The organism is Cupriavidus sp. D384 (assembly GCF_001652915.1).
GTDB lineage: Bacteria > Pseudomonadota > Gammaproteobacteria > Burkholderiales > Burkholderiaceae > Cupriavidus.
Window position 1 is genome coordinate 1 of record NZ_BBQI01000015.1, and the last position, 54,089, is coordinate 54,089.

50 protein-coding genes are annotated in these 54,089 nt (G+C 65.1%); 30 read left to right on the forward strand and 20 right to left on the reverse strand.

All coding sequences use genetic code 11. The annotated features are described in order from the left end of the window. Positions 1-39: 39 nt before the first annotated feature. Complete coding sequence (locus tag A9J21_RS07000) at positions 40-975, reverse strand: amino acid ABC transporter substrate-binding protein (RefSeq protein WP_066733271.1); 936 nt, start codon at positions 973-975, stop codon at positions 40-42. A gap of 591 nt (positions 976-1,566) precedes the next feature. Between A9J21_RS07000 and A9J21_RS07005 the strand changes: the two genes are divergently transcribed. After that, positions 1,567-3,489 carry an ATP-binding cassette domain-containing protein gene (locus A9J21_RS07005; RefSeq protein WP_066733275.1) on the forward strand — a complete coding sequence of 641 codons (1,923 nt, stop codon included), beginning with the start codon at positions 1,567-1,569 and terminating at the stop codon, positions 3,487-3,489. A gap of 85 nt (positions 3,490-3,574) precedes the next feature. Here the strand turns inward: A9J21_RS07005 and A9J21_RS32485 are convergent, their stop codons facing one another. Together A9J21_RS32485 and A9J21_RS07010 are read right to left on the reverse strand one after the other, a co-directional pair. Further along, a complete protein-coding gene (locus A9J21_RS32485; protein ID WP_255366006.1) occupies positions 3,575-3,700 on the reverse strand; it encodes a hypothetical protein in 126 nt (41 codons plus the stop codon). A 1-nt stretch (position 3,701) separates the two neighbouring features. After that, positions 3,702-4,913 carry an MFS transporter gene (locus A9J21_RS07010; protein ID WP_066733277.1) on the reverse strand — a complete coding sequence of 404 codons (1,212 nt, stop codon included), beginning with the start codon at positions 4,911-4,913 and terminating at the stop codon, positions 3,702-3,704. Between the two features lie 271 nt (positions 4,914-5,184). Here A9J21_RS07010 and A9J21_RS07015 point away from each other — a divergent pair, with 271 nt between their 5' ends. The 5 genes from A9J21_RS07015 (at position 5,185) to A9J21_RS07035 (ending at position 11,784) form a co-directional block, all read left to right on the forward strand. Continuing rightward, positions 5,185-7,179 carry a DNA topoisomerase IV subunit B gene (locus A9J21_RS07015; RefSeq protein WP_066733348.1) on the forward strand — a complete coding sequence of 665 codons (1,995 nt, stop codon included), beginning with the start codon at positions 5,185-5,187 and terminating at the stop codon, positions 7,177-7,179. A gap of 25 nt (positions 7,180-7,204) precedes the next feature. After that, entirely contained in the window at positions 7,205-8,014 is an 810-nt protein-coding gene (locus tag A9J21_RS07020; RefSeq protein ID WP_082926285.1) for a lytic transglycosylase domain-containing protein, read from the forward strand. Between the two features lie 132 nt (positions 8,015-8,146). Continuing rightward, a complete protein-coding gene (parC, locus tag A9J21_RS07025) occupies positions 8,147-10,477 on the forward strand; it encodes a DNA topoisomerase IV subunit A (protein WP_066733278.1) in 2,331 nt (776 codons plus the stop codon). Between the two features lie 198 nt (positions 10,478-10,675). Continuing rightward, the gene (locus A9J21_RS07030) at positions 10,676-11,254 is read left to right on the forward strand and encodes a chromate transporter (protein ID WP_066733282.1); all 579 of its coding nucleotides are present in this window, start codon (positions 10,676-10,678) and stop codon (positions 11,252-11,254) included. Further along, entirely contained in the window at positions 11,254-11,784 is a 531-nt protein-coding gene (locus A9J21_RS07035) for a chromate transporter (RefSeq protein ID WP_066733351.1), read from the forward strand. Before A9J21_RS07030 ends, A9J21_RS07035 begins: the two co-directional genes overlap by 1 nt. A 30-nt stretch (positions 11,785-11,814) precedes the next feature. On the opposite strand, the gene A9J21_RS07040 is transcribed toward A9J21_RS07035, so the two are convergent. From A9J21_RS07040 to A9J21_RS07070, 7 genes are all read right to left on the reverse strand, one after another. Beyond that, positions 11,815-12,459, reverse strand: a complete 645-nt coding sequence (locus tag A9J21_RS07040) for a glutathione S-transferase family protein (RefSeq protein ID WP_066733353.1) — start codon at positions 12,457-12,459, stop codon at positions 11,815-11,817. A 38-nt stretch (positions 12,460-12,497) separates the two neighbouring features. After that, complete coding sequence (locus A9J21_RS07045) at positions 12,498-13,685, reverse strand: PLP-dependent aminotransferase family protein (protein ID WP_066733284.1); 1,188 nt, start codon at positions 13,683-13,685, stop codon at positions 12,498-12,500. A 93-nt stretch (positions 13,686-13,778) separates the two neighbouring features. Next, positions 13,779-14,231 carry a RidA family protein gene (locus A9J21_RS07050; RefSeq protein ID WP_066733285.1) on the reverse strand — a complete coding sequence of 151 codons (453 nt, stop codon included), beginning with the start codon at positions 14,229-14,231 and terminating at the stop codon, positions 13,779-13,781. A 13-nt stretch (positions 14,232-14,244) separates the two neighbouring features. Beyond that, complete coding sequence (locus A9J21_RS07055) at positions 14,245-15,216, reverse strand: DMT family transporter (RefSeq protein WP_066733287.1); 972 nt, start codon at positions 15,214-15,216, stop codon at positions 14,245-14,247. A gap of 17 nt (positions 15,217-15,233) precedes the next feature. Beyond that, positions 15,234-15,866 carry a LysE family translocator gene (locus tag A9J21_RS07060; protein WP_066733354.1) on the reverse strand — a complete coding sequence of 211 codons (633 nt, stop codon included), beginning with the start codon at positions 15,864-15,866 and terminating at the stop codon, positions 15,234-15,236. A 5-nt stretch (positions 15,867-15,871) separates the two neighbouring features. Then, the gene (locus tag A9J21_RS07065; RefSeq protein ID WP_066733289.1) at positions 15,872-16,588 is read right to left on the reverse strand and encodes an alanyl-tRNA editing protein; all 717 of its coding nucleotides are present in this window, start codon (positions 16,586-16,588) and stop codon (positions 15,872-15,874) included. Positions 16,589-16,637: 49 nt separating this feature from the next. Then, the gene (locus A9J21_RS07070; RefSeq protein WP_066733291.1) at positions 16,638-17,315 is read right to left on the reverse strand and encodes a VOC family protein; all 678 of its coding nucleotides are present in this window, start codon (positions 17,313-17,315) and stop codon (positions 16,638-16,640) included. 84 nt (positions 17,316-17,399) lie between these two features. Here A9J21_RS07070 and A9J21_RS07075 point away from each other — a divergent pair, with 84 nt between their 5' ends. From A9J21_RS07075 to A9J21_RS07085, 3 genes are all read left to right on the forward strand, one after another. After that, complete coding sequence (locus tag A9J21_RS07075; RefSeq protein WP_066733292.1) at positions 17,400-18,956, forward strand: PLP-dependent aminotransferase family protein; 1,557 nt, start codon at positions 17,400-17,402, stop codon at positions 18,954-18,956. A gap of 116 nt (positions 18,957-19,072) precedes the next feature. Next, positions 19,073-20,974, forward strand: a complete 1,902-nt coding sequence (htpG, locus tag A9J21_RS07080) for a molecular chaperone HtpG (protein WP_066733293.1) — start codon at positions 19,073-19,075, stop codon at positions 20,972-20,974. 345 nt (positions 20,975-21,319) lie between these two features. After that, the gene (locus tag A9J21_RS07085; RefSeq protein WP_066733355.1) at positions 21,320-21,814 is read left to right on the forward strand and encodes a DNA-deoxyinosine glycosylase; all 495 of its coding nucleotides are present in this window, start codon (positions 21,320-21,322) and stop codon (positions 21,812-21,814) included. A gap of 12 nt (positions 21,815-21,826) precedes the next feature. On the opposite strand, the gene A9J21_RS07090 is transcribed toward A9J21_RS07085, so the two are convergent. From A9J21_RS07090 to A9J21_RS07100, 3 genes are all read right to left on the reverse strand, one after another. Beyond that, positions 21,827-22,912, reverse strand: coding sequence for an SRPBCC domain-containing protein (locus A9J21_RS07090; protein WP_066733294.1), 1,086 nt, complete (start codon positions 22,910-22,912; stop codon positions 21,827-21,829). After that, a complete protein-coding gene (locus A9J21_RS07095; protein ID WP_066733296.1) occupies positions 22,909-23,274 on the reverse strand; it encodes a helix-turn-helix transcriptional regulator in 366 nt (121 codons plus the stop codon). Before A9J21_RS07095 ends, A9J21_RS07090 begins: the two co-directional genes overlap by 4 nt. A 148-nt stretch (positions 23,275-23,422) precedes the next feature. Next, the gene (locus A9J21_RS07100; protein WP_066733298.1) at positions 23,423-23,938 is read right to left on the reverse strand and encodes a hypothetical protein; all 516 of its coding nucleotides are present in this window, start codon (positions 23,936-23,938) and stop codon (positions 23,423-23,425) included. A 146-nt stretch (positions 23,939-24,084) separates the two neighbouring features. Here A9J21_RS07100 and A9J21_RS07105 point away from each other — a divergent pair, with 146 nt between their 5' ends. Both A9J21_RS07105 and A9J21_RS07110 read left to right on the forward strand, forming a co-directional pair. After that, positions 24,085-24,858, forward strand: coding sequence for a tetratricopeptide repeat protein (locus A9J21_RS07105; RefSeq protein WP_066733300.1), 774 nt, complete (start codon positions 24,085-24,087; stop codon positions 24,856-24,858). Between the two features lie 29 nt (positions 24,859-24,887). Then, complete coding sequence (locus A9J21_RS07110) at positions 24,888-25,769, forward strand: spermidine synthase (protein ID WP_066733302.1); 882 nt, start codon at positions 24,888-24,890, stop codon at positions 25,767-25,769. Positions 25,770-25,832: 63 nt separating this feature from the next. On the opposite strand, the gene A9J21_RS07115 is transcribed toward A9J21_RS07110, so the two are convergent. Continuing rightward, positions 25,833-27,419 carry an ABC transporter substrate-binding protein gene (locus A9J21_RS07115; RefSeq protein ID WP_066733304.1) on the reverse strand — a complete coding sequence of 529 codons (1,587 nt, stop codon included), beginning with the start codon at positions 27,417-27,419 and terminating at the stop codon, positions 25,833-25,835. 136 nt (positions 27,420-27,555) lie between these two features. Between A9J21_RS07115 and A9J21_RS07120 the strand changes: the two genes are divergently transcribed. Beyond that, the gene (locus tag A9J21_RS07120) at positions 27,556-28,227 is read left to right on the forward strand and encodes a tRNA (guanosine(46)-N(7))-methyltransferase TrmB (protein WP_197497469.1); all 672 of its coding nucleotides are present in this window, start codon (positions 27,556-27,558) and stop codon (positions 28,225-28,227) included. A gap of 66 nt (positions 28,228-28,293) precedes the next feature. Here the strand turns inward: A9J21_RS07120 and A9J21_RS07125 are convergent, their stop codons facing one another. The 6 genes from A9J21_RS07125 to A9J21_RS07145 all read right to left on the reverse strand — a co-directional run bounded on the left by A9J21_RS07125 (position 28,294) and on the right by A9J21_RS07145 (position 35,731). Beyond that, entirely contained in the window at positions 28,294-29,496 is a 1,203-nt protein-coding gene (locus A9J21_RS07125; RefSeq protein WP_066733306.1) for a DUF2863 family protein, read from the reverse strand. Between the two features lie 86 nt (positions 29,497-29,582). Next, the gene (locus A9J21_RS32490) at positions 29,583-29,717 is read right to left on the reverse strand and encodes a hypothetical protein (protein ID WP_255366007.1); all 135 of its coding nucleotides are present in this window, start codon (positions 29,715-29,717) and stop codon (positions 29,583-29,585) included. Between the two features lie 225 nt (positions 29,718-29,942). Next, on the reverse strand, positions 29,943-32,648 hold the full coding sequence (gene acnA, locus A9J21_RS07130) for an aconitate hydratase AcnA (protein WP_066733307.1): 2,706 nt from the start codon (positions 32,646-32,648) through the stop codon (positions 29,943-29,945). A 201-nt stretch (positions 32,649-32,849) separates the two neighbouring features. Continuing rightward, positions 32,850-33,401 carry a hypothetical protein gene (locus tag A9J21_RS07135; RefSeq protein ID WP_066733308.1) on the reverse strand — a complete coding sequence of 184 codons (552 nt, stop codon included), beginning with the start codon at positions 33,399-33,401 and terminating at the stop codon, positions 32,850-32,852. Between the two features lie 236 nt (positions 33,402-33,637). Then, positions 33,638-34,618, reverse strand: a complete 981-nt coding sequence (locus A9J21_RS07140; RefSeq protein ID WP_066733312.1) for a CoA ester lyase — start codon at positions 34,616-34,618, stop codon at positions 33,638-33,640. 129 nt (positions 34,619-34,747) lie between these two features. Then, on the reverse strand, positions 34,748-35,731 hold the full coding sequence (locus A9J21_RS07145) for a malate dehydrogenase (RefSeq protein ID WP_066733314.1): 984 nt from the start codon (positions 35,729-35,731) through the stop codon (positions 34,748-34,750). A 413-nt stretch (positions 35,732-36,144) separates the two neighbouring features. On the opposite strand from A9J21_RS07145, the gene A9J21_RS07150 reads away from it, so the two are divergent. The 18 genes from A9J21_RS07150 to A9J21_RS07235 form a co-directional block, all read left to right on the forward strand. Beyond that, on the forward strand, positions 36,145-36,993 hold the full coding sequence (locus tag A9J21_RS07150) for a GntR family transcriptional regulator (RefSeq protein WP_066733316.1): 849 nt from the start codon (positions 36,145-36,147) through the stop codon (positions 36,991-36,993). Positions 36,994-37,365: 372 nt separating this feature from the next. Continuing rightward, the gene (sdhC, locus tag A9J21_RS07155) at positions 37,366-37,776 is read left to right on the forward strand and encodes a succinate dehydrogenase, cytochrome b556 subunit (protein WP_066733319.1); all 411 of its coding nucleotides are present in this window, start codon (positions 37,366-37,368) and stop codon (positions 37,774-37,776) included. A 10-nt stretch (positions 37,777-37,786) separates the two neighbouring features. Then, positions 37,787-38,152: a succinate dehydrogenase, hydrophobic membrane anchor protein gene (sdhD, locus tag A9J21_RS07160; protein WP_066733321.1), complete on the forward strand. Its 366-nt coding sequence runs from the start codon at positions 37,787-37,789 to the stop codon at positions 38,150-38,152. Positions 38,153-38,155: 3 nt separating this feature from the next. After that, the gene (sdhA, locus tag A9J21_RS07165) at positions 38,156-39,934 is read left to right on the forward strand and encodes a succinate dehydrogenase flavoprotein subunit (RefSeq protein WP_066733323.1); all 1,779 of its coding nucleotides are present in this window, start codon (positions 38,156-38,158) and stop codon (positions 39,932-39,934) included. Positions 39,935-39,964: 30 nt separating this feature from the next. Further along, on the forward strand, positions 39,965-40,666 hold the full coding sequence (locus A9J21_RS07170) for a succinate dehydrogenase iron-sulfur subunit (protein ID WP_008649360.1): 702 nt from the start codon (positions 39,965-39,967) through the stop codon (positions 40,664-40,666). Between the two features lie 142 nt (positions 40,667-40,808). Next, entirely contained in the window at positions 40,809-41,090 is a 282-nt protein-coding gene (locus A9J21_RS07175) for a succinate dehydrogenase assembly factor 2 (protein ID WP_082926287.1), read from the forward strand. Positions 41,091-41,132: 42 nt separating this feature from the next. After that, the gene (gene gltA, locus A9J21_RS07180; RefSeq protein WP_066733328.1) at positions 41,133-42,434 is read left to right on the forward strand and encodes a citrate synthase; all 1,302 of its coding nucleotides are present in this window, start codon (positions 41,133-41,135) and stop codon (positions 42,432-42,434) included. A gap of 608 nt (positions 42,435-43,042) precedes the next feature. Continuing rightward, on the forward strand, positions 43,043-44,170 hold the full coding sequence (locus tag A9J21_RS07185) for a branched-chain amino acid ABC transporter substrate-binding protein (RefSeq protein ID WP_066733330.1): 1,128 nt from the start codon (positions 43,043-43,045) through the stop codon (positions 44,168-44,170). Positions 44,171-44,309: 139 nt separating this feature from the next. After that, entirely contained in the window at positions 44,310-45,236 is a 927-nt protein-coding gene (gene livH / locus A9J21_RS07190) for a high-affinity branched-chain amino acid ABC transporter permease LivH (protein ID WP_066733332.1), read from the forward strand. 12 nt (positions 45,237-45,248) lie between these two features. Continuing rightward, positions 45,249-46,523, forward strand: coding sequence for a high-affinity branched-chain amino acid ABC transporter permease LivM (locus A9J21_RS07195; RefSeq protein ID WP_066733334.1), 1,275 nt, complete (start codon positions 45,249-45,251; stop codon positions 46,521-46,523). Then, positions 46,520-47,287 (forward strand): high-affinity branched-chain amino acid ABC transporter ATP-binding protein LivG, encoded by a 768-nt coding sequence (gene livG, locus A9J21_RS07200; protein WP_066733336.1) that lies wholly within the window; start codon positions 46,520-46,522, stop codon positions 47,285-47,287. Before A9J21_RS07195 ends, livG begins: the two co-directional genes overlap by 4 nt. Next, positions 47,287-47,988: an ABC transporter ATP-binding protein gene (locus A9J21_RS07205; RefSeq protein WP_066733338.1), complete on the forward strand. Its 702-nt coding sequence runs from the start codon at positions 47,287-47,289 to the stop codon at positions 47,986-47,988. The genes livG and A9J21_RS07205 overlap by 1 nt, the downstream gene beginning before the upstream one ends. Positions 47,989-48,299: 311 nt before the next feature. Next, positions 48,300-49,709, forward strand: a complete 1,410-nt coding sequence (gene leuC, locus A9J21_RS07210; RefSeq protein WP_066733340.1) for a 3-isopropylmalate dehydratase large subunit — start codon at positions 48,300-48,302, stop codon at positions 49,707-49,709. Positions 49,710-49,758: 49 nt separating this feature from the next. Then, complete coding sequence (locus tag A9J21_RS07215; protein WP_066733342.1) at positions 49,759-49,890, forward strand: entericidin A/B family lipoprotein; 132 nt, start codon at positions 49,759-49,761, stop codon at positions 49,888-49,890. A 9-nt stretch (positions 49,891-49,899) separates the two neighbouring features. Next, positions 49,900-50,550, forward strand: coding sequence for a 3-isopropylmalate dehydratase small subunit (gene leuD / locus A9J21_RS07220; RefSeq protein WP_066733344.1), 651 nt, complete (start codon positions 49,900-49,902; stop codon positions 50,548-50,550). 34 nt (positions 50,551-50,584) lie between these two features. Beyond that, positions 50,585-51,652, forward strand: a complete 1,068-nt coding sequence (gene leuB / locus A9J21_RS07225) for a 3-isopropylmalate dehydrogenase (protein ID WP_066733346.1) — start codon at positions 50,585-50,587, stop codon at positions 51,650-51,652. Between the two features lie 441 nt (positions 51,653-52,093). Beyond that, positions 52,094-53,230: an aspartate-semialdehyde dehydrogenase gene (gene asd / locus A9J21_RS07230; protein ID WP_066733347.1), complete on the forward strand. Its 1,137-nt coding sequence runs from the start codon at positions 52,094-52,096 to the stop codon at positions 53,228-53,230. Positions 53,231-53,534: 304 nt separating this feature from the next. Next, positions 53,535-54,089, forward strand: a 555-nt coding sequence (locus A9J21_RS07235; protein ID WP_404851351.1) for a FimV family protein, incomplete at its 3' end; no start/stop codon positions are given.

Below are 54,089 nucleotides of genomic sequence, written 5' to 3' on the forward strand. Positions count from 1 at the left end.
TGGGAGAGGGGAGCAACCCGGGTGGCAGGGCTGACCCCGTCAGTCGGCCACCTTGTCGCTCGGGAACTTGAACGAGTCGCGCAGCAGGTAGCTCATCGGAATGTCCAGCGTGATGCCGTTCGGCGGGATCGGCTGCAGGAACCACTTGCGGTACAGCTTCTGGGTTTCCTGGTCGTAGATCGACGCGACCATGGCCTTGTCCACGATCTTCTTGAACTCGGCGTCATGCTTCGACAGCATGACCGCGTACGGCTCGATCGTCAGCAGGTCGCCGGTCACGGCCAGCGATGCCGGGTTTTTCGCGTTCGCGCGCAGGCCGAACAGCAGCACGTCGTCCATCACGAAGGCGTCCGCCTTGCCCGCTTCGACCATGGCAAAGGCCTCGGCGTGGTCCTTGGCCTCTACCACCTTCCAGCCCATGGCACCCGACTCGTCCATCTTGCGGATCATTTCCAGCGGCGTGGTCTTGGTGGTGGACACCACGGTCTTGCCGCGCAGGTCACCCCATTTGCGGATGCCCGAGTCCGACTTCACCAGCATGCGGCTGCCGGCGATGTAGTGCGGAATGGTGAAAGCCACCTGGTCGCGGCGCTCGCGGTTGTTGGTGGTCGACCCGCATTCCAGGTCGGCCTTGCCCTCGACGATGGCCGGGATTCGCGAGGCCGGCGTCACCGGCACCCATTCCACGCGCAACTGCGGCAGCTTGAGCTGCGTGCGCACGGCATCGGCAACCTTCAGGCACAGGTCCACGGCGTAGCCCATCGGCTTGCCGTCTGCCACGAACGAGAAGGGTACCGAGCTTTCGCGGTGGGCAATGCGGATGGCCCCGGTCTGCTGGATGCGCAGCACCACGGAATTTGGCATGGCCGCCTGTGCCGCCGGTGCGGCAGGCAGGCAGAGCAATGCGGCTAGGGAAAGTACGACAGGCGCCATGCCTCGAAGCGAGGCACGGCGCGGCAGGCCCGAATTGGTCATGAATGACACCCGTCGAAAATTTTTCTGGGAACAACTCTGGCGGCGTCTTGCGCCACCGCTGGCCGGATGGTTCCGGCTCTATGACTGCTGCTACTGGGTACTGCTGTCGTTGTGCTTTTCAGGAATTTCGGAGAATTCCGATGCTCCCGATTGTTCCACGGGCGACCATCTCGGCACAACAGCCACCGCTAGTGCGCACGTTCAACGTTCCTGGGACGCAACGCTCCGGGCGGGGGCAGGTTGACGAGGAGTTTCCCTTACGGATTTGTCCGACTTCTGGTGTATCGCGCCGCTGGCTATGCTTCAGTCGTGCCTTGCGAGCAGGGCACCGAGGAGAGACTCTTGGGGCCCGTTCAGGCGAACGGGCCTTTTCTTTTTACGGGCCGTTTTCCGGGCGGGCGAACGTGGCGGTACTGCCTTGCGGCGGCTTGGCCGGCTGCTTCTCCAGGCCGCTTCCTTGCTGGCCGTTCCGGCCCTGCAGGCCCGCCGGGGGTCGGGTGGCAGCGGCGGGGCGCCCGCGTCGTCTACAATTCGGGCCTGCCTTTGCGCCAGACCCTGGGGGTCGGGCGCCGCTTACCCTTCCTCGCAATCATGGCCCTGTTTTCCATTACCGATGCCCAGTTGGCCTTTGGCCACGTGGCGCTGCTCGACCATACCGATTTCTCGCTCGAAGCCGGCGAACGCGTTGGCCTGATCGGCCGCAACGGCACGGGCAAGTCGTCACTGCTGCGGATCGTGGCGGGTTCCTCCGCGCCCGACGACGGCCTGATCGCGCGCCAGAGCGGCGTGACGTCGGCCTATGTTGCGCAAGAGCCACAGTTCGAGCCCGGTCTGACCGTGTTCGATGCCGTCAGCCAGGGCATGGGCGCCGCCCACGACCTGCTGCTGCGCTACGACGCCGCGCTGCTGAAGCTGGAATCCCATCACGACGAGGCCACGCTGGCCGAACTGCACCGCGTGCAGGCCGAACTCGACGCCGCCGATGCGTGGCAGCTGCGCACCCGCGTGGAAACCACGCTGGCCCGGCTGGGGCTGGACCCGCATGTGCGCGTGGATGCGCTGTCCGGCGGTCTGCAAAAGCGCGTGGCGCTGGCGCAGGGCCTGGTCGCGGAGCCCGACATCCTGCTGCTGGACGAGCCGACCAACCACCTCGACGTGGAAGCCATCCGCTGGCTCGAAGACCTGTTGCTGGGCTTCCGCGGCAGCGTGCTGCTGATTACCCATGACCGCGCCTTCCTGGATCGCGTAGCCACGCGCATCGTCGAACTCGACCGGGGCAAGCTGCTGTCGTTCCCGGGCAACTTTGCCGCCTACCAGGTGCGCAAGGCCGAACTGCTGGCCAACGAGGCGGTGGAGCAGGCCAAGTTCGACAAGCTGCTGGCGCAGGAAGAAGTCTGGATCCGCAAGGGCGTGGAAGCACGCCGCACGCGCAGCGTGGCGCGGGTGCAGCGGCTGGTGGACATGCGCACCGAACGCGCCCAGCGCCGCGAGGTGCAGGGCAACGTCAAGCTGGAAGTGTCGCAGGGCGACCGCTCGGGCAAGATCGTGGCGGAACTGGTCGACGTATCCAAGTCGTACGGCAACAAGCCGGTGGTGCGCGACTTCACGGCCACCATCATGCGTGGCGACAAGGTGGGCCTGATCGGCCCGAACGGCGCCGGCAAGACCACGCTGCTGCGGCTGATCCTGGGCGATCTGGCGCCCGACGCCGGCACGGTGCGCAACGGCAGCAACCTGCAGGTGGCGTACTTCGACCAGATGCGTTCGGCGCTGGACCTGGAAAAGTCGCTGGCCGACACCATCAGCCCCGGCAGCGACTGGGTGGAAGTCAACGGCCAGCGCAAGCACGTGATGAGCTACCTGGGCGACTTCCTGTTCGCGCCGGAGCGCGCGCGGTCGCCGGTCAAGTCGCTATCCGGCGGCGAGCGCAACCGCCTGCTGCTGGCGCGCCTGTTTGCGCGCCCGGCCAATGTGCTGGTGCTGGACGAACCCACCAACGACCTCGACATCGACACCCTGGAACTGCTGGAAGAACTGCTGCAGGACTACAGCGGCACGGTGTTCCTGGTATCGCACGACCGTGCGTTCCTGGACAACGTGGTGACGTCGACGATTGCCGCCGAGGGCGACGGCCAGTGGCGCGAGTCGGTGGGCGGTTACTTCGACTGGGAGCAGCAGTCGGCACGCGCACAGGCGCTGCAGGCGGCAAAGGCCGAGCCGAAGGCGGCCGAGGCGCCCAAGGCCAGCACGCGCGAGGCGCGGGGTGCCAACCGCACGGTCAAGCTGTCGTACAAGGAACAGCGCGAGCTGGATGGATTGCCGGAACGGATGTCTGGCCTGGAGGCCGAGCAGAAGACCATCGGCGCCCAGCTTGAGGATGGCTCGCTCTACGCCACCGATCCGGCGCGCGCTGCCGAACTTGCCACCCGCCACGACGACATCGAGATGGAACTGCTGGAGGCGCTGGAGCGCTGGGAAGTGCTGGAGAAGAAAACCAGGGGCGAGGGCGCCTGAAGTAAGCCTTGTTGTCTCCCCCGCCCATGAAATGGCAACGGGGCCGGGGGAGACGCAAGTCAGCAGCCGGGCCGCCTCACCCGCCTCACCCGCACCACGCCAGCACCATATTGGTCAGGTCGACCATGAATGCCGGGCGCAGGTAGGCCAGGAACCCCAGCGTCAGCACCACCGCCAGGGCCAGATAGCCGGCACCACGCGCCCAGCTCATCTCAGACGCCCACAGGTTGCGGGCGCACCAGCGCCTGCTCCCGGATCGGCAGGTTCACCAGCGCAGCCAGCACGCCCAGCGCCATCGCCAGCAGCCATACCGTGTTGTAGCTGCCAGTGCGGTCAAACAGGTAGCCGCCCAGCCACGCGCCCAGGAAGCTGCCGATCTGGTGCGAGAAGAACACCACGCCGGACAACATCGACAGGTACTTCACGCCGAACACCTGCGCGATGATGCCGTTGGTCAGCGGCACCGTGGACAGCCACAGAAAGCCCATCAGCGCGGCAAAGACCCAGGTGCTCCAGGCCGTCAGCGGCAGCATCAGGTAGCCGGCGATCACCACCGACCGGGCGATATAGATCGACGACAGCAGGTAGCGCTTCGGCATGCGCTGTCCCATCGCGCCGGCCGTGTAGGTGCCGAATACGTTGAACAGGCCGATCAGCGCCAGCGCCACCGTGGCGATCTTCACGTCGACCAGGCCGCGGTCCTTCAGGTACGGCGCCAGGTGCACGCCAATGAACACCACCTGGAAGCCGCACACGAAGTAACCCAGCGTCAGCAACTGGAAGTTGCGGTTGCCGAAGGCCTCGCGCGTGGCTTCGCCAATGGTCTGCTGGTGGCCGCCGGTGCTGGCGGCCATCCTGGGCTCGCGCAGCGTCAGGGCCAGCGGCAGCATGAAGCACGCCAGGAAGGCCAGGATAAACAGCGCGTTCTGCCAGCCGGTGGTGGAAATCAGCGTTTGCTCCACCGGAATCATCAGGAACTGGCCGAACGACCCGGCCGCGGCGGCAATGCCCATGGCCCAGACACGCTTTTCGGCGCTGGCCACGCGGCCAATCACCCCGTAGACCACACTGTATGTGGTGCCGGACTGGGCAATGCCGATCAGCACGCCGGCGCCGGTGGCGAACGCCGTGCCGCTGGTAGCCATCGCCATCACGATCAGGCCCGCCACATACAGCGCCACGCCGACGATCATGATGCGCATTGCGCCGAACTTGTCGGCCAGCGCGCCCGTAATGGGCTGGCTGGCGCCCCACATCAGGTTCTGCAGCGCCAGCGCAAAGGCGAAGGTCTCGCGGTTCCAGCCGTGCGTCTGCGTGATGGGCAGGTTGAACAGGCCAAAGCCATGCCGGATGCCCATGGAAAGGGTGACGAGCAGGCCGCCGCACACGAGCACGGTGGTCAGGGATAGTTTGCGATCGGTCATGTCGGACTCGGTATTGTCTCTATTGTTTTGTTCGTTTTTCTCGTGGCGTGATCCCGGCGTGCCGCTGGCGACGGGCTGGCGGCTGGCTGGCGATGGGGTGGTGCCGGGGGGCGCCCTCGTAGTCGGCGCCTAGTTTAAGCCGGGCCCCGGATTTGTGCCGGACTACGAATTTCCGGGGCTTTTCAAAAAGGATGGCTGCCACGGCCATCCATTACAATGCAGCGCATCCCGGCCGCCGACGGCCGGCAAGACCAATATCCGTATCGACTCCATGGCGAGCAAAACCAGTCAGTACAGCGAATCTTCCATCCGGGTCCTGAAGGGCCTGGAACCGGTCAAGCAACGCCCCGGCATGTACACCCGTACCGACAACCCCCTGCACATCGTGCAGGAGGTGATCGACAACGCCTCGGACGAGGCGCTGGGCGGCCACGGCACCGAGATCCTGGTCACGCTCCACAAGGACGGCAGCATCAGCGTGGAGGACGACGGCCGCGGCATTCCAGTGGGCATTCACCCGGAAGAAGGCGTGCCAGTGGTGGAGATCGTCTTCACGCGCCTGCACGCAGGCGGCAAGTTCGACAAGGGCAAGGGCGGCGCCTACGCGTTCTCGGGCGGCCTGCACGGCGTGGGCGTGTCGGTGACCAACGCGCTGGCTACGCGCCTGGACGTGACGGTCTGGCGCGATGGCTCGCAGTCCACGCTGACCTTCGAGCATGGTGGCGAAGTCACCCGGGCGCTGGCATCGCGCAAGATCGAGCGCGGCGAAAAGAAGAACGGCACGCGCGTCCAGGTGTGGCCGGACGCCAGGTATTTCGACTCGGCCGCCATTCCGATGGCCGAATTGCAGCGCCTGCTGCGCTCCAAGGCCGTGCTGCTGCCCGGCGTGAAGGTCACGCTGGTGCTGGAAAAGACCGGCGAGCAGACCGTCTGGCAATACGAGCAGGGCCTGAAGGGCTATCTGGTGGAAGCGCTGGCCCAGGGCAGCGGCGCGGAGCTGGTGATCCCGATGTTCGAGGGCGAGCATTTTGCCGATCCGGACAAGGTCGCCGGCGAGGAAGGGTTTGCCGAAGGCGAGGGCGCCTCGTGGGTGGTGGCCTGGACCGAGGACGGCGCGCCGGTGCGCGAGTCGTACGTGAACCTGATTCCCACGCCAGCCGGCGGCACGCATGAGTCGGGCCTGCGCGAAGGCCTGTTCCTGGCCGTGAAGAGCTTTATCGAGATGCACTCGCTGCAGCCCAAGGGCGTCAAGCTGATGAGCGAGGACGTGTTCGCAAGGGCCTCGTTCGTGCTGTCGGCCAAGGTGCTCGACCCGCAGTTCCAGGGCCAGATCAAGGAACGCCTGAACAGCCGCGACGCCGTACGCCTGGTGTCCACGTTCAGCCGTCCGGCGCTGGAGCTCTGGCTGAATCACCATGTCGACTACGGCAAGAAGCTGGCCGAACTGGTGATCCGCCAGGCCCAGGCCCGCACGCGCGCCGCGCAGAAGGTGGAAAAGAAGAAGGGCTCCGGCGTGGCCGTGCTGCCCGGCAAGCTGACCGACTGCGAATCGACCGATGTCACGCGCAACGAGATCTTCCTGGTGGAGGGCGACTCGGCGGGCGGTTCGGCCAAGATGGGGCGCGACAAGGAATTCCAGGCCATCCTGCCGCTGCGCGGCAAGGTGCTCAACACCTGGGAAACCGAGCGTGACCGCCTGTTCGCGAACAACGAGGTGCACGACATCGCCGTGGCCATCGGCGTGGACCCGCATGGTCCCGAGGACGAGCCCGACCTGTCGAACCTGCGCTACGGCAAGATCTGCATCCTGTCCGATGCGGACGTGGACGGCGCGCACATCCAGGTGCTGCTGCTGACACTGTTCTTCCGCCACTTCCCGAAGCTGATCGACCTGGGCCATGTCTGCGTGGCGCGCCCGCCGCTGTTCCGCGTCGATGCACCGGCACGCGGCAAGCGGCCCGCGCAGAAGCTCTACGCGCTGGACGAAGGCGAACTCGAAGCCATCCAGGACAAGCTGCTCAAGGATGGCGTCAAGGACGGCGCCTGGCAGATCTCGCGCTTCAAGGGCCTGGGCGAAATGAACGCCGAACAGCTCTGGGAAACGACGATGAACCCGGACACCCGCCGCCTGCTGCCGGTGGCGCTGGGCGAGTTCGACCTGCTGCAGACCGTCACCATGATGAACATGCTGATGGGCAAGGGCGAGGCGTCACAGCGCCGGACCTGGCTCGAAGAAAAGGGTAACGAGGTGGTAGCCGATATCTGACGGCGCCAAATCTGGAGGAACGACGATGCAGGAACGAGCAGGGCAACAGCGGAACAGGCGGATCAAGGCACAGGCAAGGCGCCTGGCCTGCACGCTGGCCGTGCTCGGCGCGTTCGGCATCGCCGCGCCTGCCCATGCGGAACTCTGGGGTTATATCGACGGCGAGGGCGTGGCCCACTTCGCCGATACCAGGCTCGACAGCCGCTACAAGCTGTTCATGAAGGACGGCGGCCAGTTCGATTCGGGCAACCTTGGGCACCGCGGCGTCATCACGCTGCCGGACAAGACCAGCCCGTCGCGCGACAAGCTGTTCCAGTACCTGCTGAACCACCCGAACCTGCGCACGGTCGACCCGATCATCGCGCAGGTGGCCGAGGCCCAGAACGTGGACCCGGCGCTGGTCAAGGCGGTGATGGCCGTGGAAAGCGGCTTCAACGCGTCGGCCGTGTCGCCCAAGGGCGCCATCGGGCTGATGCAGGTCATTCCCGATACCGGCGCGCGCTTTGGCATTGCGGCCGACAAGCGCCGCACGGTGGAGCAGAAGCTGGCCGACCCGAAGCTGAACATCTCGGCTGGCGTGCGTTACCTGCGCTTCCTGATGGAACTGTTCCCGAACAACCTGGAGCTGGTGCTGGCCGCGTACAACGCCGGCGAAGGCGCGGTGCAGCGCTACAACAACCAGATCCCGCCTTACCCCGAGACCCGCCAGTACGTGAGCACCGTGCTGGAGTTCTACCGCCTGTACCAGCCGGCGGCGGGCGGCGTGATCCGTACCGGCGTGGCGGCAGACCGCGTGCGCATGGTGATCGGTGGCGGGCGCCGGCCAATGCCCTGATGGGGCCTGACTGGATTTCGGGCGCTATTTCCGGCGGCATCGTCATCCACTTCCTTTAGAATCCCACGCTGACCGCAAAACAAGCGGGATGTCCGGCGCGCCCGCGCCCGGCATGCCGAACCCTTGCCAACCATGGATCAAGCAGATACTACGTTTCAGCCCGAAGAGCCGGCCGATTCGCTGACGCTCGCGCGGTACGCCGAGCGCGCCTACCTGGATTACGCCGTGAGCGTGGTCAAGGGGCGTGCCCTGCCCGAAGTGGCGGACGGCCAGAAGCCCGTGCAGCGCCGCATTCTCTATGCGATGCAGGCGATGGGGCTGCGCGCCGACGCCAAGCCCGTGAAGTCGGCCCGCGTGGTCGGCGAGGTGCTCGGTAAATTCCACCCGCACGGCGACCAGTCGGCCTATGACGCCCTGGTGCGCCTGGCCCAGGATTTCTCGCTGCGCTATCCGCTGATCGACGGCCAGGGCAACTTTGGCTCGCGCGACGGCGATGGCGCGGCGGCCATGCGCTACACCGAAGCCCGCCTGACCCCGATCTCGCGCCTGCTGCTCGACGAGATCGACATGGGCACGGTGGACTTCCTGCCCAACTACGACGGTTCGGAAGAAGAGCCCAAGCTGCTGCCGGCGCGCCTGCCGTTCGTGCTGCTGAACGGCGCCTCGGGCATCGCCGTGGGCATGGCCACCGAAATCCCGCCGCACAACCTGCGCGAAGTGGCCGGCGCGGCCGTGGCGATGATCCGCAACCCGAACATCTCGCTGGCCGAATTGCTGGCGATCATGCCGGGCCCCGACTATCCGGGCGGCGGCCAGATCATCTCGCCGGCCTCGGAAATTGCGCAGATCTACGAGAACGGCCGCGGCAGCCTGAAGGTGCGTGCGCGCTGGACCATCGAGGAAATGGCGCGCGGCCAGTGGCAGATGGTGGTGACCGAACTGCCGCCGAGCACGTCGGCGCAGAAGGTGCTCGAGGAAATCGAGGAAATCACCAATCCGAAGATCCGCACCGGCAAGAAGGCGCTGACGCCCGAGCAGACCCAGCTCAAGACCACGATGCTGGCCGTGCTGGACGCCGTGCGCGACGAATCGGGCAAGGACGCCCCGGTGCGGCTGGTGTTCGAGCCCAAGAGCAAGAACACCGACCAGCAGGAATTCATCCAGACGCTGCTGGCCCATACCAGCCTGGAATCGGGCGCGCCGATCAACCTGGTGATGATCGGCACCGACGGGCGGCCGCGTCAGAAGGGCCTGCAGGATATCCTGCGCGAGTGGATCGAGTTCCGCTTTGCCACGGTCACGCGCCGCACGCGCTTCCAGCTGAGCAAGGTGGAAGACCGCATCCATATCCTGGAAGGGCGGATGCTGGTGCTGCTGAACATCGACGAGGTGATCCGCATCATCCGCGAAAGCGACGATCCCAAGCCTGCGCTGATCGAGGCGTTCCGCCTCAGCGACCGGCAGGCCGAAGACATCCTGGAAATCCGCCTGCGCCAGCTGGCGCGCCTGGAAGCGATCAAGATCGAACAGGAACTGGCGAAACTGCGAGACGAGCAGGCCGAGCTGGACGTGCTGCTGAAGTCCGAGACCATGATGCGTCGCAAGATCATCAAGGAGATCGAGCAGGACGCCAAGCAATACAGCCCGGAAGACAAGGACCCGCGCCGCACGCTGATCCAGGAAGCCAGCCGCGCTGCCGCCGAGGTGAAGGTGATTGACGAGCCGGTGACGGTGATCATGTCGGGCAAGGGCTGGGTGCGTACGCGCCAGGGCCATGGCCATGATCCGTCGCAGTTCACGTTCAAGGCCGGAGACTCCCTCTATGCCACGTTCGAATGCCGTACCGTCGACACCATGCTGGCGTTCGGCAGCAATGGCCGGGTTTATTCGGTAGCCGTCTCGGGGCTGCCGGGTGGCCGTGGCGATGGCGTGCCGGTGACCACGCTGATCGACCTGGCCGCGGGCTCGCAGATCGCCCATACGTTCGCGGGCGGCGCCGAGCAGCGGATGCTGATTGCCACGGCCGGTGGCAATGGCTTTGTCACGAAGGTTGGCGACATGATCAGCCGCCAGAAGGGCGGCAAGGCGTTCATCACGCTCGATGACGGCGACACCATCCTGCAGCCTCAGCCGGTGGGCGAGGAAGCCACGCACGTGGCGTGCTTCTCGGCCAATGGGCGTCTGCTGCTGGTCGGGCTCGACGAGGTCAAGGTGCTGTCGGCCGGCGGCCGCGGCGTGATCCTGATGGAGCTGGAACCGAAGGAAGCGCTGGAGCAGGCCGTGCCGGTTGGCGCGCCTGGCCTGATGATCTCGGGCACCGGCGTGCGTGGCGGCAAGCTGCCGCCGCAGAAGCTGGCCGGCAAGACGCTGCTGCCGTACGTGGGCAAGCGCGCCCGCAAGGGCAAGGCCATCGAGCCGCGCCTGAAGGAAGTGAAGCTGGAACCGGTGAAGGTTTCGGAGTAAGTTCGAAGATCCCGAGGGTTTGCGCCTCTTTCCCGGCAGCGGGAGAGGGGCGCCAGCCTGCGGAAGGCAGCGAGCCATCGCCAGCCGCGACCCCCTCTTGCCATTTCGTGATGCCTCGCGCCAGCCCGGCGGCGAGTATCTGCCGTACCATGTCGGCACCCTGCCCATTCCGCATGGCAGGCGATCATCGTCACGGTCATGTCCTCCACGCCCCTGCTAGTCGAGCCGACGCTCGCCCCGCCTCCCAACGCCCGCACCCTGTTTTTCGAGTTTGCCCGCATGGGCCTGTCCGGCTTCGGTGGCGTGCTGCCGTTCGTACGGCGCTCGGTGGTGGAACGCAACCGCTGGCTTGACGATCGTGATTTCGTTGAAATACTAAGCCTGGGTCAGGTGCTGCCGGGGCCGAACGTCATCAACCTGGCGCTGATGCTGGGGCTGCGCTTTGCCGGCCTGCGCGGCGCCGTGGCGGCGTTCAGCGGACTGGTGTTCGTGCCGATGGTGGTGGTGTTGTGCGCGATGGGTTTGTACCTGCGCTACCAGGACGTGCCGCAGGTGCGGCAGATGCTGTCCGGCATGACGGCCGTGGCCGCCGGGCTGGTGCTGTCGACGGGCGTGAAGCTGGCGCAAAGCCAGCCGCGTTCGGTGCGCGCGCTGGTGGTGGGCCTGGCGGCGTTCCTGGCCATCGGCTGGCTGCGCTGGCCGCTGCTGCCGGTCATGGCCGTGCTGGTGCCCGTGGCGCTGGTGCTGGAATACCGCGCCATGCGCAAGGGGGCATGATGGCGTCGCCCGAAATCCTGCGCGACCTGCTGGGCCACTTCGGCATGTTGTCGCTGCTGGCCGTGGGCGGTGGCGGCACGGTCATTCCCGACATGCACCGGTATCTGGTGGAAGCCAACCACTGGATGACCGACGAGCAGTTTGCCGCGCTCTATGCCATCTCGCAGGCGTCGCCGGGGCCGAATATCCTGTTCGTGGCACTGTTTGGCTGGCAGGTGGCCGGCGCCGCCGGTGCGTTTGCGTCGATGCTTGGCATCTGCGGCCCGTCCAGCGTGATTGCGCTGGGCTTCGAGTACTTTGCCGGGCGCTCGCCGCACGCGGTCTGGCCGGGGCTGATCAAGCGCGGCCTGTCGGCGCTGACCATTGGCCTGCTGCTGTCGACGGGATGGGTGCTTGCCACCAGCGTAGACCATACCTGGACGGCCGTGGCGGTGACGCTGCTGACGGTGGGGTTGATGCTGAAGACGAAGATCCACCCGCTGCTGCTGGTGGCCCTCGGTGCGGGGGCAGGGTTGCTGGGGCTGGTGTAGCCAGCCCCAGGGTCCACGGTACGGCGAAGATTACTTCAGCGGCAGCACCAGGATGCTCAGGGCCGCCGGCCGGGCGCGCATGGCCGCCAGCCAGCGCTCCAGGTTGGGCCGGGGCGCGTGCGGGACGGGCGTGCCCATCCAGCGATGCGCGGCACAGGCCAGCGAGATATCGGCCATCGTGAAGCGGTCGCCGCCGATGAATTCGCGGTCGGCCAGCGCGGCGTCCAGCATCTTCGCCAGCGGCTCGGTGCGCTCGCACGACTTGTCGATCACGGCCTGGTCGCGCTGGTCTTCGGGCGTGCGGACCATCTGCAGGAAGGCCTGCACCATGGCCGGGCTGAAGGTGGTGGTCTGCCAGTCCATCCAGCGGTCGGCCGATGCGCGTGCCTTGACGTCCGACGGCCACAGCGTGTCTTCGCCATAGCGCGCGCACAGGTAGCGCACGATCGCATTCGACTCCCACAGCACGAACGGCTCGCCGGCCACGTCGGTGTCGCGGAAATCCTCGATCACCGGGATCAGCCGGTTCGGATTCAGGCGCACATAGGCCTCGGCGTCGAGTTCGCCCTTGTGGTTGCCGATGTCGATGCGTTCGTGGTCAAGGTGCAGCTCGCGCGCGCACCAGACCACCTTCTGCACGTTGATCGACGACAGGCGGCCCCAGATACGCAGCATGGTTTGCGGCTCTTCCAGATCCATGTCGGCGGTCTTCCTCAGGCTGCGCGCGGTTGCGGGTCGGCCTTGGCGATGGCTTCGCGGAACAGCTCGCCCAGGATCGACACGCCCTGTTCGATGCGTTCCTGCGGCACCGTCACAAAGGCCAGGCGCAGCGTGTTCATGCGCGGGTTGCCGGCATAGAACGGCGCGCCGGGCACGTAGGCCACGTTGCGGCGCACCGCTTCTTCGAGGATCGTCATGCTGTTCAGGCCTTCCGGCAGTTCCACCCAGATGAACATGCCGCCTTCGGGCGCGTTCCAGGTCACGCCGGCCGGCATGTGGCGCTTGAGGGCGTCCAGCATGTAGGCGCACTGCTTGCCGTAGAGTTCGCGGATGGTCGGGATGTGGGTCTCCAGCAGGCCGTCCTTGACCGTCTCGTAGGCAATGCGCTGCGTGAAGGTGGGCGTGTGCAGGTCCGATGCCTGCTTGGCCTGGCACAGCTTGAAATGCAGTTCGGGCGGGGCGATCACAAAGCCCAGGCGCATGCCGGGCGCCAGGATCTTCGAGAACGAGCCCATGTAGATCACGCCGTCCGGGTTCATCGACAGCAGCGTCGGCAGCGTGCTGCCGGTATAGCTCAGCTCGCCGTACGGATCGTCTTCCACCAGCAGGATGCCCAGTTCCTGCGCACGCTTGACCAGCGCCTGGCGGCGCTCCAGCGGCAGGCGGCGGCCCGTGGGGTTCTGGAAGTTCGGCAGCGCGTACAGGAAGCGCGCGTTGGCGGTCAGTTCGGCCGTCAGCGCCTCGGGGATCAGGCCGTTTTCATCGGACGGGATCGACACGAATTCCGGCTCGAACAGCGAGAACGCCTGCAGCGCGCCCAGGTAGCTCGGCGTTTCCACCAGCACCGGGCTGCCCGGGTCGATCATGATCTTGGCAATCAGGTCCAGCGCCTGCTGCGAACCGGTGGTGATCAGCACACGCTCCACGCCCACGTTGTAGCGCTTTGCCACGAATTCGCGCAGCGGCAGATAACCTTCGGTGGCGGCGTACTGCAGCGCGCCCTGGGGGTTATCCGCGAATACACGGGCCACAGCCGCTTCCATGGCCGCTACCGGGAACGACGCCGGGGAGGGCAGGCCGCCGGCGAAGGAAATGACTTCCGGACGCTCGGTGACTTTCAGGATTTCGCGGATGGCCGAGCTGGTCAGTTGCTGCGCCCGGCGGGAGATGGCCCATTTCATGATTGGTCTCGTGGTGGGGGAATTCAGGGGCAGGGCCCGCGGGCCCTGCCTATGTCTCTAATACGTGTGGTCTGCAGGGTACGGCTTCAGGTTTCAGATCTCGACGATCATCTCGATCTCGACGCAGGCGCCCAGCGGAATCTGCGCCACGCCAAAGGCGCTGCGGGCGTGCTTGCCCTTTTCGCCGAACACTTCGACCAGGAATTCGGAGCAGCCGTTGGTCACCAGGTGCTGTTCGGTAAATTCCTGCGTGGAGTTCACCAGGCTCATCACCTTGACCACACGCTTGACGCGGTTCAGGTCGCCAATATGGCCGTGCAGCGTTGCCAGCAGGTCGATGGCGATGCTGCGCGCGGCCTGCTGGCCGGTGGCGGTGTCGATATCCTTGCCAAGCTTGCCAGCCCAGGGCTTGCCGTCGCGGCGGGCGATATGGCCCGACAGGAAGACGGTGTTGCCGGTGGTCGCGGCCATCACATAGGCAGCGGCGGGGGCGCCGGCGGTGGGCAGTTCCACGCCGAGTTTGGCAAGGGTGTCGTAGACGGACATGCGGTGACTCCTGTCAGTGAATGCGTCCTGGAAGAACGGGGGGCGTTTCTCCGGCCACGGGGGCCGGCGGCGAGGCGGGTGCCGTGTTGCGCACGGCGGCGCGTCGGCCGATGGCTACCACGGCGATCACCGCCACTGCAAAAGCGACGGTGGCGGCATCGAGGGGCTCGGCCAGGATCACGGCGCCGCCCGCCAGCGTGAGGAACGGCTGCAGCAATTGTATCTGGCCTACGCGGGCCACGCCGCCTTTTGCAAGGCCCGCGTACCAGAACAGAAAGCCGATGAACATCGAAAAGATCGACACATAGGCCATGCCGGCCCATGCCCGCGGCGAGGCGGCGGCGATTTCGCCGGCATGCTCCAGTGTCAGCCACGCCACCACCGGCACCAGCACCGGCAGCGACACCACCAGCGCCCACGAGATCGTCTCCAGCCCGCCCAGCTCGCGCGACAGCTTGCCGCCTTCGGCATAGCCAAGTGCGCCCAGCACCACGGCCAGGAACAGGAACCAGTCGGCATGCTGCAGGCCGCCGGCCCCTTGCCACAGGGCAAAGCCGACCACCAGGGCGCTGCCGGCCAGCGCCGACAGCCAGAATCCGGTCGACGGGCGCTCGTTGCCGAACCAGGCCGCGAACACGGCCGTGGCCAGCGGCAGCAGCCCGATCACGATGGCACCGTGCGCGGCCGGCACTTCACGCATCGCCAGCGAGGAAAACACCGGAAAGCCCACCACCACCCCCAGCGCGGTCACGGCAAGCCGCAGCCATTGGCGCCCGCGCGGGCGCTTTGCCGGTGCCAGCGCGCCGCGCGCCGACAGCAGCGCCAGCGCCAGCACGGCAGCGATCACGGCCCGGGCCAGCGCCACGAACGTGGCATCCAGTTCGGCCACGGCCATGCGCGTGAACGGCAGCGTCTGGCTGAAGATCGCCACGCCGACAAAGCCCAGCAGCATGCCGCCGGAATGAGGGGAGGGGTTCTGGCTCATGATATTCAGGGGGCGCGTCAGTGAGGGTGTGCGGCGGCCACGGCCATCCACAGGGCGGTCAGCGCCAGCGCCAGCCCCATCGCGCCGTTGAACCAGCGCACGCGGCTGCCCTGCATCAGCCACTGCCGCAGCGATGCGCCCAGCACGCCATAGGCGCCGTTGCTGAAAAAGCCGAAGGCGGCAAACAGCGTGCTGACCAGCAGCACCCGCTGGGTCAGCGACGGCGCGTTGTCCATGTACGACGCGGCCACGGCCAGCGCCATCATCCATGCCTTGATGTTGGCGAACTGCATGGCAATCGATTGCCAGACGTTCATCGGCTTGAGCACGTTCTTTTCCGCCAGCGACGTGCTGCGCGCAATGCGCAGCGCCAGCCACAGCAGGTACAGCACGCCCACCACGCGAATGGCCGCTGCCAGCATCGGGCTGGCCAGGATCAGCGCACCCACGCCCGTGGCGCATAGCGCGATGATGCTGGCAAAGCCGACCGATACGCCGATGCAATGCGGCAGCGTGGCGCGCAGGCCAAAGTTGGCGCCGGTCACGGCCGCCACGGTGGTGTTCGGGCCGGGGGTAAAGGCGCCCACTGCCAGCAGCGTCACCAATGCCAGGAACTGGGCCATCGACAGGCCCGTGAGCCAGGTTTCCATGCCGGTCATGCGAAGTTGACGACCACGCGCCGGTTGGTGCGGCTCTTTTTCTCGATCTTGGTCACGACCATCGCGCCAATCTCGCCGGTATTGGCTACGTGCGTGCCGCCGCAGGGCTGGCGGTCCACACCGGGAATCTCGACGATACGGATCGTCGATGTACCCGCCGGCGGCGCCGCGCCCACGGTGCGCACCAGGCCGGGCTGGGCGGCCAGTTGCCCGGGCGTGATGCGGTCGATGTTGACCGGCGTTTTCGCGTCGATCAGTGCGTTCAGCTGTTCGGTCAGCACGGCCTTGTCCAGCGTCGATTCGGGCAGGTCGAAGTCAATGCGTGCCGAATCGGGCGAGATGCTGCAGCCCGTGACCGGCACCGGGATCAGCGACCCCAGCAGATGCAGGCAGGTGTGCAGGCGCATCAGCCGGTGGCGCCGGGCCCAGTCGATCCTGACCTCGACGCGGTCGCCCACGGCCAGCGCGGGCGCATCGGCGGCGGGCACGTGCAGGATGCGGGTGCGGTCATCGGCATAGACCGTGTCGGTCAGCGCCACTACACGGCCATCGGCGGTGCCCAGCGTGCCGGTGTCGCCGGCTTGTCCGCCGCTGCGCGCGTAGCAGACGGTCTGGTCGAGTTCGATGCCGGCGTCGCTCACCGCCACCACGGTGGCCTGGCAGTGGTCGAGATACGCGTCGTCGTCGAAGCGCTTGGCGGTCGTGGCGGACATCGGGGGGGGGCTCCTGTGGTGTGTCTTGTCGGGTCTTGTTCTGTTTGGATCAGCGCAGGGTCTTGATGCCCGCTGGGGTATCGATATCGGCCGTCAGCAGCGGCGGCCCATCGGTCTGGTCGATCTCGATCAGGTCCGTGGCGCCAATCCAGGCCAGGCCCTGCCGCAGCAGTTCCGCTTGCGGATGCTGGCCGCGCAGCCGGCGCAGGGCCAGATCCTGGCGCGGCAGGCTGATGCCGGGGTGGTTGGCTACATCCCACTGGATCAGCGTCGGAAACAGGCCGTCGCCAGCGCTGGCCGCCTCGCCATGCCACGCGGGCAGGCTGCCGTCTTCGGGCACCGTCAGGCGCCAGTGCAGCGCCCCCCGATCCATCGGAATGGCCGGGGCGATGCGATCCGGGTACTGCGACTGCCAGCGCGACAGGTCGGCAGGGCGCTCGACCCGGGCCGCCCAGTGCGCCAGGAACGGGCCATCGCGCAGGCGCTGCTGCATCAGGTCGCTGTCCAGGCCGAACCAGCGCGCACGGTCTGGAGCCGCGGCCGCCGGGTCGATGGCGATCACTTCTAGGTACATCCCGCCGAACAGGCCCAGCACGCGGTTGTGCGTGCCCATGCGCGGGTGGGCGCCGCCGCCTTGCGGGGCGATGCCAAGCAGGTTGGCGACATGCCCGGTGCCCGACTCCAGGTCGGGGGCGGCAATCACGAGGTGGTCAATGGCGAGTTTCATCGTTGGTTGATGGTAGTCAAGCTTGTCGGTACAGTACCGATACAGTTCAGCAAATCGTCTTCAGTACAGTTGCGGGAGCGCCACATGGAAGGCAACCAGAAAAATCGCCACGGCGAAAGTGATAGTGCCTCAAATGTCACATCGGGTACCGCAGCGGGCGGAGGCACGCGCCCGCTGCGGCTGGTGATGCCGGCGGCGGGCCATCCGCAACTGCCCGATCCGATCCCGTCGGCCCAGATGACGCTGGTGGAGCAGCTGACCGAATGGGCGCGGCTGCGCATCGACGAACGGGTGTTCCGGGCGGGCATGCGCATGCCGTCGATCCGCCAGCTGGCGTCGGAAAAGGGCATCTCGCGCTTTACCGTGGTGGAAGCCTACGAGCGCCTGGTGGCGCTGGGCTACCTGGAATCGCGGCGCGGTTCGGGGTTCTACGTGCGCGACCGCCTGCCGCATCCGTCGGTGGCAGCCCCGCTGGCCTCGCCGGCCATCCGCAATGTCGATGTCACGTGGCTGCTGCGCAGCATGTTCCACTCGGCGGAAAGCCACAAGGCGCCGGGCTGGGGATTCCTGCCTACCGAATGGCTCGATGGCGAACTGCTGTCGGGGGCCATGCGCAGCCTGGGCCGGCAGCCCGGCGGGCATTTCCTGTCCAGCGGCACGCCGATGGGCTTCCTGCCGCTGCGGCAGCAACTGCGCACGCGGCTGGAGGAACTGGAAATCGGCGTCACCCCCGACCAGATCGTGATGACATCGGGCATCACCCAGGCCTTCGACCTGATTGCGCGCCAGTTCCTGCAACCTGGCGATACCGTGGTGGTCGGCGACCCGGCCTGGTTCGTGATGTTTGCCCGCTTTGCCACGCAGGGTGCCAATGTGATTGGCGTGCCCTATACGGCCGATGGCCCCGACCTGGAGGCGCTGGAGCACATCGCCCAGGCGCATCGGCCCAGGCTGGTCGTGGTCAATTCGGTGCTGCACAACCCAACGGGCACGTCGCTGTCGGCCGCGCGGGCGTTCCGGCTGCTGCAACTGGCCGAGCAATATGACTTCACGATTGTCGAGGACGACATCTATTGCGACCTGTGCCCGCCGGGCCATGCCGCGACGCGGCTGGCCAGCCTGGACCAGCTCAAGCGGGTGATCTACCTGGGCAGCTTTTCGAAGACGCTGGCCGCCAACCTGCGCGTGGGCTTTATCGCCGCCAGCCCGGAACTGGCCGTGACATTGACCGACAGCAAACTGGTGACGGGCATGGCGACGCCGGAAATCAACGAACGCGTGGTCTACAAGGTGCTGACCGAGGGGCATTACCGCAAGCACACCGAGCGCGTGCGGGTGCGGCTGGACCGTGCCCGCGACGAGACGCGCGAGCAGCTGGAGCGGCTGGGGCTGCGCATCTTCCCGGGGCAGGTGGCCGGCATGTACCTGTGGGCCGATACCGGCGTGGATACCAATGTCATTGCTACGGCCGGGCACGAGGAAGGCTACCTGTTTGCCCCGGGCAGCCTGTTTTCGCCATCGCAGATGCCATCGACCTGGACCCGCTTCAACATCGCCAGCAGCACCGATCCGGGCATGCTGCGCTTTCTGGCCGGCCAGATGGAGCGCCTGTCCGGCCTGCCGGCAGGCTCCGGCATCTGAGCACCGGGGCGGGGGGTTGAAAATGCCCCGTCCCGTCCCTATTTCCTTCGCCATCGACCCGCTCCGGACACACGGGGCAGGGCACCTTGCGCATAGATCCGTTTAAGAGGAGAACCATGACCGCACCGCACGAGACGATGAGCTTCCAGGCGGAAGTGAAGCAGTTGCTGCACCTGATGATCCACTCGCTGTACAGCAACAAGGAAATCTTCCTGCGCGAGCTGGTATCGAACGCCTCGGACGCCACCGACAAGCTGCGCTTCGAGGCAATCGCGAATCCGGCCCTGCTCGAGAACGACGCCGACCTGGCGATCCGCATCGAAGCCGACCCCGCCGCACGCACGCTGAAGATCACCGACAACGGCATCGGCATGAGCCGCGACGAGGCGATCCGCAACCTGGGCACCATCGCCCGTTCGGGTACCAAGGAATTCTTCCAGCAACTGTCGGGCGACCAGCAGAAGGACGCCGCGCTGATCGGCCAGTTCGGCGTGGGCTTCTACTCGGCCTTTATCGTCGCCGACAAGGTCACCGTGGAAACGCGCCGCGCGGGCGTTGCCGCCAGCGAGGCCGTGCGCTGGGAAAGTGCCGGCGATGGCGAATTTACGATTGATGCGATCGATCGCGCCGAGCGCGGCACCACGATCACGCTGCACCTGCGCGAAGGCGAGGACGATTTCCTGTCGTCGTACCGCCTGCAACACATCATCCGCAAGTACTCGGACCATATCTCGCTGCCGATCCGCATGCCCAAGGAAGAGTGGGATGCCGAAGCCCAGCAGCAGAAGCTGACCGGCGAGTGGGAAAGCGTGAACCAGGCCAGCGCGCTGTGGACCCGCAACAAGTCCGATATCACCGACGAGCAATACCAGGCGTTCTACCAGCACATTGCGCACGATCACGATGCGCCGCTGGCCTGGACGCACAACCGCGTGGAAGGCCGCAGCGAATACACCCAGCTGCTGTATATCCCGGCGCGGGCGCCGTTCGACCTGTGGGACCGCAACCGCAAGGCCGGCCTGAAGCTGTACGTGAAGCGCGTGTTCATCATGGACGACGCCGACCAGCTGCTGCCGTCGTACCTGCGCTGGGTCAAGGGCGTGGTGGATTCGGCCGACCTGCCGCTGAACGTGTCGCGCGAACTGCTGCAGGAAAGCCGCGACGTGAAGGCCATCCGCGAAGGCTGCACCAAGCGCGTGCTGTCGATGCTGGAAGCGCTGGCCGACAGCGAGGACGAAGCCGATCGCGCCAAGTACAAGACGTTCTGGGAGCAGTTCGGCCAGGTGCTCAAGGAAGGCATGGGCGAGGACCAGGCCAACGCCGAGCGCATCGCCAAGCTGCTGCGCTTTGCCTCGACGCAGAACGATACGGCCGAGCAGTCGGTGTCGCTGGGCGACTACGTGGGCCGCATGAAGGAAGGACAGGACAAGATCTACTACGTCACGGCCGATACGTGGGCCGCGGCCAAGTCGAGCCCGCATCTGGAAGTGTTCCGCAAGAAGGGCATCGAAGTGGTGCTGCTGACCGAGCGCGTGGACGAATGGATGCTGTCGTACCTGCACGAGTTCGATGGCAAGGAACTGGTGTCCGTGGCCCGTGGCGACCTGGACCTGGGTGCCCTGGCCGACGAAGCCGAGAAGGCCGAGCAGGAGAAGGCGTCGGCCGAATGGAAGGACGTGGTGGAGCGCGCCAAGGCCGTGCTTGAGGGCCAGGCCAAGGACGTGCGCGTGACGCTGCGACTGACCGATTCGGCATCATGCCTGGTGTCCGATGACGGCGACATGAGCGGCTACCTGCAACGCCTGCTCAAGCAGGCCGGCCAGAAGGCGCCCGACGCGCAGCCGATCCTGGAACTGAACCCCGAGCACGCGCTGGTGAAGAAGCTGCGCGACCTGCCCGACGGCGACGGCTTCAATGACCGCGTGCGCGTGCTGTTCGATCAGGCCCTGCTGGCCGAGGGCGGCATGCTCGACGATGCGGCGGCCTATGTGCAGCGGGTGAACCGCCTGCTGGCCTGATCCATCGCTGCTGCAGTTTGAAGCGCTTGCCCTCTCCCCCGGCTCCTCTCCCGCAGGCGGGAGAGGGGAGCAAACCACCGTGAGCATTTGAGGATGCCCCCTGGTGTTCACATCCCACCGGGGGAGCAAACCACCGTGAGCATTGGGGGATGCCCCTGGTGTTCACATCCCACCGGGGGAGCAAACCACCGTGAGCATTGGGGGATGCCCCCTGGTGTTCACATCCCACTGGGGGAGCAAACCACCGTGAGCATTGGGGGATGCCCCTGGTGTTCTCCCCTCTCCCGCGCGCGGGAGAGGGGCGGGGGAGAGGGCGGGCCGCTCCATGTCTCACCACGCTGAATGATGACCACCAAACGCTGCTTCCCACCGGTTGTCGACCCGCACACCCGCGTGCTGGTGCTCGGCAGCCTGCCGGGCGAAGTGTCCCTGGCCCAGGCGCAGTACTACGCCCACAAGCAAAACCGCTTCTGGCACCTCATGAGCGATGTGCTGGACGTGGATCTCGTCGGGCTGGACTACGACAGCCGCCTGGCGACGCTGCGCAGGCACCGCGTGGGCCTGTGGGATGTCGTGGCCGAAGCGCGCCGCGAAGGCAGTCTCGACAGCAGCATCCGCGATCACCAGGGTAACGACCTGATTGGCCTGATCGCCACGTTGCCGCAGTTGCGGGCCATTGCCTTCAACGGCGGCACGGCGGCAAAGATCGGCGAAAAGGCGCTGGCCGGGCATTGCGATCCGCATGCCATCGTTAAACTGCCATCCAGCAGCCCGGCCTACACACTGGCCTATGCCGAAAAGCTGATCGCGTGGCAGGCGCTGTGCGAGTGGCTGGCGTAGGCCATCAACCCGTCAATCAAACTTCGGCTGCGTCGCCGCATAGCTGGGCCGCGCCCGCATGACCGCGTGACCGCGCCGGATATTCGGACGTGTTTCCAGCAGTGCCTGGCTTTCCGGGAACATTCCCAGATACTCGACAATCGGCGCGAAGAACAGGTCTGCCATCGACAGCGTATTGCCCACCAGGAAGTCCCGGCCACCGTACGCCTGCTCCAGGGCATCCAGCTGCCTGGCCATTTCCGGCGCGGCGGCGTCGATGGTCTGCCGGTCGGGCTGGCCGTTCTCGCCTTTCGGGAACACATACTGCAGCACGTAGCGACGCACCATCGTGTCGTAGGCATGGCAGTTGATCAGGCTGATCCATTGCTCGCAGCGTGCGCGGGCCGTGGGGCCAGTCTGCGGAATCAGGTTGGTGCCACCGAAGACTTCGTTGATGTAGCTCAGGATGGCGCGCGTTTCATAGAACTCGATCGGGCCGTCGGCAAAAGCCGGAATACGGCCGAACGGATTGTGGGCCAGCAATGCCTCGTCGCGCGGCGTGACCGGATCCAGCTGGTAGCGCAGCCCTTTCTCTTCCAGCGCAAGGCGCACGGTACGTACATAGGTGCTGCGGGGGTTGCCGTAGACGGTCAGCGTGCCGGCGCTGCCCTCGGGGTCCAGGTAATCGACAAGGTTGTTGAACACCGACTGCCAGCCAGCGACATGCGAGTCGCGCATCGCCGCATCGGGGAAGCCGCTGTGCCGCATATGCATGTGGGTGCCGCCGTCCTTGTCGGTCAGGGTTACCTCGATCAGCGTGCGCATGCCGGCCGGCAGTTCGGCGCCGCCTTCCCATTCCCACGTGTAGGCCAGGAAATTGGCCCGGTCGAGCGTCTGGTACTCGCCGTTGACGATGTGCTTCTCGCCATCGCGGGCACCGATCACCAGCCGGTACGCGCCGCCCACGCGGGCATCGGCACGCGCTTCCAGCACGCTCATGCCACGCGGGCAATGCCAGGTGGCCAGCGCGGCCTGGTCGGTAAAGGCATCGAACACGCGCTCGCGCGGCGCGCGGATCTGACGGGTCATTTCCAGATGAAAGGTCGCGGCTTCGCTCATGACTTGTTCCCCTGCTTCGATGTGACATCGGTGTCGGATTGCGCCTGCTCGACAAAGGCCACCAGCCTGTCGAGATTGTCTTCCCAGTGCCGCCGGTAGGTCTCCAGCCAGCCATGCGCATCGCGCAGCGCGCCGGGCCGCAGATGGCAGATGCGCCAGCGCGCATTGACCTCGCGCTCGATCAGCCCGGCATCGGCCAGCACGCGCAGATGCCGCGAAATGGCCGGCGCCGACATGTCGAACGGCCGCGCCAGCTCGCTGACCGGCGCCTCGCCTTCCGAAAGCCGCGCCAGAATCGCGCGCCGCGTAGGGTCGGCCAGCGCGGCGAAGACGGATGAAAGTGGATCGGTGACATTGGGCATGTGGTCATTTAACGCATTGGTTAAATGAAGATCAAGGGGTGTTACAACTGGGCAGACAGGAAAGGGAGGGAAGGGGCGGAACGCGTCCGGCCGGAAGTGGGGCCCGGCCGGGACGTGGGGCTCTCGGAGAGAGAAAGTGAGCGGCCGCTCAGGCCGTCGTATTGACGATGTTGCCGGTGCTGGTGCCCGTGGATTCCTGGTAGGCCTCCGACAGCTTGGCCATGGCTTCGGACAGCGAGGCCTGGGTGGCGGTCACGCCGGCTTGCAGCGTCGCGACCGTACTGGCCTTGGTCTGGTCGTCGGTCGGGGCGGCCTGGGCGGCTTGCATCTGGGCCATCTGGGCGGCCAGTTGCTTCTGCAGCGCTTCGATCTGCTGCTTCAGGGCCTTGATGACGGCGGATTCGCTGTTGTCGCTGCTGCCGCTGTCGGCGCCAGCGGCCCCGCCAGCCTTGCCAGCGCCGCGGGGGGCGGCGATGCGGTTGCCGGCGTTGGCCGACGAGGTGGAGCCTGACGCCGAAGCGCCTTCGGCGGAACTGCTGCTGGCCTGGCCGTCGGCGGTCTGCGCGGTGGTGTCTTCAGTGGTTTGCGTGAAGCGGCGGGTGTTGGTGACCGTCGCGTCACTGGCCACCAGGACCTGGGGTGTAACGCTGCTGATGGATGTCATTGTTGGAGTCCGATCGAAGAGAGAGCCCACATCCTTCTTCGGCCATTCGTCGTGAAAACTTTAGCGGTGCGGGCGCGGTCTGATCGGCATCTGTCACAATCGCGGCTGTCCGGCTTTCGGACGCCCCCGCACCTTACTGGATCCTCATGTTGTCTTCCCTTGGTCTCGGCGGTATTGGCGGCATCGGCCTGCATGTCATCGTGGCGATCTTCTTTGCCGTGCATGCCGTTCGCACCCACCAGAACATGTACTGGCTGCTGTTGCTGTTCCTCTTCCCGGGGCTAGGCAGCGTCGTCTATTTCTTTGCGATCTACCTGCCGGGCCTGCGCCAGACGCGCGGCGCGCAGGTGGCGAAGCGCGCCATCAACCAGATCGTGGACCCGGGCCGGGCCGTGCGCGAGGCACGTCAGGCGTTCGATCGCGCCCCGACCGTCGACCATCGCATGCGCCTGGGGGCTGCGCTGCTGGACGCCGGCAATCCGGCCGAGGCGCTGGAGCACTACGAAGCCGCGGCCAATGGCCCGTTTGCCTCGGACCCGGCGTTGCTGGAGGGGCTGGCCCGTGCGCAACTGGCGACGGGCCGTCATGCCGAAGCGCAGGCCACGCTGGAAAAGCTGTTCGCGGGCAATCCCCGTGCGCGTGACCAGTCCGATCCGTCGCTGCTCTATGCCCGGGCGCTGTCTGCGCAGGATGCGCCCGGCACGCGCGACGCCTTCGAGCGGGCGCTGACCAATGCCAGCGACGTGGCCGCGCGCTGCCTGTTTGCCGACTGGCTGGCGAAGCAGCCCGATGCGGCCGACCGCGAACGCGCGAAGTCGCTGTATTCTGAAATCGTTCATGACGCGCGCCACTGGCCGCGTCATGCCCGCGAACACAATCGCGAATGGCTGCAGCGCGCGCAAACCGCGCTGGGCCAATGATCCGCGCCCTGGGCGCAATTCTTTCTTCCATGACGCTTCTGAAACGCAAATCGATCGAGGCGGTGGCCTCGCGCCGCCCCGCACGCGGCAACCGTGAGTCCTCGCGCAAGAACCTTTCGAAAGACGCCGACGAAAAACGCATGAAGCCGCGCTTTGCGCCCGTGACGTTTTCCGAGATGGATGGCGTGCGCTACCTGCATTTCGGCACCGAGTGGGTGCAGGGCGCCATGCGCCTGCGCAAGCCCGAAGCCATCGAGCTGGAGTATGCGCAGCAGATGATGGCCTGGCTGCTGTTCCTGTCGCCGTCGTCGACCGATTTCCACGTGACGCAGCTGGGCCTGGGCGCCGCGGCGCTGACCAAGTTCTGTCATCGTCATTTCGCCAAGGCAAAGGTGACGGCTGTGGAACTGAATCCCGCGGTGATCGTGGCGGGCCGCAGCATGTTTGGCCTGCGTGAGGATGATGCCCGGCTGACGGTACGCGAGCAGGACGCCTGGGATTACGTGATGGATGGCGCCAGCACGGCGGCCGTGGATGCGCTGCAGGTGGATCTGTACGACGCCACGGCGCGTGGCCCGGTGCTGGACACCACGGCGTTCTATCGGGCCTGCCGCCGCGTGCTGAAGGCGCCCGGCGTGATGACCATCAACCTGTTCGGCGACCACGACAGCTTCCCGAAGAACATCGAGCGGATCTGCGATGCCTTCGACAATCGCGTGCTGGTGTTCCCGGAAGTGCATGACGGCAACATCATTGCCCTGGCGTTCAACGGCCCGGCGATCGATGTGTCGTGGCAAACGCTGGAGGCAAGGGCGGCGGTGATCGAGGATTCGACCAAACTGCCCGCGAAGGACTGGGTCAGGAAACTGCGCGCGGCCAATGCGCGGCAGGAAGAACGGCTGGTGATCTGAGGGGAGTCTCCGCTCTCCCGCGTTGTGGGAGAACGGAGACAGCCGGCGGCGATGCTGGCCGCTTTACTCCTTGTGGAAGAACTGCGCCAGCGACCATTCGTCGGTGCGCGCCTCGTACTTCAGGCCCTTGCGCATCGCCCACATCGCCAGCTGGCTGTGCGACGGGATGATGGCGTGGTCATCCAGCGCGAACTTCGCGGCCGTGCGGGCGTTCTGCTCGCGGTCCTTGTCGCTCGACACGGTTGTCAGCGATTTCTCGATCAGCTGATCCAGCTTCGGATTGCTGTACTTGCCCCAGTTCCACGTGCCATAGCCGGTCTTCGGGTTTGGCGTGCCGGTGATCGAGCGTAGCGCCACGTCGGCGGCGGCCGAGCCCCAGCCCAGCATTTCGAAGGCGAAGTCGCCCTGGCGGGCGCGCGTGAAGTAGGCGGCCACGGGCAACGTTTCGACCTTGGTCTGGATGCCGATGCGCGTCAGCATGCCGGCCGTGGCCTGTGCCACCTGGGCGTCGTTCAGGTAGCGGTTGTTCGTGGCATGCAGCGTCAGCGCGAACCCATCGGGATAGCCAGCCTGGGCCAGCAGCTTCCTGGCGCCTTCCGGATCGTAGGCGTCGGGCCTGGTGCCCGGATGGCCGAAGATTTGCGGCGACACGATCGACGATGCTGGTACGGCCAGGCCTTCCATGATGCGGCTGACGATGGCGTCGCGGTTCAGCGCCTTGCTGATCGCGGCACGCACGCGGACATCCTTGAACGGATTCTTGCCCAGTGGCTTGCCGGCCTTGTCGGTCACGAAAGGCGGATTGTCGCGCGATTGGTCCATCTGCCAGAAGATGGTGCGCCACGACGTGGTCTGCTCGATCTTGAACTTCGGATTCTGCTTGAGTTTTGCCACATCGGCGGCCGGGATGCTCTCGATCACGTCGACATCGCCGGCCAGCAGGGCGGCGGTGCGCGCGCCGTTATCGGTCAGGATACGGAAGATGGCGCGGTCGAATTCGGGCTTCGGGCCCCAGTAGTCGGGGTTGCGCTGCATCACGATTTCCTGGCCCCGCGCGAAGCGCACGAACTTGTAGGGGCCGGTGCCGATCATGGCCTTGCCCGAGTCGAAATCGGCCTGGTTCAGGTCCGCGGCGACCTTCTTCGGCATGATCGGCACGCTGTTCAGGTCGTTGGCCAGGTTGGCGTAGTTCGGCACGTTCATGGTCAGGCGCACGGTCAGGGCGTCGGGCGTGTCGATGCGGGCGATGGGCTTGGTGTAGCTGGTGAACGAGCCCGGTGCATTGGTCAGCTTCTCGGGCCGTTCCAGCGATGCCTTGACGTCCTCGCTCGTGAACGGCGTGCCGTCGTGCCATTTCACGTTGGGGCGCAGCTTGATTTCCCAGGTGATGGCGTTGACCGGCTTCCAGGACAGCGCCAGGCCCGGGATGTAGCGGGCGTTCTTGTCCATGAACACCAGCGACTCGAAGATATGGAGCGCGATGGCGTTGTTGGGGCCGGCGTTGTTCCAGTGCGGGTCCATCGAGGTCACATCGGCGGCCAGGCCGATGCGCAGGTCTTCCGCATGAGCGGCGTGGACGGGAATCAGCGTCAGCGCGGCGGCGCTCAGCGCAATCGAAACGGATGCTTGCAGCAGCGTGCGGCGGATCATGAGTGGGCTCCTCGTACGGTGTTGGCCGCTATTGTGCCGTCAAATGTACTTCCATGTCCGATACAACCGCGATGGCTGCGGGATGGCCGCGGCACGGATGCCTGACGGGGCAGGGTGGCCCGGTACAATCGCGCCCATGTTTGCCAATTCCCGCACCATTTCATCGGCGCAGACCGATATCCACGAACATCTGGCGGCGCGCGTGCAGCGCCATCTGGACGAGCCGTTCCGCAAGCCTGTCGGCGCACCCAGCCAGCAGGCGTTCGATACTGCCATCGATGCGTGGCAGCAGGCTGGCGGCCAGCCCCTGATTATCGACGCGGGTTGTGGTATCGGCGAGAGCACGCTGCGGCTGGCTACCGCCTTTCCGGACCACTTCGTGATCGGCATCGATCAGTCCGAAAAGCGATTAACCGCGGGCAAGGATTGGTGGGACGCCGAGATGCCGGCGAATTTTCGCTGGGCGCGGGCGGATCTGGTCGATTTCTGGCGCCTGCTGCAGCAAGGCGGGGTGCCCGTTGTGCGCCACTATGTGCTGTATCCGAACCCCTGGCCGAAGATCGGGCATCTGGGCCGGCGCTGGCAAGGGCATGCGGTGTTTCCCGCGCTGGCCGCGTGCGGCGACTATCTGGAATGCCGCAGCAACTGGAAGATCTATATCGACGAATTTGCAGCGGCGCTGACGATGGTGGGGCGGCCGGCGCAGACCGAACCCTGGCAGCCGGAAACACCGATGACGCCGTTCGAACGCAAGTATGGCGCGTCGGGCCATGGCCTCTGGCGCTGCGTCAACGTACGGCAGCCATAAAAAAACCCGCCGGACTGGCGGGTTTTTCGTCGAAGGGCGGTGCGCCTTGGCGCGCTGCCCCGGTGCTTAGTGGAACAGCGGCTGCTGGGTCGGCGCATCCTCGGGCAATTCGGCGTGGACGATCTCGCCGGAGCGATCCGCATAGAGCGGCGTACCGCAGTCTTCGCAGTATTCCGGATCGAATAGCGCGGCGTGGCGGAAGATGTCCTCGACGCCGGCGTTGCGCAGTTCCTCGCAGATCTGCTCCACCGGGTTGCCTTTCTCCTCGGCATCGATCTCGCCGGACTCGCGGCCGTACACCGGCCAGACGATGCCGTAGATCACATCCTTCTCGCCGCGCATGGTGAAGCCGACGCGGTATTCCTCGACCACTTCCTCGCCAAAACCGGCCACCACGGCGGCCAGCTGGCCGGCCGGGATGTCCAGCGTGCCGCACAGGTAATTCACGGCGGCGCGCACGGTCAGCGGGCGGATGCTCTTGTCCGACTCGCGGCAGGACAGGAAGAATGCGTCGGGCAGCAGCAGTTCGAACTCGCAGCCGGGCAGCAGCACGGCCACGGTCGGCTGCACCTGGTTGCGCCATTGCTCCAGGCAGACCGAGCGCTCGGCGTGGTGTTCCTTGGCATCTTCCTGCCAGCGGAACAGCGCGCCTTCGTGCGGCGCCACCACCACGGCCAGCAGGTAGCGCGGATCGGCCAGGATCGGGGCCGTCTCCGGCAGGTCGCGCAGGTCCACCTTGGGCATCGATCCGGCCAGCGCGGCCGACGCCAGCTTGTGCGTCAGCGCGAACGTGTCGCTATGGCTGCGCGGAAGCTGGTCGATGCTGTAGAGGTAGGGCGACAGGGCCACCTTGGTATTGGTGGCCAGCACGTGCGCCTGCAGATGTACCGCCAGGGTCTGGGCCAGTTCGGGCTTCAGCGCGCCAGACGGGATGGCATAGCGGGTGTGGGCCAGGATCGGGGCGGCGATCAGCAGGGCGTCATGCTTGACGCCGTCGATCTCGATCGTTGCCGATTCGGCCAGTGTCTCGGCCTGTTCGGCCAGCACGTCGGACGCATCGGCATTGTGCTTGAACAGGTGTTCGAGCGCCGCGTCGAGGGCGGTCTGGCTGCCGTTCTTCAGCAGGCGATAGAGCCGCTGGGACAGCCGCCGCTCCCAGTATCCGTCCTCCATGCGGCTGCCCGAGGCGTCCAGGGCCAGTGCATCGGCCACCAGTCGCTCGGCGTCGGGCGAGAGTCGGGTAGAAGACTTGGGGCGAAAACCTGCCATAGATAGAAAGCGTCCGTTTTTTCGTAAAACGGTATTCTACCCGCTGCGTTGACAGCCGCAGTTGTCGCGAACCCTTGTTTGGCCGCTTACTTCTGCGTGGCCGGGGCGTGCGATTCGGTGGTGTGCGATTCGCCGCCCATCGACACGTCGCCGCCGCCCTTGGTCAGCAGGTACAGGGCCGCGCCGGCAATGACGACGAATGCGATCAGGATCTTGACCATCTGTTGTCTCCGAGTCTGTAGGTATAGGTGACGCCATTGGGCGTTCCGGGCAGTCTGGCAGTGCAGGCTTGCGCAGAACTTACGCGCCGGGGTGGGGATTACCCGCAACGCGCCCGGCGGGGTCGCCCCACGGGAAGACGCCCGGCACGCGGACAAGAAAAAACCGCCGTCCCGCGTGAGCGGGTGCGGCGGTTCGTGCTGCCGGCGGCGCGCCGGTAGCGCAGGTTACGCCACCAGCAGTTGACGCAGCACAAACGGCAGAATGCCACCGTGGTTGTAGTAGTCGACTTCGATCGGCGTATCGATGCGCAGCAGCACCGGCACGCGTTGCGTGTCGCCGTTGGCGCGGTGGATCACAAGCACCACATCCTGCTGCGGCTTCAGTTCGCCCTCGATGCCTTCCACGTCGAAGGTCTCGTTGCCGATGATGCCCAGCGACTGCGCGCTGTCGCTGCCCTTGAACTGCAGCGGCAGCACGCCCATGCCCACCAGGTTCGAACGGTGGATCCGCTCGAAGCTGCGTGCGATCACGGCCTTCACGCCCAGCAGCTGGGTGCCCTTGGCTGCCCAGTCGCGCGACGATCCGGTGCCGTATTCCTCGCCGCCGAACACCACGGTGGGCGTGCCTTCGGCGACGTATTTCATCGCGGCGTCGTAGATCGACATTTCGTCGCCGGTCGGCTGGTGCTGCGTAATCCCGCCTTCCACGCGCGATCCGTCGGCCTTCGGCGGGATCATCAGGTTCTTGATGCGCACGTTGGCGAACGTGCCGCGCATCATCACCTCATGGTTGCCGCGGCGCGAGCCATAGCTGTTGAAGTCGGCCTTGAGCACGCCGTGCGACAGCAGGTACTTGCCTGCCGGCGAGGTGTCCTTGATCGAACCGGCCGGCGAGATATGGTCGGTCGTCACCGAATCGCCAAAAACGCCCAGCGCGCGGGCGCCACGGATCGTCACGGCCTCGTTGCTCGGCTCGATCGTGAAGTCCTGGAAGAACGGCGGCTCGGCAATGTAGGTCGACGTGGGCCAGTCGTACACCTGGCCCTTGGTGCCCTTGATGTTCGCCCAGAGCTTGCTCGGCTTCTTCACCTGCTCGTAGTTGCCCTTGAATGTCTTGGCGTCCATCGCGTACTTCAGCAGCGCGTGGATTTCTTCCGAAGTCGGCCAGATATCGCCCAGCCAGATGTCGCGGCCGTCGCGGCCCTTGCCGACCGGTTCGGTCATCAGGTCGCGCGTGACCGTGCCGGCGATGGCGTAGGCCACCACCAGCGGCGGCGAGGCCAGGAAATTGGCGCGGATGTTCGGGTGGATACGGGCTTCGAAGTTGCGGTTGCCCGACAGCACGGCGGCGGCCACGATGTCGTTTTCGACGATGGTCTCGTTCAGTGCCGGGGTCAGGTCGCCCGCGTTGCCGATACAGGTCGTGCAACCATAGGCGGTCACGCCGAAGCCCAGTTTTTCGAGGTAGGGCAGCAGACCGGTGGCGGTCAGGTATTCGGTCACCACGCGGCTGCCCGGGGCCAGCGATGTCTTGATGTGCGGCGCGACGGTCAGGCCGGCTTCCACGGCCTTCCTGGCCAGCAGGCCGGCGGCCAGCAGCACGCTCGGGTTCGACGTGTTCGTGCACGACGTGATGGCCGCGATCAGCACATCGCCGCTCTTGACCTTGACGCCGTCGGCGTTGACGTACTCGCGCCCCAGGTCGGCGGCATCCTTGTTGAAGCCGTTCTCGGCCACCGGCTTCGAGAACAGCGACGCAAAGGTGCTCTTCACATGGCCGATCTCGATGCGGTCCTGCGGACGCTTCGGGCCGGCCAGCGACGGGGCCACGGTGCCCAGGTCCAGCGTCAGGGTCTTGGTGTAGTCGATCTCGCCGGCGCGCGGTACGCCGAACATTTCCTGGGCGCGGAAGTAGCCTTCGAACGCGGCGATTTCCTCGTCGGTGCGGGCCGTGCCACGGAAGTACTCGATCGTTTTCTCGTCGACCGGGAAGAAGCCCATCGTGGCGCCGTATTCCGGGGCCATGTTGCCGATGGTGGCGCGATCCGGCGTCGACAGGCTGGCCGTGCCTTCGCCGAAGAATTCAACGAACTTGCCCACGACTTTCTCGCGGCGCAGCATTTCGGTGATCGTCAGCACCAGGTCGGTGGCGGTCACGCCTTCGCGCAGGCGGCCCTTCAGTTCCACGCCCACCACGTCGGGGGTCAGGAAGTACACGGGCTGGCCCAGCATGCCGGCTTCGGCCTCGATGCCGCCAACGCCCCAGCCCACCACGCCGATGCCATTGATCATCGTGGTGTGCGAGTCAGTGCCCACAAGCGTGTCCGGATAGTAGACGCCGTTCTTGTTGTGGACGCCGCGCGCCAGGTATTCCAGGTTGACCTGGTGGACGATGCCGAAGCCCGGCTGCACCACGCCAAACGTGTCGAACGCCTGCATGCCCCACTTCATGAACTGGTAGCGCTCGTTGTTGCGCTGGAATTCCAGTTGCATGTTCAGGTCCAGCGCCTTCTTCTCGCGGAAGTGATCGATCTGTACCGAGTGGTCGACCACGAGGTCCACCGGCACCAGCGGCTCGATCTTCTTCGGATTCTTGCCCATCTTCTCGGCCACGTTGCGCATGGCGGCCAGGTCGGCCAGCAGCGGTACGCCCGTGAAGTCCTGCAGCACCACGCGTGCCACCACGAACGGGATCTCGTCCACACGGTCGGCGGTGGGCTTCCAGTTGGCGAGCTGCCTGACGTGTTCCTCGGTGACCTTCTTGCCGTCGCAGTTGCGCAGCACAGATTCCAGCACCAGGCGGATGGAGACCGGCAGACGCTCGATCTTCACGCCCAGCGCGCGACCCAGCTGGGGCAGCGAGTAATACTGACCCGAGCCGCCCGTGGCGAGTTTGAATTCCTTGAGGGTGTTATTGAGATTGTGGGGCATTGCCTGACTCCAATCGAGGGATGACGCGGGACTCTGCTTGTGGATGCTTTTTCTTCAGACCCCGGTGCGCGGAAGGGTTCCGCCGCCATGCATGCGGCGCGGCCGGCAAGGAACCGGACGCGCACCGTTACAACGATTCGGTGCAGCTGATGCCCGCGCGGCGCCAATGCAGTGCCGCGCGGGGTAAGGCAAGGTGAGACTTTACTGCTTCGGCGCGGCTTGTGCAGCAGGCTGGGCGGCGTCGGCCGGCTGGGCAGCCGGTTGGGCCGGGGCCATCAGCAGCGGGGTGGACACCGGAGCGCGCAGTGCGCCGGCCTGCGTCGGGGCCGCACCGCCTGCCTGCATGTCGGCGTTCTGGCATTCGTCAGCCAGGCGCTGGCCCAGGTTCTTGTTGAACAGCATTGCCTTGCTCGGGATCACGACCAGATCCAGACCCGAGGCCTGGTCGAAGTAGCGGTCGGCGCCGGTGACGGTGCTCTGGCGCGGCAGGCGGTAGTTGCGGCCGTCCCAGTGCACGGTGATCACTTCATCGCGCTGCATGTTGCCGCTGATCCAGATGGCGTGGCCCAGTTCGCACTGCCACTTTTCGCCGGTGGGCTGCACGGCGGCAGGTGCGGCGGCGGCCGTCTTCGACGACTTCTTGGCGGGCGCCTTCTTGGTGGCGGCCGGCTTCTTGGCCGGTTCCTGCGCCATCGCGGCACCGGTGGTCAGGGTCAGGGCGCCAATGCAGGCTGCCAGCACGAGTTGTTTCATGTGGGTTCCTTCCGGATTGCTTGGGTAGTCAAAGGGCTCGTTGTGGTGAACAGTTCGGGGGGCGTTCCGCAGGTTCACGGGGCGTCCCGGCAACTTTCCGCCGCTATTCTCTACGATTTGTCTGACGGGGCGAAGCCCGTCGGATATTGGTTACACAATCGCACGCAGATGGTTTGTCATCGGCCACTTGCGGGCAAAAATGAGCAGTTTTCGCGTGCGATCGCGTGGTGTTGCACTCAATCAAAGAACAGATCGCTCACGGGAGGCGGCAGCCGCGTGCCCGTGGCGTGGGCCCGCTGCAACAGTGACCAGTAATAGCGGTAGCTGGCGCGATCATGCAATTGTCCGTCGTGCCGGATCGGGGCCCAGTTGTTTTCATGGGCCGCCAGCAGGATCTGGCTGGCCGCGCCGATCTCGCGGTCGCTGGGCCGGAATGCGGCCACGATCGGCTCGATCTGGCCCGGATGGATGCTCCACTTGCGCAGGTAGCCGAATTCGGCGCGCGCCCGCAGCGCATCGTCGCCGGCACGCTCCGGCTGCTGCACGTCGGTGCTGACGTTGTGTGACGGCACCTTGCCGTGGCGGTGGCAGGCGGCCGAAATCTCGAGCATCGCGCGACGGATCAGCGGATGCTCGAACTGTTCCGGCGACCGCATCGCATCGCCGGGAATCGCGCCGTGATGTGCCGACACAAAGTCCATCAGCCCGAAGCTCAGGCATTCCACCTGGACCAGCGACGCAATGTCGAACGCCTGTTCCAGTGCGGAATGTGTCTCAATAAGCACATGAATGGGGATGTGGCGGGCGATGACGGCCGCGCGGGCCACCTGGTTCACATGGTCGGTCACGCGCGCCACCTCGACCACGTCGGTGACCTTGGGCACCACCACGTAGGCCAGGCGGGCCCCGGCGGCGGACACCAGGATATCCACGTCTTCGCGCCAGCCCGGGTGGGCGGGGTCGTGGATGCGCACGCCCACGCGGTTGTGCTGGTTGTCGGCGCTGTTGATCAACTGTGCGCAGAGCTGGGCGTGCTCGCGCTCCAGCCCGACGGCGGCGCCGTCCTCGCAGTCGAACGTGATGTCGAACACGGGGCCAAGCGCCTGCTGCAGGGCAAGCGATTTGCGCATGAGCTTTTCGCTGCCCGCATAGTGGTCACAGACCGGCAGTTGGACCGGAATGGCTTCGCCCTGGAACAAGACCTCGGATGGATGCACGTTGATATACGTATGGAGCGGGGGGTTGTTGTGAAGACAAAACGGCTGCCCAAATGAAAAACCGGGGTCCGCGCCGATTTTCAGATCGATGCGGACCCCGGTTTCATGAGCGGGAAGCTCTGGCGAAGATCAGCCCAGCAGGTGTTGCACGCCGGCACGCTCTTCTTCCAGTTCCTTGAGCGTGATGTTGATCTTTTCCTGGCTGTAGGCGTCGATTTCCAGGCCTTGCACGATTTCGTACTTGCCGTTGGCCGTGGTCACCGGGTAGCCGAACATGACGTCCTTCGGAATACCGTATTCGCCATTCGACGGGATGCCCATCGTGACGACCTTGCCGTTCGAGCCCAGCACCCAGTCGTGCACGTGGTCGATGGCGGCGTTGGCGGCCGAGGCAGCCGACGACAGGCCGCGCGCCTCGATGATGGCGGCGCCGCGCTTGCCGACGGTCGGCAGGAACACGTCGTTGTTCCACACCGGGTCGTTGATCATGTCCTTGACGCTCTTGCCGTCAACGGTGGCGTAGCGGTAGTCGGCGTACATCGTCGGGCTGTGGTTGCCCCAGACGAACATCTTCTCGATCGACGACACCGGCTTGCCGGTCTTGGCGGCGATTTGCGACAGGGCACGGTTGTGGTCCAGGCGCAGCATGGCCGTGAAGTTTTCGCGCTTCAGGTTCGGCGCCGACTTCATGGCGATGTAGGCGTTGGTGTTGGCCGGGTTGCCGACCACCAGCACCTTGACGTCGCGGCTGGCGACTTCGTCCAGGGCCTTGCCCTGCACCGTGAAGATCTGGGCGTTGGCTTCGAGCAGGTCCTTGCGTTCCATGCCCTTGCTACGCGGACGGGCACCCACCAGCAGGGCGACGTCGGCGTCCTTGAAGGCAACCTTGGGGTCGTCGGTGATGACCACGCCGGCCAGCAGCGGGAACGCGCAGTCTTCCAGTTCCATCACCACGCCCTTGACGGCGGCCTGGGCTTGCGGGAGGTCGAGCAGTTGGAGGATGACCGGCTGGTCTTTGCCGAGCATGTCGCCGTTGGCGATGCGGAACAGCAGGGAATAGCCGATCTGGCCAGCGGCGCCGGTGACTGCGACGCGCATTGGGGCTTTAGCCATGAGTAAGTCTCCAAACGAAAAGAGGGGGTAACCGGTCGGTGGCAACTGGCCATCCAGTGTATGGAGCGGGCCGGCGCATCACCGGGAGCTGGTTCGCGTGTCGCCACGGGGCAGGCGGGCATCCGCCGGGAGCCCGCGGCCTGCCGTGGGGCCGCGACGAGGAGCGCGCGGGCCGTGGGCAGGCGTCGAGGGCGACAAGGCGTAAGTCTACTACTGCTGTGTGGTGCGCCGCATCCGCAAGACTACAAAAGGTGGGCGGGTAGCCCGGAAGAGACCTGGCGGGGGCGGCAGCGCGGACCTGCGCGAGTGTAGGGTGAGCCCTCATTGATGTCAATTCATATGTCTTATATAAGACATAAGACATTTCATAGCGCGCTGGACGCGATTCTCGCTTTTGTGGTTGAATCCGGGCTATGTCTTCCCTGCCTACGTCCCCGCTCGCCGCCGCCGCTGCCAATGGTGCGCCGGAATCTGGCGCCCCTCAGAGCGGTGCCGGGACGCAGCCGTCCGCGCCCGCATCGGCCAGTGCGCCGGCCGCAGCGCCGTCGCCCACGTTCAGCCCACTCTACCAGCAGATCAAGGCCCTGATCATGCAGAGCCTGCAGACGGGCGAGTGGAAGCCCGGCGAAATGATCCCGAGCGAGATGGACCTGGCCGCGCGCTACAAGGTCAGCCAGGGCACGGTGCGCAAGGCCATCGACGAACTCGCCGCCGACAACCTGGTGGCGCGCCGCCAGGGCAAGGGCACGTTCGTGACCACCCATCACGAGGACGTGGTCAAGTTCCGCTTCCTGCGCCTGGTACCCGACGAGGGTGAACCCCATTACGGCGCCAGCCGCGTGCTCGAGTGCAAACGCCTGCGGGCTCCGGCCGAGATCGCCCGGCTGCTCGATATCCGCACCGGCGACAGCGTCGTGCAGATCCGCCGGGTGCTGACGTTTTCCAATGAAGCCACGGTGCTGGATGAAATCTGGCTGCTGGGCGCCAACTTCAAGGGCCTGACGGCCGAGAAGCTCAACGAATGGAAGGGCCCGATGTATGCGCTCTTCGAGGCCGAATTCGGCACGCGAATGATTCGCGCCACGGAAAAGATTCGGGCAGTACCTGCCGATAACACAGCTGCCGAGCTGTTGTCCGTAGTGCCTGGTTCGCCGCTGCTGTCGGTGGAACGTGTGTCGTTCACCTACGGTGACCGCCCGGTGGAAGTTCGCCGTGGGCTGTATGTCACGACGCGCCACTATTATCAGAACGACCTGAGCTGAAGTGTCATGACCATGGAAAGTCTGTCCAGTACGCTGACTATTGTCATGCGTATATGGGACGCGCGCCTACCATTGTCGTTCGTGAATGCAATGGTCCGATATTTGGTGCCGGGCGAGGTGCGCGCATTGTCGCGTGCGATTGTCGGGCACGCCGCGCTGGTGCGTGATAGGCGAAAATTATTGGTGCGGCGCGCAACAAAGGCGCTAAAATCACGTCGATTTGCTCCCCTGCATCCATTTGCATCCAGCGGACCCACACGCTTGATGCAATCTGGTGCATTCACGGTAACCGCTGTGCGGCGCCAATGCAATCGGGGGTAATGGCAGTGTCGTTCTTTTGCAGTTTTCTTTTCATCGCAAATGGGGTCTCGCATGGCTGAAGCCGCCAAACAAGCCAGGCCGGAGTTCCGGAATATCGGTATCGCGCAAATCTCGCGCTACCGGTTGCCCTGGGCCGGCAAGGTATCCATCCTGCATCGCGTAAGCGGTGCCATGATGTTCCTCCTCCTCCCTTTCGTTCTGTACCTGTTCGAACAGAGCGTCACCTCCGAACTGAGCTTCGCAAAGTTCTCGGCCCTGCTGTCCAACGGCTTCGTCAAGCTGGTGATCCTGGCGCTGATCTGGGGTTACCTGCATCACTTCTGCGCCGGTATCCGCTTCCTGCTGCTGGACGTTCACGTCGGCGTCTCGAAGCCCGCCTCGGCCACGTCGGCCAAGGTCGTGCTGGTCGTCAGCCTGCTGCTCACCCTGGTTTTCGGGCTGAAGCTTTTCGGCCTGTTCTGAGGAGAGTCACGTGGCAAATAACAATATCGGTCCCAAGCGTCTTGTCGTCGGTGCGCACTACGGTCTGAAAGACTGGCTCGCGCAACGCGTTACCGCCGTCATCATGGTGGTGTTCACCGTGGTGCTCGCCGTGGTGTATCTCGCCTTCGGCAATCCTTCTTACGAAGGCTGGTCGGGTCTCTTCGCCAACCAATGGATGAAGCTCCTGACGTTCCTGACCATCCTGTCGCTGCTGTTCCACGCGTGGATCGGCATTCGTGACATCTGGATGGACTATGTGAAGCCGATGGCCGTGCGCCTCGTGCTGCAAGTTCTTACGATTCTGTGGCTCGTCGGTTGCGCGGGCTACGCTGCTCAGATTCTCTGGAGGGTGTAATAAATGGTCGCAGTCAAGACTGGATTGCCGCGTCGCAAATTTGACGTGGTCATCGTCGGGGCGGGCGGCGCCGGGATGCGCGCATCCCTCCAGCTCGCAGAAGCCGGCCTGAGCGTGGCCGTGCTGTCGAAGGTTTTCCCGACCCGCTCGCACACCGTTGCGGCGCAGGGCGGTATCGGTGCCTCGCTGGGCAACATGAGCGAGGACAACTGGCACTACCACTTCTACGACACCATCAAGGGCTCGGACTGGCTGGGTGACCAGGACGCCATCGAGTTCATGTGCCGTGAAGCCCCGAAGGTCGTGTACGAACTCGAACACTTCGGCATGCCGTTCGACCGTAACGCCGATGGCACGATTTACCAGCGCCCGTTCGGCGGCCATACCGCCAACTACGGCGAGAAGCCGGTGCAACGTGCTTGCGCCGCCGCTGACCGTACCGGCCACGCGCTGCTGCACACGCTGTACCAGCGCAATGTGCGCGCCAAGACGCATTTCTTCGTCGAATGGATGGCACTGGACCTGATTCGCGACGAAGAAGGCGACGTGCTGGGCGTGACCGCGCTGGAAATGGAAACCGGCGAAGTCTATATCCTCGAAGCCAAGACCACGCTGTTCGCGACAGGCGGTGCCGGCCGGATCTATGCGGCTTCCACCAACGCCTTCATCAACACCGGTGATGGCCTGGGCATGGCGGCACGTGCCGGCATCCCGCTGGAAGACATGGAGTTCTGGCAGTTCCACCCGACCGGCGTGGCCGGCGCGGGCGTGCTGATCACCGAAGGCGTGCGTGGCGAGGGCGGCATCCTGCGTAACAAGGATGGCGAGCGCTTCATGGAGCGCTATGCTCCGACGCTGAAGGATCTGGCGCCGCGTGACTTCGTGTCGCGCTCGATGGACCAGGAAATCAAGGAAGGCCGCGGCTGTGGCCCGAACGGCGACTACGTGCTGCTCGACCTGACCCACGTCGGTGCCGAGACCATCATGAAGCGCCTGCCGTCGATCCGCGAAATCGGCATGAAGTTCGCCAACGTCGATGCGATCAAGGAACCGATCCCCGTCGTGCCGACCATCCACTACCAGATGGGTGGCATTCCGACGAACTTCCACGGCCAGGTCGTGGTGCCGAAGAACGGCAACCCGAACGAAGTGGTCAACGGTTTCTACGCAATCGGCGAATGCTCGTGCGTGTCGGTCCACGGCGCCAACCGCCTGGGTACCAACTCGCTGCTGGACCTGGTGGTGTTCGGCCGTGCCGCCGGCAACCACATCGTCGCCAACGCCAGCAAGCAGAAGGAACACAAGCCGCTGCCGGCCGACGCCGCCGACCGCGCCATGGCCCGTCTGGCCAAGCTGCAGGCAACGACCTCGGGCGAATACACCCAGGACGTCGCCAACGACATCCGCCGCAACATGCAGTCGCATGCCGGCGTGTTCCGTACGCAGAAGCTGATGGACGAAGGCGTCGAGCGCATCCTCGAAGTGGCGGAGCGTGCCGACAACATCCACCTGAAGGACAAGTCCAAGGTCTTCAACACCGCGCTGGTGGAAGCCCTGGAAGTGGCCAACCTGGTGGAAGTGGCCAAGGCCACGATGATCTCGGCTGCGGCTCGCAAGGAATCGCGTGGCGCCCACGCCCACAGCGACTTCCCGAACCGCGACGACGACAACTGGCTCAAGCACACGCTGTTCTACAGCGAAGGCAACCGCCTGGACTACAAGCCGGTGAAGATGCAACCGCTGTCGGTGGAATCGGTTCCCCCGAAGGCCCGTACGTTCTAAGCGGCGACAGAGAAAACAGGACCCACAGAAATGAAGCGTATTTTTGAAGTCTACCGCTACGATCCGGACAAGGACGCAGCCCCCCGCATGCAGACCTACGAGGTCGAACTCGACGGTCACGAGCGCATGCTGCTGGACGCACTGGTCAAGCTGAAGAAGCTGGACGAAACCATCTCGTTCCGTCGTTCGTGCCGTGAAGGCGTGTGCGGCTCGGACGCGATGAACATCAACGGCAAGAACGGCCTGGCCTGCTTGACGAACATGCGCGAGCTGCCGGACCGCATCGTGCTGCGTCCGCTGCCCGGCCTGCCGGTGGTGCGCGACCTGATCGTCGACATGACGAACTTCTTCAAGCAGTACAACTCGATCAAGCCGTTCCTGATCAACGACGAGCCGCCGCCCGAGAAGGAGCGTCTGCAGTCGCCGCAGGAACGTGACGAGCTGGACGGCCTGTACGAGTGCATTCTTTGCGCCAGCTGCTCCACGTCGTGCCCGTCGTTCTGGTGGAACCCGGACAAGTTCGTTGGCCCGGCCGGCCTGCTGCAAGCCTACCGCTTCATCGCGGACAGCCGCGACCAGGCCACCAGCGAGCGTCTGGACAACCTGAACGACCCGTACCGCCTGTTCCGTTGCCATAGCATCATGAACTGCGTCGACGTGTGCCCGAAGGGCCTCAATCCGACGAAGGCGATTGGCAAGATCAAGGAACTGATGGTTCGCCGCGCTGTTTAATTGCCCGGTATAAACTGCCTTCTGCACCCTGCGGTTCGCGGTGCAGACAGGCAGTCTGCAGTAGATGCAAATTGATGTAAGCGGCGCGTCAGCCCGATGCGGTATCAAGTCGGGCTGGAGCGCCGGTCAATGAAGGCTGACCATGAGTCATTCCACCACTTTCTCCCATCAGGCCGACCCGCACAAACGTGCCCGTCTTCGCTGGCGCGCCCGCCGCGGCCTCCTGGAGAACGACATCATCGTCGAACGTTTCTTCAACCGTTACGAGGAGAGCCTGTCCGATGAGGACGTGGCATCGCTGGGCGAGCTGTTCGAGCTCAGCGACAACGAGTTGATGGACCTGCTGCTTGTCCGCAAGGAGCTTGACGGTGAGCTCGACACGCCCCCGATGCAACGGGTACTCAGCCTGCTGCGTTCGGTCTGAGTTTGGTCAACATTAATATTCACAGTATTTGAAGGAATCGACATGACGCCGTCCGATGTGAAAGCCACGCTATCGTTTTCCGATGGTTCCCCCAGCGTTGAGCTGCCGATCTACAAGGGCACTGTTGGCCCGGATGTGATCGACATTCGCAAGCTGTACGGTCAAACCGGCAAGTTCACCTATGACCCGGGGTTCATGTCGACCGCTTCGTGCAACTCGAAGATCACGTACATCGACGGTGACAAGGGTGAACTGCTGTACCGTGGCTACCCGATCGAGCAGCTCGCCGAGAAGTGCGATCACCTCGAAACCTGCTACCTGCTGCTGAAGGGCGAACTGCCCAACGCCAAGCAGAAGGAAGAGTTCGTGAACTCGGTGATGAACCACACGATGGTTCACGAGCAACTGCAATTCTTCCTGCGCGGCTTCCGCCGTGACGCCCACCCGATGGCCGTGCTGACGGGCCTGGTGGGTGCGATGAGCGCGTTCTACCACGATGCGATGGACATCGATGATCCGCACCAGCGCGAGATCTCGGCCATCCGCCTGATCGCCAAGATGCCGACCCTGGTCGCCATGGCGTACAAGTACAACATCGGCCAGCCGTACGTCTACCCGCAGAACGACCTGTCCTACTCGGGCAACTTCATGCGCATGATGTTCGGTACGCCGTGCGCACCGTACACCGTGAACCCGGTGCTGGAGCGCGCGCTGGACCGCATCTTCATCCTGCACGCCGACCACGAGCAGAACGCGTCGACCTCGACCGTGCGTCTGGCCGGTTCGTCGGGCACGAACCCGTTCGCTGCCATCGCCGCCGGCGTGGCCTGCCTGTGGGGTCCGGCCCACGGCGGCGCGAACGAAGCCGCGCTGAAGATGCTGGAAGAAATCGGCAGCGTCGACCACATTGGCGAGTTCATCAAGCAGGTCAAGGACAAGAACTCGGGCGTGCGCCTGATGGGCTTTGGCCACCGCGTGTACAAGAACTACGATCCGCGCGCCAAGCTGATGCGCGAAACCTGCCATGAAGTGCTGAACGAACTGGGCCTGCACAACGACCCGCTGTTCAAGCTGGCCATGGAACTGGAAAAGATCGCACTGGAAGACGAGTACTTCGTCAGCCGCAAGCTGTACCCGAACGTGGACTTCTACTCGGGTATCGTGCAGCGCGCGCTGGGCATCCCGACCTCGCTGTTCACCTGCATCTTCGCCCTGGCACGTACGCCGGGCTGGATCTCGCAGTGGGAAGAGATGATCACCGATCCGGAATACAAGATCGGCCGTCCGCGTCAGCTGTTCAACGGCAACGCCGCCCGCAACGTGCCGGACATGGCCAAGCGCTAATCCGCGTCGCGTACCGCACGAAGAACGCCCCGGCTTGCCGGGGCTTTTTTTTGCCCGGCGGGAGTCTTTCCGTCGTCGGGGAAGGCCCCGCGCAGGTCCGGTTGCGCAAGGTGGCGCAAAGCCGCGAATACGTTACAAATGCGGCTATGCACAATTGTTGTGAAACGCGTTTTTGACGACGATTCCTGCCTTGGCCCGGTTGCAACGGGGTGCATTAGTTGTCGGATTTTCCCCAAATCCGAACAAGTTCACTTCATCAGGGTGCAACTTTCCCCCTATAATGCGGGCTGCTTTGCCGACCGGCAGCCGGGCCACCCTTCCGGCCAGCCGCGTTGGAGAAGCGGGGCAGGCGAAGCGCTTGCGCAGTAGAGAACGCATCAACGTTGTCTTTCCGAACTACGGCGACCGCGGCATCCCAGGGATGTGCGTGCGCCGACACATGCCGGGCCCCGCATTCGCTTCAGTGTCTTCATCGCAGGCCCGGTTTCCGCTCATGGGCCGTACGTTCGCCACGTCAGGCGGCGCTTCTTCCTCGCGGGTGTTGTTCGATTGCGCCGGTCATGCCGACTCTGCCCGGAATGACCCATACATAAATCGAGGAGCTCCTGATGACGCTGTCCCGTCTCACGTCCACTGCCATGGCCGCCGTGCTTGCCACTGCCGGCCTCGCTGCCTTCACTTCGGCCAACGCCGAAACCGTCAAGATCGCCATTGCCGGCCCGATGAGCGGCTCGGTCGCCCAGTACGGCGACATGGTCAAGGCCGGTGCCCTGACCGCGATCGAACAGATCAATGCGGCAGGCGGTGCCAACGGCAACAAGTTCGAAGCGGTGCTGATGGATGACGCCTGCGAACCGAAGCAGGCCGTGGCCGTGGCCAACAAGATCGTCAGCCAGGGTATCCATTACGTGATCGGTCACGTGTGCTCGGGTTCGACGATTCCGGCCTCGGATATCTACGAGAACGAAGGCATCGTGATGGTGACGCCGTCGGCCACCGCGCCGCAGCTGACCGAAACGAAGAAGCGCAACTTCATCTTCCGCACGATCGGCCGCGACGACCAGCAAGGCCCGGCCGCCGCCCAGTACATCATCAACAAGGTCAAGCCGAAGAAGGTTGCCATCCTGCACGACAAGCAGTCGTACGGCCAGGGCATTGCCAGCTCGGTGAAGAAGGACCTGGAAGCGGCCAAGATCCCCGTGGCGGTCTTCGAAGGCATCAACGCCGGCGATTCCGACTACTCGGCCGTGATCACCAAGCTGAAGTCGCAGGGCGTGGACTTCGTGTACTTCGGCGGCTACCACCCGGAAATGGGCCTGCTGCTGCGCCAGGCACGCGAGCAGGGCGTGAAGGCCACGTTCATGGGCCCCGAAGGCGTGGGCAACAAGGACGTGACGGCGATTGCCGGCCCGGCTTCGGAAGGCATGCTCGTGACGCTGCCGGCGGACTTCTCGGCCGACCCGGCCAACGCCGCGCTGGTGAAGGCCTTTGCCGACAAGAAGCGTGACGCCAACGGCCCGTTCCAGATGCCGGCCTACGCCGCCGTCAAGATCATTGGCGACGCCATCGCCGGTGCCAAGAGCACCGACCCGACCAAGGTGGCTGCGTACATGCACAAGAACGCATTCACCACGCCGATCGGCAAGGTCGAATACGACGCCAAGGGCGACCTGAAGTCGTTCAAGTTCGTCGTCTACACGTGGCACAAGGACGCCACGAAGACCGCCGCAAACTAAACCCGGCGCCATCCTGGCGAAACGCCCCGCGGCCAACCGGCCTGCGGGGCGTTTTGGTATCGGTTCGATGTCGGTTAGCCGCCACATAAGGGCGGTCGGCATCGCGCATCGGACTCATCCGATCCACAAGGTCCCCCGCATGAACGAATTCCTTCCACAGTTCACCCAGCAGCTGGTCAATGGCCTGACGCTGGGTGCGATCTATGCGTTGATCGCCATTGGCTACACGATGGTCTACGGCATCATCGGCATGATCAACTTTGCCCACGGCGAGATCTACATGATTGGCGCCTACGTGGGCCTGGTAACGCTGACCGCCATTGGCGCGCAGGCTGGCTATCCGCTGCCGCTGGTGCTGGGTGCGGCGTTGCTCGTGTCCGTTGTCGTGACCGGCTGCTACGGCTTTGCCGTGGAGCGCGTGGCATACCGCCCCCTGCGCGGCGGGCCGCGCCTGGTGCCGCTGATCTCGGCCATCGGCATGTCCATCTTCCTGCAGAACTATGTCCAGATCGGGCAGGGCGCGCGTGACGTGTCCGTGCCGATCCTGATCTCCGGTGCCATCGAATTCCAGATGGGCGGCGACTTTACGGTGACCGTGCCGTATTCGCGCCTGCTGATCGTGGGTGTGACGCTGGTGCTGATGATCGCGCTGACGCTGTTCATCGGCCATTCGCGCATGGGCCGCGCCTGCCGCGCCTGCGCCGAAGACATGCGCATGGCGAACCTGCTGGGCATCGATACGAACCGCGTGATCTCGTTCACGTTCGTGCTCGGCGCCATGCTGGCCGCCGTGGGCGGCGTGCTGATCGGGCTCACGATCGGCAAGCTCAATCCCTTTATCGGCTTCATCGCCGGCATCAAGGCCTTCACGGCCGCGGTGCTGGGCGGCATCGGCAGCATTCCGGGCGCGATGCTTGGCGGCGTGCTGCTGGGCCTGGCCGAAACGTTTGCGTCGGGCTACATGCCGGCCGAATACAAGGATGTTGTGGCATTCGGCCTGCTGGTGCTGGTGCTGCTGTTCCGTCCCACGGGCCTGCTCGGCAAGCCCGATGTGGAAAAGGTCTGAGGGGAGGGCGACATGACTCAAGCGACTTCGATTTCGCGGGCGTCGGTCCCGCAAACGTCGGTCTCGGACACGCTGAAGAATGCCGTGACCGCCGCCGTGCTGACGGCCATCCTGACCATCCCGGTGCTGGGCCTGCAGCTCAGGCTCGACGGCTACAAGGTGGTGCTGGAGCCGCACTGGCGTCCGGTGTGGATCGCCGTGGGCCTGGTGTTCCTGTTCCAGCTGTGCAAGCCGTTCCTGCTGCGCGCGCGCAGCGCCGTGACGCTGCCCTCGCTGCCCGCCATGGGTGCGAAACAGCAGCGCCTGGCCGTCTGGGTGCTGCTGGCCGTGGGCGTGGTGTTCCCGTTCTTCGGCTCGCGCGGTGCGGTGGACGTGGCGACGCTGGCGCTGATCTACGTGATCCTGGGCCTGGGCCTGAACATCGTGGTGGGCTATGCCGGCCTGCTCGACCTGGGCTACGTTGGCTTCTACGCGGTCGGCGGCTATACCTACGCGCTGCTGAACCAGTACTTCGGCCTCACGTTCTGGGAATGCCTGCCGCTGTCGGCCGGGCTGGCCGCCACGTTCGGCTTTGTCCTGGGTTTCCCGGTGCTGCGCCTGCGCGGCGACTACCTGGCCATCGTGACGCTGGGCTTCGGTGAAATCATCCGCCTGCTGCTGAACAACCTGACCAGCCTGACCGGTGGCCCGGACGGCGTGTCCGGCATTCCGAAGCCGACCGTGTTCGGCATCGAGATGGCGCGCAGTGCCAGCGTGGAAGGCGTGAAGACGTTCCATGACCTGATCGGCATCCCCTACACCGGCCAGCATATGGTGATCTGGCTGTACCTGCTGGCGCTGCTGCTGGTGGGCTTCACGCTGTTCGTCACGAGCCGCCTGATCCGCATGCCGATGGGCCGTGCGTGGGAAGCGCTGCGCGAGGACGAGATCGCCTGCCGCTCGCTGGGCCTGAATCCGACGCGCATCAAGCTGTCCGCCTTCACGCTGGGGGCATCGTTCGCCGGTCTTGCCGGTGCGTTCTTTGCCGCGCGCCAGGGCCTGGTCAATCCGGAATCGTTCACGTTCATCGAATCGGCGCTGATCCTGGCCGTGGTGGTGCTGGGCGGCATGGGCTCGCAGCTGGGCGTGATCCTGGCAGCCATCCTGCTGACCATCCTGCCCGAGGTGGCACGCGACTTCGCCGAATACCGCATGCTGATCTTCGGCCTGGTGATGGTGTTGATGATGATGTGGCGTCCGCAGGGCCTGCTGCCCGCTAGCCGTCCCCATGTGGAGCTGCCGCGATGAGCAATGAAATGCTGAAAGTATCGGGCCTGCAGATGCGCTTCGGCGGTCTGCTGGCCGTGGACGGCATCGAGTTCGATGTGCGCCGCGACGAAGTCTTCGCCATCATCGGCCCGAACGGCGCCGGCAAGACCACCGTGTTCAACTGTGTGGGCGGTTTCTACAAGCCCACCGCAGGCGAGGTGACGCTGGACGGCCATTCGATCGCGCGCAAGCCCAGCCATGTGGTGGCGCGCCACGGGCTGGTGCGCACGTTCCAGAATATCCGCCTGTTCAAGCAGCTGACCGTCGTCGAAAACCTGATGGTTGCGCAACACCAGCAGGTCAAGGCGGGGCTGCTGCGGGGCCTGCTGGCGACGCCGGCCTATCGCCGCGCCGAGCGCGAGGCGCTGGGACGCGCCGCCGAATGGCTGGAGCGCATGGGCCTGACCAGCGTGGCCAACCGCGAGGCGGGCACGCTGTCTTACGGCCACCAGCGCCGGCTGGAGATCGCGCGCTGCATGATCACCAGGCCGCGTCTGCTGATGCTGGACGAGCCGGCGGCTGGCCTGAACCCGCAGGAAAAGATCGAGCTGCAGCAACTGATCGACGGCCTGCGCCGGGAATTCAATATCTCGGTGCTGCTGATCGAGCACGACATGAGCCTGGTGATGGGCGTGTCGGATCGCATCCTGGTGATGGAGCACGGCAAGCCGATCATGATCGGCAAGCCCGACGAGGTGCGCAACGACCCGCGCGTGATCAAGGCCTATCTGGGAGAGGACTGATGCTGAAGCTGGAAAACGTCCACACCCACTACGGTGCCGTCGAGGCGCTGTCGGGCGTGTCGATCGAAGTCAACAAGGGCGAGATCGTCACCCTGATCGGCAGCAATGGCGCTGGCAAGACCACGCTGATGATGACCGTGTGCGGCACGCCGCGCGCCTCCAGCGGCCGCGTGCTGTTCGAAGGCCAGGACATCACCCGCCGCAACACGCACGAGATCATGCGCATGGGCATGGCAATTTCGCCAGAAGGCCGGCGCGTGTTCCCGAGCCTGACCGTGCTCGAAAACCTCAAGATGGGTGGCTTCTTTGCCAGCCGTCATGAGATCGAGGCTGGCATCGAGCACGTGTTCAAGCTGTTCCCGCGCCTGAACCAGCGCGCGAGCCAGCGGGCGGGCACGATGTCGGGCGGCGAGCAGCAGATGCTGGCCATCGGCCGCGCGCTGATGAGCAAGCCGCGCCTGCTGCTGCTGGACGAGCCCACGCTGGGCCTGGCCCCCCTGATCATCGCGCAGATCTTCGACATCATCCGCACGATCCGCGAAGAGGGCGTCACGGTGTTCCTGGTGGAACAGAACGCCAACAAGGCGCTGCAGGTGGCCGACCGCGGCTACGTGCTGGAAACCGGCAAGGTGGTGCTGGCCGATACCGGTGCCAACCTGCTGGCAAACGACCGCATCCGCGCCGCCTACCTGGGCGGTTGAAGCTGCGGTGCCCCTCTCCCGAAACGTGGGAGAGGGGCACATCCCGAAGGCTGCGCAAGGCCCCTTCGCCATCCACGAAATCCCCCTTTCGCCAATGACCGTCGCCCGGGCGGCCTGGCCTGCCCTTCGGCGGCAGGCGCACATGGCATAATCGCTTGCGATGTCAAGCAATAACCGGCTGCGCCGGAAAAGCAGCAAAATAGCCTGCTTGCCCGCGAAGGCATCCGGAAAACACATTCCCCTGCAAACAACGCGCGGATTCGCGCCGTTCGCATCCACCGGATACGGACGGACGGTCTGCCCCCCGCATCATGGCCAAGACGCTCTACGACAAACTCTGGGATGACCACACCGTCCACGTCGAGGAAGACGGCACGACGCTGCTCTACATCGACCGTCATCTGCTGCATGAAGTGACCAGCCCGCAGGCCTTCGAAGGCCTGAAGCTGGCGGAGCGTCCGGTATGGCGCATCAGCGCGAACCTGGCCGTGTCGGACCACAACGTGCCGACCACCGACCGCACGCAAGGCATTGCCGACCCGATTTCGAAGCTCCAGGTCGATACGCTGGATGCCAACTGCGACGCCTTCGGCATCACGCAGTTCAAGATGAACGACCACCGCCAGGGCATCGTCCACGTGATCGGGCCCGAGCAGGGCGCCACGCTGCCCGGCATGACCGTGGTCTGCGGCGACTCGCACACCAGCACGCACGGCGCGTTCGGCGCCCTGGCGCACGGCATTGGCACGTCGGAAGTGGAGCACGTGCTGGCGACCCAGACGCTGCTGGGCAAGAAGGCCCGGAACATGCTGATCAAGGTGGAAGGCAAGCTGCCGCGCGGCTGCACCGCCAAGGACATCGTGCTGGCCATCATCGGCAACATCGGCACGGCCGGCGGCACGGGCTACACGATGGAATTCGCCGGCTCGGCCATCCGCGACCTGACCATGGAAGGCCGCATGACGGTCTGCAACATGGCGATCGAAGCCGGCGCGCGCGCCGGCCTGGTGGCCGTGGACGACGTCACGCTCGAATACGTGAAGAGCCGCCCGTTTGCGCCGCAGGGCGTGGAATGGGACCAGGCCGTGGCCTACTGGCGCACGCTGCACTCGGACGCAGGCGCCCACTTCGACAAGGTGGTGGAACTGCGCGCCGAGGACATCCGTCCGCAGGTCACCTGGGGCACGTCGCCCGAGATGGTCGTCAGCATCGAAGACCGTGTGCCGGACCCCGAGAAGGAAAAGGATTCGAACAAGCGCAACGCCATGGAGCGCGCGCTGGAGTACATGAACCTGCAGCCGAACACGCCGATGGAGTCGATCAACATCGACAAGGTGTTCATCGGGTCGTGCACCAACAGCCGCATCGAAGACATGCGCGCCGCCGCATGGGTGGTGCAGAAGCTGGGCCGCAAGGTGGCATCGAACGTGAAGCTGGCGATGGTGGTGCCGGGTTCGGGCCTGGTCAAGGAACAGGCCGAGCGTGAAGGGCTGGACAAGGTCTTCAAGGCCGCCGGCTTCGAATGGCGGGAGCCGGGCTGCTCGATGTGCCTGGCGATGAACGCCGACCGCCTGGAACCGGGCGAGCGCTGCGCGTCCACGTCGAACCGCAACTTCGAAGGCCGTCAGGGCGCCGGTGGCCGTACGCACCTGGTCAGCCCGGCCATGGCCGCCGCGGCTGCCATCGAAGGGCATTTCGTCGACATCCGCAAGCTCGGCTGAGCGCCGCGACGGGTCAACGGGTCAACCACGACTTTCGAATAGAGAGAACATGAAAAAGATCGTGATCACACTGCTGGCATGCCTGGGCATGCTGCAACTGGCTGGCTGCAACACGATTGCCGGCTTTGGCAAGGACACGCAGGCTGCCGGGCAGGCGCTCGAGAACGCCGCCCGGAAGTAAGGACACATCATGGATAAGTTCACCGTACACAGCGGCCTCGTGGCGCCGCTCGACCGCGAGAACGTCGATACCGACGCGATCATCCCGAAGCAGTTCCTGAAGTCGATCAAGCGCACGGGCTTTGGCCCGAACCTGTTCGACGAATGGCGCTACAAGGACGTGGGCCAGCCGGGACAGGACAACAGCAAGCGTCCGCTGAACCCGGACTTCGTGCTGAACCAGCCGCGCTACCAGGGCGCATCGATCCTGCTGGCGCGCAACAACTTCGGCTGCGGCAGCTCGCGCGAGCACGCACCGTGGGCGCTCACGCAATTCGGCTTCCGCGCGGTGATCGCGCCGAGCTTTGCCGATATCTTCTTCAACAACTGCTACAAGAACGGCCTGCTGCCCGTGGTGCTGACCGACCTGCAGGTCGACCACCTGTTCAACGAGACCAATGCGTTCCCGGGCTACAAGCTGACGATCGACCTGGACAAGCAGGTCGTGATCACGGCCGGCGGCAACAGCTATCCGTTCGATATCGCCCCGTTCCGCAAGTACTGCATGCTGAACGGTTTCGACGATATCGGCCTGACGCTGCGCCAGAAGGACAAGATCAAGTCCTACGAGGCCGAGCGCCTGACGAAGATGCCGTGGCTGGGCAACCGCGTGGTTGGCTGAGGCGGATCGGGTTCATACATAGATAGGAAGACAAATGAAGATTGCAGTCCTGCCGGGCGACGGCATCGGTCCCGAGATCATTGCCGAAGCCGTCAAGGTGCTGAACGCCCTTGACGAGAAGTTCGAAATGGAAACCGCCCCGGTGGGCGGTGCCGGCTACGAGGCCGAAGGCCACCCGCTGCCGGAAAACACGCTGAAGCTGGCACAGGCGGCCGACGCCATCCTGTTCGGCGCCGTGGGCGACTGGAAGTACGACAGCCTGGAGCGCCCGCTGCGTCCCGAGCAGGCCATCCTGGGCCTGCGCAAGCACCTGCAGCTGTTTGCCAACTTCCGCCCGGCAATCTGCTATCCGGAACTGACCGGCGCGTCGAGCCTGAAGCCCGAGCTGGTGGCTGGCCTGGATATCCTGATCGTGCGCGAACTGAATGGCGACATCTACTTCGGCCAGCCGCGCGGCGTGCGCGAGGCGCCGGACGGCCTGTTCAAGGGCGCCCGCGAAGGCTTCGACACGATGCGCTACAGCGAGCCGGAAATCCGTCGCATCGCCCATGTGGCCTTCCAGGCCGCCGCCAAGCGCGGCAAGAAGCTGTGCAGCGTGGACAAGGCCAACGTGCTGGAGACGTTCCAGTTCTGGAAGGACATCGTGATCGATGTCAGCAAGGAATATCCGGACGTGGAGCTGTCGCACATGTACGTGGACAACGCCGCGATGCAACTGGTGAAGGCGCCGAAGAGCTTCGACGTGATCGTCACCGGCAACATGTTCGGCGACATCCTGTCGGACGAGGCCGCCATGCTGACGGGCTCGATCGGCATGCTGCCGTCGGCTTCGCTCGATGCCAACAACAAGGGCCTGTACGAGCCGTCGCACGGCTCGGCACCCGATATCGCCGGCAAGGGCGTGGCCAATCCGCTGGCTACGATCCTGTCCGCCGCGATGATGCTGCGCTATTCGCTGAACCGTGCCGAGCAGGCCGACCGCATCGAGAACGCCGTCAAGAAGGTGCTGGCCCAGGGCTTCCGCACTGGCGACATCCTGACGCCGGGCTGCAAGCAGGTGGGTACGAAGGAAATGGGCGACGCCGTGCTGGCGGCGCTGTAAGTCATTCCATACCTGCTGGTTTGCTCCCTCTCCCGTCTTGCGGGGGAGGGGGCGGGGGAGAGGGCGCGGCACCGGAAAGCGTGACATGCGCAATTTGATGCTCAATTCCCTCTCCCTCAACCCCGCTCCCGCGTGCGGGAGGGGCGAGAAGCCTTGCTCCGAGCACTAAATCACCCGAATTTCCCCTGCGGCACCGCCGCAAATTCGTGTAGACTCTCCCGTCATGGCCCGATTCCACCAGTCCCTCCTGACTGCTTTTGCTGCTCGCACCGCTATCCGCGGCACGATCGGCGTGGATTCGCTCGGCCTGACCGCAACGACGATTAAAACCATTACCAAAACGATCCCCTAGATCGTTCGTCGTGCCTGCCCGTCTTCCCCGCGCAGCCACGCCGGGCGAGGAAAATGGCGGGGAAGTTCACATCACATCCGAGGTAAGTCATGATTGTAGGTCTCGTCGGTTGGCGAGGAATGGTCGGCAGCGTCCTGATGCAGCGCATGCAGGAAGAGGGCGATTTCGACCATATCGAGCCCGTTTTCTTCAGCACGTCCAACGCTGGCGGCAAGGCCCCGGCCATGGCCAGGAACGAAACCACGCTGAAAGACGCGAACGATATCGAAGCACTGAAGAAGTGCGACGTGGTGCTCACCGCCCAGGGCGGTGACTACACGAACGATGTGTTTCCGCGCCTGCGTGCGGCCGGCTGGAACGGCTACTGGATCGACGCCGCGTCCTCGCTGCGCATGAAGGACGACGCCATCATCGTCCTGGATCCGGTCAATCTCGGTGTGATCAAGGATGCGCTCTCGAAGGGCGTGAAGAACTTCATCGGCGGCAACTGCACGGTCAGCTGCATGATGATGGGCCTGGGTGGCCTGTTCCAGCACGACCTGATCGAGTGGATGACCTCGATGACTTACCAGGCCGCGTCGGGCGGCGGTGCCCAGCACATGCGCGAGCTGCTGACGCAGTTCGGTACGCTGAACGCCGCAGTCAAGCCGCTGCTGGACAATCCGGCCTCGGCCATCCTGGAAATCGACCGCCAGATCCTGTCGACCCAGCACGGCCTGTCGGCTGACGAAACCAGGCAGTTTGGCGTGCCGCTGGCCGGCAACCTGATTCCCTGGATCGACAAGGACCTGGGCAACGGCGTTTCCAAGGAAGAATGGAAGGGCGGCGCCGAGACCAACAAGATCCTGGGCCGGGGCGAAGGCTTCGTCGGTGCCACCGGCGCCAGCCCGATCGCCGTGGACGGCCTGTGCGTGCGGATTGGCGCCATGCGCTGCCATTCGCAGGCGCTGACCATCAAGCTGCGCAAGGACGTGCCGCTGGACGAGATCGAAGGCATGCTGGCCGCCAACAACCAGTGGGCCAAGGTCGTGCCGAACACGCGCGAAGCCAGCATGAAGGACCTGACGCCGGCCGCCGTGACGGGCACACTGACGATTCCGGTCGGCCGTCTGCGCAAGATGCAGATGGGCGGCGAGTACCTGTCCGCCTTCACTGTGGGCGACCAGCTGCTGTGGGGCGCCGCCGAGCCCCTGCGGCGTATGCTGCGCATTCTGATCGAGGGTTGACCCCCAGATAGCCTCGCTGCTTTCGTTGCAGGGAGGCAACAGAATCTACCGCTTTCCGAGCAACGCCGCGCCTCAGCGCGGCGTTGTCGCATCCGGAGCGCTTTTTTTCGCGGGCTTGCGTCACAATACAGCCGGCATGCGCTTGGCCACGGGGTCATCGCCGCCATGCGTCTGGAATGCATGGCAGCGACATTGGGCGCGCAGCAGGGCAGGCACAAAGCCTGTCCGTTTCGTCGCCCGCCAGCCAGCCATTTGTTGGGATCGGGTTAATTTCTGCTACTAAAAACCATAAATGGAGCACGAGGTGAGTGTGAGCCTACATCGCCGGAAAGATGCGCCTACTGTCCGTCAGCGCTGGTCAACGCTGGCCATCACGGCTGCTGGCCTGCTGCTTGCGCAGCCTGCCGCGTATGCCGCGGGGTTTGGACAATTAAGGGTTCAATCCAATCTGGGGCAGCCGCTCCAGGCTGAAATCGATATCACCGGCGTGACGCCCGAGGAAGCTGACAGCCTGGCCGTCAAGCTGGCCGCGCCGTCCGCCTATTCGCGTGCCGGGCTGACCTATCTGTCGGCCATTTCGAGCGTGAGGCTCGACGTGCAGAAGCGCCCGAACGGTACCTATGTGGCTACCGTGCGGTCCAACCAGCCGCTTAGCGAACCGTTCGTCGACATCCTGGTCGACATGAGCTGGTCCAGCGGCAAGATCACGCGCGCCTATACCTTCCTGCTGGATCCGGCTGGCGCCAAGCCGTCGAACCAGGCGTTCTCGCCCACCACCGTGGTGCAGGCCGCCACGCCTGACGCGTCGCCGGCTGCGGCACCTGCTCCGGCCCCAGTCGCCGCGGCGCCTGCCGCTGGC

Coding starts and splice junctions, on each gene's coding strand:
- A9J21_RS32490 (WP_255366007.1), bottom strand. CDS start 29,717: ATGGTCAAGATCCTGATCGCATTCGTCGTCATTGCCGGCGCGGCCCTG.
- A9J21_RS07040 (WP_066733353.1), bottom strand. CDS start 12,459: ATGCTGCGTATCTGGGGCCGCCTGTCGTCGATCAACGTGCAGAAGGTG.
- A9J21_RS07065 (WP_066733289.1), bottom strand. CDS start 16,588: ATGTCCGCCACGACCGCCAAGCGCTTCGACGACGACGCGTATCTCGAC.
- A9J21_RS07150 (WP_066733316.1), top strand. CDS start 36,145: ATGTCTTCCCTGCCTACGTCCCCGCTCGCCGCCGCCGCTGCCAATGGT.
- A9J21_RS07120 (WP_197497469.1), top strand. CDS start 27,556: ATGTTTGCCAATTCCCGCACCATTTCATCGGCGCAGACCGATATCCAC.
- A9J21_RS07195 (WP_066733334.1), top strand. CDS start 45,249: ATGACTCAAGCGACTTCGATTTCGCGGGCGTCGGTCCCGCAAACGTCG.
- livH (WP_066733332.1), top strand. CDS start 44,310: ATGAACGAATTCCTTCCACAGTTCACCCAGCAGCTGGTCAATGGCCTG.
- A9J21_RS07125 (WP_066733306.1), bottom strand. CDS start 29,496: ATGGCAGGTTTTCGCCCCAAGTCTTCTACCCGACTCTCGCCCGACGCC.
- A9J21_RS07185 (WP_066733330.1), top strand. CDS start 43,043: ATGACGCTGTCCCGTCTCACGTCCACTGCCATGGCCGCCGTGCTTGCC.
- A9J21_RS07145 (WP_066733314.1), bottom strand. CDS start 35,731: ATGGCTAAAGCCCCAATGCGCGTCGCAGTCACCGGCGCCGCTGGCCAG.
- A9J21_RS07000 (WP_066733271.1), bottom strand. CDS start 975: ATGACCAATTCGGGCCTGCCGCGCCGTGCCTCGCTTCGAGGCATGGCG.
- htpG (WP_066733293.1), top strand. CDS start 19,073: ATGACCGCACCGCACGAGACGATGAGCTTCCAGGCGGAAGTGAAGCAG.
- A9J21_RS07005 (WP_066733275.1), top strand. CDS start 1,567: ATGGCCCTGTTTTCCATTACCGATGCCCAGTTGGCCTTTGGCCACGTG.
- sdhA (WP_066733323.1), top strand. CDS start 38,156: ATGGTCGCAGTCAAGACTGGATTGCCGCGTCGCAAATTTGACGTGGTC.
- A9J21_RS07115 (WP_066733304.1), bottom strand. CDS start 27,419: ATGATCCGCCGCACGCTGCTGCAAGCATCCGTTTCGATTGCGCTGAGC.
- A9J21_RS07060 (WP_066733354.1), bottom strand. CDS start 15,866: ATGGAAACCTGGCTCACGGGCCTGTCGATGGCCCAGTTCCTGGCATTG.
- leuB (WP_066733346.1), top strand. CDS start 50,585: ATGAAGATTGCAGTCCTGCCGGGCGACGGCATCGGTCCCGAGATCATT.
- gltA (WP_066733328.1), top strand. CDS start 41,133: ATGACGCCGTCCGATGTGAAAGCCACGCTATCGTTTTCCGATGGTTCC.
- A9J21_RS07070 (WP_066733291.1), bottom strand. CDS start 17,315: ATGAAACTCGCCATTGACCACCTCGTGATTGCCGCCCCCGACCTGGAG.
- A9J21_RS07035 (WP_066733351.1), top strand. CDS start 11,254: ATGGCGTCGCCCGAAATCCTGCGCGACCTGCTGGGCCACTTCGGCATG.
- A9J21_RS07045 (WP_066733284.1), bottom strand. CDS start 13,685: ATGAAATGGGCCATCTCCCGCCGGGCGCAGCAACTGACCAGCTCGGCC.
- A9J21_RS07075 (WP_066733292.1), top strand. CDS start 17,400: ATGGAAGGCAACCAGAAAAATCGCCACGGCGAAAGTGATAGTGCCTCA.
- A9J21_RS07105 (WP_066733300.1), top strand. CDS start 24,085: ATGTTGTCTTCCCTTGGTCTCGGCGGTATTGGCGGCATCGGCCTGCAT.
- A9J21_RS07020 (WP_082926285.1), top strand. CDS start 7,205: ATGCAGGAACGAGCAGGGCAACAGCGGAACAGGCGGATCAAGGCACAG.
- leuC (WP_066733340.1), top strand. CDS start 48,300: ATGGCCAAGACGCTCTACGACAAACTCTGGGATGACCACACCGTCCAC.
- asd (WP_066733347.1), top strand. CDS start 52,094: ATGATTGTAGGTCTCGTCGGTTGGCGAGGAATGGTCGGCAGCGTCCTG.
- A9J21_RS07100 (WP_066733298.1), bottom strand. CDS start 23,938: ATGACATCCATCAGCAGCGTTACACCCCAGGTCCTGGTGGCCAGTGAC.
- A9J21_RS07085 (WP_066733355.1), top strand. CDS start 21,320: ATGACCACCAAACGCTGCTTCCCACCGGTTGTCGACCCGCACACCCGC.
- A9J21_RS07010 (WP_066733277.1), bottom strand. CDS start 4,913: ATGACCGATCGCAAACTATCCCTGACCACCGTGCTCGTGTGCGGCGGC.
- A9J21_RS07215 (WP_066733342.1), top strand. CDS start 49,759: ATGAAAAAGATCGTGATCACACTGCTGGCATGCCTGGGCATGCTGCAA.
- leuD (WP_066733344.1), top strand. CDS start 49,900: ATGGATAAGTTCACCGTACACAGCGGCCTCGTGGCGCCGCTCGACCGC.
- acnA (WP_066733307.1), bottom strand. CDS start 32,648: ATGCCCCACAATCTCAATAACACCCTCAAGGAATTCAAACTCGCCACG.
- A9J21_RS07170 (WP_008649360.1), top strand. CDS start 39,965: ATGAAGCGTATTTTTGAAGTCTACCGCTACGATCCGGACAAGGACGCA.
- A9J21_RS07015 (WP_066733348.1), top strand. CDS start 5,185: ATGGCGAGCAAAACCAGTCAGTACAGCGAATCTTCCATCCGGGTCCTG.
- A9J21_RS07090 (WP_066733294.1), bottom strand. CDS start 22,912: ATGAGCGAAGCCGCGACCTTTCATCTGGAAATGACCCGTCAGATCCGC.
- A9J21_RS07110 (WP_066733302.1), top strand. CDS start 24,888: ATGACGCTTCTGAAACGCAAATCGATCGAGGCGGTGGCCTCGCGCCGC.
- parC (WP_066733278.1), top strand. CDS start 8,147: ATGGATCAAGCAGATACTACGTTTCAGCCCGAAGAGCCGGCCGATTCG.
- A9J21_RS07050 (WP_066733285.1), bottom strand. CDS start 14,231: ATGTCCGTCTACGACACCCTTGCCAAACTCGGCGTGGAACTGCCCACC.
- A9J21_RS07205 (WP_066733338.1), top strand. CDS start 47,287: ATGCTGAAGCTGGAAAACGTCCACACCCACTACGGTGCCGTCGAGGCG.
- A9J21_RS07095 (WP_066733296.1), bottom strand. CDS start 23,274: ATGCCCAATGTCACCGATCCACTTTCATCCGTCTTCGCCGCGCTGGCC.
- A9J21_RS07055 (WP_066733287.1), bottom strand. CDS start 15,216: ATGAGCCAGAACCCCTCCCCTCATTCCGGCGGCATGCTGCTGGGCTTT.
- livG (WP_066733336.1), top strand. CDS start 46,520: ATGAGCAATGAAATGCTGAAAGTATCGGGCCTGCAGATGCGCTTCGGC.
- A9J21_RS07175 (WP_082926287.1), top strand. CDS start 40,809: ATGAGTCATTCCACCACTTTCTCCCATCAGGCCGACCCGCACAAACGT.
- A9J21_RS07030 (WP_066733282.1), top strand. CDS start 10,676: ATGTCCTCCACGCCCCTGCTAGTCGAGCCGACGCTCGCCCCGCCTCCC.
- A9J21_RS07135 (WP_066733308.1), bottom strand. CDS start 33,401: ATGAAACAACTCGTGCTGGCAGCCTGCATTGGCGCCCTGACCCTGACC.
- A9J21_RS32485 (WP_255366006.1), bottom strand. CDS start 3,700: ATGAGCTGGGCGCGTGGTGCCGGCTATCTGGCCCTGGCGGTGGTGCTG.
- sdhC (WP_066733319.1), top strand. CDS start 37,366: ATGGCTGAAGCCGCCAAACAAGCCAGGCCGGAGTTCCGGAATATCGGT.